The organism is Allobosea sp. 10N428 (assembly GCF_056394545.1).
In genome coordinates this window covers 55,581-110,360 of sequence record NZ_JBFTIC010000007.1, presented here as the reverse complement: position 1 = coordinate 110,360, position 54,780 = coordinate 55,581, and the positions used below count along the sequence as shown (strand labels likewise).

Annotated in this window: 56 protein-coding genes (2 of these 56 running past the window's edge); 37 read left to right on the top strand and 19 right to left on the bottom strand. The window is 66.2% G+C overall.

What is annotated here, in order from left to right; genetic code table 11:
- Positions 1–355, bottom strand: the 5' portion of a protein-coding gene (gene rdgB, locus AC1DDA_RS20655) for an RdgB/HAM1 family non-canonical purine NTP pyrophosphatase (RefSeq protein WP_476797262.1). It extends 293 nt beyond the left edge of the window; only the first 355 of its 648 coding nucleotides appear in the window; the start codon lies at positions 353–355; its stop codon lies off the left edge, out of view.
- Between the two features lie 184 nt (positions 356–539).
- A complete protein-coding gene (gene rph, locus AC1DDA_RS20650; RefSeq protein WP_476780119.1) occupies positions 540–1,256 on the bottom strand; it encodes a ribonuclease PH in 717 nt (238 codons plus the stop codon).
- 141 nt (positions 1,257–1,397) lie between these two features.
- Between rph and hrcA the strand changes: the two genes are divergently transcribed.
- The 5 genes from hrcA to AC1DDA_RS20625 all read left to right on the top strand — a co-directional run bounded on the left by hrcA (position 1,398) and on the right by AC1DDA_RS20625 (position 5,953).
- The gene (hrcA, locus tag AC1DDA_RS20645) at positions 1,398–2,483 is read left to right on the top strand and encodes a heat-inducible transcriptional repressor HrcA (RefSeq protein ID WP_441509971.1); all 1,086 of its coding nucleotides are present in this window, start codon (positions 1,398–1,400) and stop codon (positions 2,481–2,483) included.
- Positions 2,484–2,633: 150 nt separating this feature from the next.
- The gene (locus AC1DDA_RS20640) at positions 2,634–2,888 is read left to right on the top strand and encodes a DUF3297 family protein (protein ID WP_441509970.1); all 255 of its coding nucleotides are present in this window, start codon (positions 2,634–2,636) and stop codon (positions 2,886–2,888) included.
- A gap of 148 nt (positions 2,889–3,036) precedes the next feature.
- Positions 3,037–4,245: a C40 family peptidase gene (locus tag AC1DDA_RS20635; RefSeq protein WP_476797177.1), complete on the top strand. Its 1,209-nt coding sequence runs from the start codon at positions 3,037–3,039 to the stop codon at positions 4,243–4,245.
- 14 nt (positions 4,246–4,259) lie between these two features.
- Positions 4,260–5,525, top strand: a complete 1,266-nt coding sequence (locus AC1DDA_RS20630) for an N-acetylmuramidase domain-containing protein (protein ID WP_476797176.1) — start codon at positions 4,260–4,262, stop codon at positions 5,523–5,525.
- 62 nt (positions 5,526–5,587) lie between these two features.
- Positions 5,588–5,953, top strand: coding sequence for a hypothetical protein (locus AC1DDA_RS20625; protein WP_476797175.1), 366 nt, complete (start codon positions 5,588–5,590; stop codon positions 5,951–5,953).
- A 16-nt stretch (positions 5,954–5,969) separates the two neighbouring features.
- Here AC1DDA_RS20625 and AC1DDA_RS20620 read toward each other — a convergent pair whose 3' ends face one another.
- Both AC1DDA_RS20620 and AC1DDA_RS20615 read right to left on the bottom strand, forming a co-directional pair.
- A complete protein-coding gene (locus tag AC1DDA_RS20620; protein WP_476797174.1) occupies positions 5,970–6,506 on the bottom strand; it encodes an N-acetyltransferase family protein in 537 nt (178 codons plus the stop codon).
- Entirely contained in the window at positions 6,503–7,102 is a 600-nt protein-coding gene (locus AC1DDA_RS20615) for a helix-turn-helix domain-containing protein (protein WP_476797173.1), read from the bottom strand. The genes AC1DDA_RS20620 and AC1DDA_RS20615 overlap by 4 nt, the downstream gene beginning before the upstream one ends.
- A gap of 249 nt (positions 7,103–7,351) precedes the next feature.
- On the opposite strand from AC1DDA_RS20615, the gene lepA reads away from it, so the two are divergent.
- Positions 7,352–9,157, top strand: coding sequence for a translation elongation factor 4 (gene lepA / locus AC1DDA_RS20610; protein WP_476780112.1), 1,806 nt, complete (start codon positions 7,352–7,354; stop codon positions 9,155–9,157).
- A 198-nt stretch (positions 9,158–9,355) separates the two neighbouring features.
- Here the strand turns inward: lepA and AC1DDA_RS20605 are convergent, their stop codons facing one another.
- Complete coding sequence (locus AC1DDA_RS20605) at positions 9,356–9,691, bottom strand: GIY-YIG nuclease family protein (protein WP_441509962.1); 336 nt, start codon at positions 9,689–9,691, stop codon at positions 9,356–9,358.
- A gap of 158 nt (positions 9,692–9,849) precedes the next feature.
- Between AC1DDA_RS20605 and AC1DDA_RS20600 the strand changes: the two genes are divergently transcribed.
- The 4 genes from AC1DDA_RS20600 to AC1DDA_RS20585 all read left to right on the top strand — a co-directional run bounded on the left by AC1DDA_RS20600 (position 9,850) and on the right by AC1DDA_RS20585 (position 13,233).
- Positions 9,850–10,056 (top strand): CsbD family protein, encoded by a 207-nt coding sequence (locus AC1DDA_RS20600; RefSeq protein ID WP_441509961.1) that lies wholly within the window; start codon positions 9,850–9,852, stop codon positions 10,054–10,056.
- Positions 10,057–10,186: 130 nt separating this feature from the next.
- A complete protein-coding gene (locus AC1DDA_RS20595) occupies positions 10,187–10,933 on the top strand; it encodes an SDR family NAD(P)-dependent oxidoreductase (protein WP_476797172.1) in 747 nt (248 codons plus the stop codon).
- A gap of 8 nt (positions 10,934–10,941) precedes the next feature.
- Complete coding sequence (locus AC1DDA_RS20590; protein WP_476797171.1) at positions 10,942–12,159, top strand: acyl-CoA dehydrogenase family protein; 1,218 nt, start codon at positions 10,942–10,944, stop codon at positions 12,157–12,159.
- 9 nt (positions 12,160–12,168) lie between these two features.
- Complete coding sequence (locus AC1DDA_RS20585; protein WP_476797170.1) at positions 12,169–13,233, top strand: phosphotransferase family protein; 1,065 nt, start codon at positions 12,169–12,171, stop codon at positions 13,231–13,233.
- Between the two features lie 72 nt (positions 13,234–13,305).
- Here the strand turns inward: AC1DDA_RS20585 and eutC are convergent, their stop codons facing one another.
- Together eutC and AC1DDA_RS20575 are read right to left on the bottom strand one after the other, a co-directional pair.
- Positions 13,306–14,073 (bottom strand): ethanolamine ammonia-lyase subunit EutC, encoded by a 768-nt coding sequence (gene eutC / locus AC1DDA_RS20580; RefSeq protein ID WP_476797169.1) that lies wholly within the window; start codon positions 14,071–14,073, stop codon positions 13,306–13,308.
- Entirely contained in the window at positions 14,070–15,458 is a 1,389-nt protein-coding gene (locus AC1DDA_RS20575) for an ethanolamine ammonia-lyase subunit EutB (RefSeq protein ID WP_476797168.1), read from the bottom strand. Before AC1DDA_RS20575 ends, eutC begins: the two co-directional genes overlap by 4 nt.
- A gap of 300 nt (positions 15,459–15,758) precedes the next feature.
- On the opposite strand from AC1DDA_RS20575, the gene AC1DDA_RS20570 reads away from it, so the two are divergent.
- The 5 genes from AC1DDA_RS20570 to tam are packed head-to-tail and all read left to right on the top strand — an operon-like array spanning position 15,759 to position 20,324.
- On the top strand, positions 15,759–16,895 hold the full coding sequence (locus AC1DDA_RS20570) for an ABC transporter substrate-binding protein (RefSeq protein ID WP_476797167.1): 1,137 nt from the start codon (positions 15,759–15,761) through the stop codon (positions 16,893–16,895).
- A gap of 13 nt (positions 16,896–16,908) precedes the next feature.
- Complete coding sequence (locus tag AC1DDA_RS20565; RefSeq protein ID WP_476780105.1) at positions 16,909–17,970, top strand: FecCD family ABC transporter permease; 1,062 nt, start codon at positions 16,909–16,911, stop codon at positions 17,968–17,970.
- Between the two features lie 3 nt (positions 17,971–17,973).
- Positions 17,974–18,759 (top strand): ABC transporter ATP-binding protein, encoded by a 786-nt coding sequence (locus tag AC1DDA_RS20560; RefSeq protein WP_476797166.1) that lies wholly within the window; start codon positions 17,974–17,976, stop codon positions 18,757–18,759.
- Positions 18,760–18,762: 3 nt separating this feature from the next.
- On the top strand, positions 18,763–19,542 hold the full coding sequence (locus AC1DDA_RS20555; RefSeq protein ID WP_476797165.1) for a class I SAM-dependent methyltransferase: 780 nt from the start codon (positions 18,763–18,765) through the stop codon (positions 19,540–19,542).
- Positions 19,539–20,324 carry a trans-aconitate 2-methyltransferase gene (tam, locus tag AC1DDA_RS20550; protein ID WP_476797164.1) on the top strand — a complete coding sequence of 262 codons (786 nt, stop codon included), beginning with the start codon at positions 19,539–19,541 and terminating at the stop codon, positions 20,322–20,324. The genes AC1DDA_RS20555 and tam overlap by 4 nt, the downstream gene beginning before the upstream one ends.
- 24 nt (positions 20,325–20,348) lie before the next feature.
- Here tam and AC1DDA_RS20545 read toward each other — a convergent pair whose 3' ends face one another.
- A complete protein-coding gene (locus AC1DDA_RS20545; RefSeq protein ID WP_441509950.1) occupies positions 20,349–20,927 on the bottom strand; it encodes a cupin domain-containing protein in 579 nt (192 codons plus the stop codon).
- Between the two features lie 324 nt (positions 20,928–21,251).
- Here AC1DDA_RS20545 and AC1DDA_RS20540 point away from each other — a divergent pair, with 324 nt between their 5' ends.
- From AC1DDA_RS20540 to AC1DDA_RS20510, 7 genes are all read left to right on the top strand, one after another.
- Positions 21,252–22,898, top strand: a complete 1,647-nt coding sequence (locus AC1DDA_RS20540) for an amidohydrolase (RefSeq protein WP_476797163.1) — start codon at positions 21,252–21,254, stop codon at positions 22,896–22,898.
- A gap of 15 nt (positions 22,899–22,913) precedes the next feature.
- Positions 22,914–23,855: an ABC transporter permease gene (locus AC1DDA_RS20535; RefSeq protein WP_441509948.1), complete on the top strand. Its 942-nt coding sequence runs from the start codon at positions 22,914–22,916 to the stop codon at positions 23,853–23,855.
- Entirely contained in the window at positions 23,855–24,766 is a 912-nt protein-coding gene (locus AC1DDA_RS20530; protein WP_476797162.1) for an ABC transporter permease, read from the top strand. The genes AC1DDA_RS20535 and AC1DDA_RS20530 overlap by 1 nt, the downstream gene beginning before the upstream one ends.
- 43 nt (positions 24,767–24,809) lie before the next feature.
- Complete coding sequence (locus tag AC1DDA_RS20525; protein ID WP_476797161.1) at positions 24,810–26,399, top strand: ABC transporter substrate-binding protein; 1,590 nt, start codon at positions 24,810–24,812, stop codon at positions 26,397–26,399.
- 173 nt (positions 26,400–26,572) lie between these two features.
- Complete coding sequence (locus AC1DDA_RS20520) at positions 26,573–28,006, top strand: amidohydrolase family protein (RefSeq protein WP_476797160.1); 1,434 nt, start codon at positions 26,573–26,575, stop codon at positions 28,004–28,006.
- Positions 28,007–28,157: 151 nt separating this feature from the next.
- Complete coding sequence (locus tag AC1DDA_RS20515; protein WP_441509944.1) at positions 28,158–28,325, top strand: hypothetical protein; 168 nt, start codon at positions 28,158–28,160, stop codon at positions 28,323–28,325.
- Between the two features lie 33 nt (positions 28,326–28,358).
- Positions 28,359–28,955 (top strand): SCO family protein, encoded by a 597-nt coding sequence (locus tag AC1DDA_RS20510; protein WP_441509943.1) that lies wholly within the window; start codon positions 28,359–28,361, stop codon positions 28,953–28,955.
- Here the strand turns inward: AC1DDA_RS20510 and AC1DDA_RS20505 are convergent.
- The 3 genes from AC1DDA_RS20505 to AC1DDA_RS20495 all read right to left on the bottom strand — a co-directional run bounded on the left by AC1DDA_RS20505 (position 28,900) and on the right by AC1DDA_RS20495 (position 32,869).
- Positions 28,900–30,819 (bottom strand): glycosyltransferase family 2 protein, encoded by a 1,920-nt coding sequence (locus tag AC1DDA_RS20505; protein WP_476797159.1) that lies wholly within the window; start codon positions 30,817–30,819, stop codon positions 28,900–28,902. The genes AC1DDA_RS20510 and AC1DDA_RS20505 overlap by 56 nt on opposite strands.
- 122 nt (positions 30,820–30,941) lie before the next feature.
- Positions 30,942–32,189, bottom strand: coding sequence for a tryptophan synthase subunit beta (trpB, locus tag AC1DDA_RS20500; RefSeq protein WP_476797158.1), 1,248 nt, complete (start codon positions 32,187–32,189; stop codon positions 30,942–30,944).
- Complete coding sequence (locus AC1DDA_RS20495) at positions 32,186–32,869, bottom strand: phosphoribosylanthranilate isomerase (protein ID WP_441509940.1); 684 nt, start codon at positions 32,867–32,869, stop codon at positions 32,186–32,188. Before AC1DDA_RS20495 ends, trpB begins: the two co-directional genes overlap by 4 nt.
- A gap of 156 nt (positions 32,870–33,025) precedes the next feature.
- Here AC1DDA_RS20495 and AC1DDA_RS20490 point away from each other — a divergent pair, with 156 nt between their 5' ends.
- The gene (locus AC1DDA_RS20490; protein ID WP_476797157.1) at positions 33,026–34,270 is read left to right on the top strand and encodes a TAXI family TRAP transporter solute-binding subunit; all 1,245 of its coding nucleotides are present in this window, start codon (positions 33,026–33,028) and stop codon (positions 34,268–34,270) included.
- A gap of 153 nt (positions 34,271–34,423) precedes the next feature.
- Entirely contained in the window at positions 34,424–36,247 is a 1,824-nt protein-coding gene (gene typA, locus AC1DDA_RS20485; protein WP_441509938.1) for a translational GTPase TypA, read from the top strand.
- A gap of 45 nt (positions 36,248–36,292) precedes the next feature.
- On the opposite strand, the gene AC1DDA_RS20480 is transcribed toward typA, so the two are convergent.
- Positions 36,293–37,132, bottom strand: a complete 840-nt coding sequence (locus AC1DDA_RS20480) for a universal stress protein (RefSeq protein WP_476780094.1) — start codon at positions 37,130–37,132, stop codon at positions 36,293–36,295.
- Between the two features lie 216 nt (positions 37,133–37,348).
- Here AC1DDA_RS20480 and AC1DDA_RS20475 point away from each other — a divergent pair, with 216 nt between their 5' ends.
- The 6 genes from AC1DDA_RS20475 to AC1DDA_RS20450 all read left to right on the top strand — a co-directional run bounded on the left by AC1DDA_RS20475 (position 37,349) and on the right by AC1DDA_RS20450 (position 45,103).
- Complete coding sequence (locus AC1DDA_RS20475) at positions 37,349–38,287, top strand: aldo/keto reductase (protein WP_476797156.1); 939 nt, start codon at positions 37,349–37,351, stop codon at positions 38,285–38,287.
- A 188-nt stretch (positions 38,288–38,475) separates the two neighbouring features.
- Positions 38,476–41,517, top strand: coding sequence for a DNA polymerase I (polA, locus tag AC1DDA_RS20470; protein WP_476797155.1), 3,042 nt, complete (start codon positions 38,476–38,478; stop codon positions 41,515–41,517).
- A gap of 87 nt (positions 41,518–41,604) precedes the next feature.
- The gene (locus AC1DDA_RS20465; RefSeq protein ID WP_476797154.1) at positions 41,605–42,738 is read left to right on the top strand and encodes an AI-2E family transporter; all 1,134 of its coding nucleotides are present in this window, start codon (positions 41,605–41,607) and stop codon (positions 42,736–42,738) included.
- Between the two features lie 109 nt (positions 42,739–42,847).
- Positions 42,848–43,207 (top strand): glycine zipper domain-containing protein, encoded by a 360-nt coding sequence (locus AC1DDA_RS20460; protein WP_476797153.1) that lies wholly within the window; start codon positions 42,848–42,850, stop codon positions 43,205–43,207.
- Between the two features lie 2 nt (positions 43,208–43,209).
- Positions 43,210–43,635: a hypothetical protein gene (locus tag AC1DDA_RS20455; protein ID WP_441509932.1), complete on the top strand. Its 426-nt coding sequence runs from the start codon at positions 43,210–43,212 to the stop codon at positions 43,633–43,635.
- Between the two features lie 88 nt (positions 43,636–43,723).
- Positions 43,724–45,103 (top strand): sensor histidine kinase, encoded by a 1,380-nt coding sequence (locus tag AC1DDA_RS20450; RefSeq protein WP_476797152.1) that lies wholly within the window; start codon positions 43,724–43,726, stop codon positions 45,101–45,103.
- Positions 45,104–45,139: 36 nt separating this feature from the next.
- Here the strand turns inward: AC1DDA_RS20450 and AC1DDA_RS20445 are convergent, their stop codons facing one another.
- Positions 45,140–45,517, bottom strand: coding sequence for a response regulator (locus tag AC1DDA_RS20445; RefSeq protein WP_476797151.1), 378 nt, complete (start codon positions 45,515–45,517; stop codon positions 45,140–45,142).
- Between the two features lie 223 nt (positions 45,518–45,740).
- A complete protein-coding gene (locus tag AC1DDA_RS20440) occupies positions 45,741–46,235 on the bottom strand; it encodes a DUF992 domain-containing protein (RefSeq protein ID WP_476780087.1) in 495 nt (164 codons plus the stop codon).
- An 86-nt stretch (positions 46,236–46,321) separates the two neighbouring features.
- Between AC1DDA_RS20440 and AC1DDA_RS20435 the strand changes: the two genes are divergently transcribed.
- The gene (locus AC1DDA_RS20435) at positions 46,322–46,585 is read left to right on the top strand and encodes a hypothetical protein (RefSeq protein WP_476797150.1); all 264 of its coding nucleotides are present in this window, start codon (positions 46,322–46,324) and stop codon (positions 46,583–46,585) included.
- A 7-nt stretch (positions 46,586–46,592) separates the two neighbouring features.
- Here AC1DDA_RS20435 and AC1DDA_RS20430 read toward each other — a convergent pair whose 3' ends face one another.
- The 3 genes from AC1DDA_RS20430 to AC1DDA_RS20420 form a co-directional block, all read right to left on the bottom strand.
- Positions 46,593–47,150 carry an extensin-like domain-containing protein gene (locus AC1DDA_RS20430; RefSeq protein ID WP_441509927.1) on the bottom strand — a complete coding sequence of 186 codons (558 nt, stop codon included), beginning with the start codon at positions 47,148–47,150 and terminating at the stop codon, positions 46,593–46,595.
- Between the two features lie 275 nt (positions 47,151–47,425).
- Entirely contained in the window at positions 47,426–47,590 is a 165-nt protein-coding gene (locus AC1DDA_RS20425; protein WP_441509926.1) for a hypothetical protein, read from the bottom strand.
- Between the two features lie 131 nt (positions 47,591–47,721).
- Entirely contained in the window at positions 47,722–48,516 is a 795-nt protein-coding gene (locus AC1DDA_RS20420) for a response regulator (protein ID WP_476797149.1), read from the bottom strand.
- Between the two features lie 212 nt (positions 48,517–48,728).
- Here AC1DDA_RS20420 and AC1DDA_RS20415 point away from each other — a divergent pair, with 212 nt between their 5' ends.
- The 3 genes from AC1DDA_RS20415 to AC1DDA_RS20405 are packed head-to-tail and all read left to right on the top strand — an operon-like array spanning position 48,729 to position 51,182.
- A complete protein-coding gene (locus tag AC1DDA_RS20415) occupies positions 48,729–48,953 on the top strand; it encodes a NepR family anti-sigma factor (protein WP_476780083.1) in 225 nt (74 codons plus the stop codon).
- Positions 48,940–49,530, top strand: a complete 591-nt coding sequence (locus tag AC1DDA_RS20410; RefSeq protein ID WP_476797148.1) for a sigma-70 family RNA polymerase sigma factor — start codon at positions 48,940–48,942, stop codon at positions 49,528–49,530. The genes AC1DDA_RS20415 and AC1DDA_RS20410 overlap by 14 nt, the downstream gene beginning before the upstream one ends.
- A complete protein-coding gene (locus tag AC1DDA_RS20405; protein ID WP_476797147.1) occupies positions 49,530–51,182 on the top strand; it encodes a sensor histidine kinase in 1,653 nt (550 codons plus the stop codon). Before AC1DDA_RS20410 ends, AC1DDA_RS20405 begins: the two co-directional genes overlap by 1 nt.
- A gap of 35 nt (positions 51,183–51,217) precedes the next feature.
- On the opposite strand, the gene AC1DDA_RS20400 is transcribed toward AC1DDA_RS20405, so the two are convergent.
- Positions 51,218–52,120 (bottom strand): transglutaminase family protein, encoded by a 903-nt coding sequence (locus AC1DDA_RS20400; RefSeq protein ID WP_476797146.1) that lies wholly within the window; start codon positions 52,118–52,120, stop codon positions 51,218–51,220.
- A gap of 112 nt (positions 52,121–52,232) precedes the next feature.
- Positions 52,233–52,514 carry a hypothetical protein gene (locus tag AC1DDA_RS20395; protein ID WP_476797145.1) on the bottom strand — a complete coding sequence of 94 codons (282 nt, stop codon included), beginning with the start codon at positions 52,512–52,514 and terminating at the stop codon, positions 52,233–52,235.
- Between the two features lie 164 nt (positions 52,515–52,678).
- Between AC1DDA_RS20395 and AC1DDA_RS20390 the strand changes: the two genes are divergently transcribed.
- From AC1DDA_RS20390 to AC1DDA_RS20380, 3 genes are all read left to right on the top strand, one after another.
- Positions 52,679–53,434 (top strand): Crp/Fnr family transcriptional regulator, encoded by a 756-nt coding sequence (locus AC1DDA_RS20390; protein WP_476797144.1) that lies wholly within the window; start codon positions 52,679–52,681, stop codon positions 53,432–53,434.
- 120 nt (positions 53,435–53,554) lie between these two features.
- Entirely contained in the window at positions 53,555–54,346 is a 792-nt protein-coding gene (locus AC1DDA_RS20385; RefSeq protein ID WP_476797143.1) for a class I SAM-dependent methyltransferase, read from the top strand.
- A gap of 144 nt (positions 54,347–54,490) precedes the next feature.
- Positions 54,491–54,780, top strand: the beginning of a protein-coding gene (locus AC1DDA_RS20380; protein WP_476797142.1) for a diguanylate cyclase domain-containing protein. 901 nt of this gene lie beyond the right edge of the window; the window shows 290 of its 1,191 coding nt (coding positions 1–290); it begins with the start codon at positions 54,491–54,493; its stop codon lies beyond the right edge, outside the window.

Here is a 54,780-nt window from a genome sequence, read left to right as displayed (position 1 = left end):
GCGCGCCGCGCTTGGCCAATTCCACCTGCACGCGGGCGATCGCCGGGGCGAAATCCTTGCCCGGTCCGGCCCAGTTGGCCGAGAACAGGCCGGGCGCGCCGTCGAGCGCATCGATGCAGACGCCGGAATCGTCCGAGAGAGCGGGTAGGCCGCTCGCCTTCGTTGCCGCGACCGCCTTGATCGCCGCGTTCTCGGAAAACATCATGCCGTCCTCGACCGGCTCGGGCAGGTCGAGTTCGCCTGCCGAGACCAGTTCGATGCCGTAAGGCGCCAGCAACTGGCGCATCTCGCGCAGCTTGCCCTGGTTATGGGTCGCGATCACGACCTTGCCGGTGAGGAGGCGGTTTTGGCTGATGTTCATACTGCATGTCCTCCGTCATCATTCGGAGGCTGATAGCCTCGATCGGGGGCTTCGAAGGATTGTCTGCGTGCCTTGTGGCTGGAAGTTAGGCGAAGGCTGGTCACGATCACCGTGGCCACTACGATCACAGCAATCGTAGCTCCGACCGCAATTTCCAGTGCGGACATAGCGGACTACCTTAAGCCACCGCCGCCTTCTGCAGTGCGACGAGCTTGGAAACGCCGCCCTTGGCGAGCTTGAGCAGCGCGAGCAGCTCATCCTCCGAGAAGGGCGCGCCTTCTGCCGTGCCCTGCACCTCGACGAGGCCGCCTGCGCCGGTGATGACGAAATTCGCATCGGTCTGCGCGCCGGAATCCTCGACATAGTCGAGATCGATCACCGGGTTGCCGGCGACGATGCCGCAGGAGACGGCGGCGACATGGTCCTTCAGCGGGTGGGTGCCCTTGAGGAGCCCGCGGCCTTCCATCCACTTCAGCGCATCGTGCAGGGCGACCCAGGCGCCTGTGATCGAGGCAGTGCGTGTGCCGCCATCGGCCTGCAGCACGTCGCAGTCGACGACGATCTGGCGCTCGCCGATCGCAGTCAGGTCGACGACGGCGCGAAGCGAGCGCCCGACCAGTCGCTGGATCTCCTGCGTGCGGCCGGAGGGCTTGCCGGAGGTGACCTCGCGGCGCGTGCGCTCATGGGTGGCGCGCGGCAGCATCGAATATTCGGCGGTGACCCAGCCCTTGCCGGTCCCGCGCAGCCACGGCGGCCCCTTTTCCTCGACAGTCGCGGCGCACAGCACCTTGGTCTCGCCGAACGTCACCATGCAGGAGCCCTCGGCATAGCGCACCACGCCGCGTTCGAGCGTAACCTTGCGCATCTCGTCGGCGGCGCGTTTGGAGGGTCGCATGAAATGATCCTGTCTTGCGGAGAAGTGGCGGCTTTTAGGCTCTCCCGCCCGGTACGGCAAGGCAGGAGCCTTTCCGCCCCTTGATCCATGCGCATCGCATGACGACAATAGGATGGAGGAACGGTTCGCCCGTAAAGGTTCATGAGCGCCCATACGCCCCGCCCCGAGACGATCAGCAGCCTGGTCGAGACCGATCAGCGCTCGCGCGAGATCTTCCGCCAGATCGTCGACGGCTTCCTGGCGACCGGCGAGCCGGTCGGCTCGCGCAACATTGCCCGCCTGCTGCCGATGTCGCTCTCGCCCGCGACGGTGCGCAACGTCATGACCGATCTGGAGCTGGCCGGGCTGATCTACGCGCCGCATACCTCTGCGGGGCGACTTCCGACAGAAAGAGGCCTGCGCTTCTTCGTCGATGCGATGATGGAGGTCGGCAATCTCACCTCCGACGAGCGCAAGCGCATCGAGGCGCAGATCAGGGCTGCCGCAACGAACCGCAGCCTCGACCAGACGCTGACCGAAGCCTCGGCGCTCCTCTCCGGCCTGTCGCGCGGCGCCGGCGTCGTCGTCACCACCAAGGCCGATCCGAGGCTCAAGCACATCGAGTTCGTCCGGCTCGATCCCGCCCGTGCGTTGGTCGTTCTGGTCGCGGACGATGGCACGGTCGAGAACCGCCTGCTGGCGTTGCCGCCCGGCCTGCCGGCCTCGGCGCTGAGCGAGGCGGCGAACTTCCTCAACGCCCGCATCATCGGCAAGACGCTCGCCGAGCTGCGGGGCGAGATCGCGACCCAGCGCTCGCAGATGGAGCGCGAGCTCGATGCGCTGACTGCGCGCCTCGTCGAGAACGGCATCGCCACCTCGTCGGGCCCGAGCAGCGACCGCCATCTGATCGTCCGTGGCCAGGCCAACCTGCTCGAGGATCTGAAGGCGCAGGAGGACCTCGAGCGCATCCGCCTGCTCTTTGGCGATCTCGAGACCCAGACCGACATGATCGATCTTCTGTCGCGGGCGGAGGATGGCGATGGCGTGCGCATCTTCATCGGCTCGGAGAACAAGCTGTTCTCGATGTCGGGCTCCTCGATGGTGGCGGCGCCCTTCCGCGATGCCGAGCAGCGCATCGTCGGCGTCGTCGGCATCATCGGCCCGACGCGCTTGAACTATGCCCGCATCGTCCCGATGGTCGACTACACCGCCAAGGTGGTCGGCAGCCTGCTCGACGGCGAGCGTTGAGGCGAGAGCAGGGTGCAAAGAAGTGAGAACCGTTTTTTCGCAATGCTCCTGCTCTGGACTTTTGAAGACGGATTTGGCTTCCGGCGCGGATGAGGCTACCTCTGCGCGCGAAAGCGACCTGTTCGCGCCCGAACATCCAAGGCCAGAGCCATGTCAGACCAGCTTCCCGACCGCCTCTCCGTCAACCCGGACAGCCCGTTTTACGACGCCGAGGTGCTGGCGCGCGACATCGGCATCCGCTTCAAAGGCGTCGAGAAGACCAATGTCGAGGAATATTGCGTCTCCGAAGGCTGGGTGAAGGTCGCGGCCGGCGCCGCCAAGGACCGCTTCGGCCGCCCGATGACGATCACGCTCAAGGGGCCCGTCGAGCCCTATATCCGCGGCGCGGCTCAGGCCGAGGGCTGACGGAAGGTTCCCATACGGCTGAGGAGGCGAGGCGCCGGGCAGTGGCCGGCGCTCTCGTGAGCCGCTCGCATTAACGCAGTTGCCGCTACGGCATTGCGTTGAGGAGGCGCATATGCATTGATCATGCAACCAATGGTTGCGTGAGGCGATGATGCTGTCTCCTTGGTTGCTGATTGCGAACACCCTCCGAGGCATCTCCGAATACAAGGGCGCAGCCGCGGAACCGCGGATCTTGGAGATGTTCCGCCTGTCGGGGCACGGTCAGGTCCGCAGCGACGAACAGGCGTGGTGTGCGGCTTTCGTCGGTGCCTGCCTCGTGCTTTCCGGCTACGCGTCGAGCCGCTCGCTGATGGCCCGCAGCTATCTCAACCTCGGTGCGAAGCTCGAAGAGCCACGCGAAGGCTGCATCGTCGTCCTCTCTCGCAACGAGGCGAACAGCTCCTATGGTCATGTCGGCTTTTTCCTGCGCGAGGATGACGAGCACTTGTTCGTGCTTGGCGGCAATCAGAGGGATAGCGTCACGGTCTCCAGCTATTCGAAGTCCCGGCTGCTTGGTTTTCGGTGGCCAACCGAGCGGGTGCCGGTTGCGGCCAGCGGCCTCCTGCCGAACATTCTGCAGCTCGGCGTCCCCGGCGAGCAGATCACGACGGAGGCTTTGGAGAACGAGCAACGCGGGGTGCTCGGCGCGATCGATGGAGGGCAAGGCCTCCCCGAGTTTCTGCCCCTCGGTCCTGGCGTCAATCCAGATTTCATCGACAAGGTCGAGGCCGTCCAGAAGCTGCTGAACAAGCAAGGCTATCCGCCCGGGACCGAGGATGGCGATTACGGGCTGCGGACAATGACGGCCGTCTTCTCCTTCCAGCAGGCCAACGGCATCCCGCCGACGGGCATCGTCGATGCCTGGACCTGGTTCCAGCTCCAGAACGGGGAGCCGATGCCGCTCTGGCCGGAGCGGCGCAACGAGACGGCGCGGGAGCTGAAGCGGGAGGGCTCGCAGACGATCGCGCTGACCGACCGCGGGCGCTGGCTCGCGCTCGCGACCGCGCTGTTCGGCGTATTGGGGCTGACGGATGCGCGCACCGGTCTCTTCGAGAAGACCGGTCAGTTGGCCACCAAGGCCGAAGCAGCCGCAACGCAGGTCATGCAATCCTCCTCGGTGACGGACTGGGTCATGCCTGCGGCCCTTGCCGATGAGGCGGGGAGCTCCCTGCCCACGATCCTGCCGGTCCTTCTGGGCGCCAGGGGCGGAGTCTGGATCATATTGATCGCGCTTGCCGTCATGCTCTGGCGCAATGCTCAGGCGACCACCGCCCAGCGCGTCGACGAACACCGGACGGGCGCGAATCTGCGTTACTGATCGAGGGGGAGCCTATGGTCGATTTCACGCAGGACATCGTCAACGAGATCACGCGGCTGGCCCAGACACAGGGGCTGGAGCCGGCCGTAGCTCTCGCCGTCGTCGAGGTCGAGAGCAATGGTCGCGCCTTCGAGGCCGACGGCGCCACTCCCGTCTTCCTGTTCGAGAAGCATGTCTTCCATCGGCTGCTGCGCGAGGCTGCGCCATCGCTGCTGGCGCGGGCGGAAGCGGAGGGCCTCGCCATCCCGAGCTGGCAACGCTCCTCTCAATACGCCGATCAGGGGCGTGCGGGCCGTCTGAGTGTGCTGCAGCGAGCCCGGGCGATTCACGAGGAGCTCGCCAATCGCTCGGCGTCTTGGGGCCTCGGCCAGATCATGGGCTTCAACGCGGTCGCGCTGGGCTACGCCTCGGCCACCGATATGGTCGCGAGTATGGCAACGGGCGTGACCGCGCAGATCGAGGCGATGCTGCGCTTCATCGCGATGAATCCCGCGATGACGCGGGCCTTGCGGAGCCGCGACTGGGCCGGTTTCGCGTATCGCTATAATGGCAAGGGCTACGCCGCGAACCGCTACGACACGCGGCTGGAAACAGCCTACGGGGCCTGGGCGGCGCGGTTGCGCATGCCCGGTGCCGCCGCCACGGTCCTCTCCCCTTCGGTCACGCGCGGGCGGACCGAGATGGAACGCGTGCAGGAGCACCTTGCCCGTCTGGGCTATTCGGTGGGCAAGATCGACGGTCTCTTCGGTCCAATCACCTCCGGCGCCCTCTTCGCCTTCCAGATGCAGAATGGCCTGTCGGCGACGGGACAGCCCGACGATGCGACCTTGCTGGCTCTCGCGGGCGGGTTGCCGATGCCGATCGCGCGGGCGCGAGCGCAGGCGACGCCGGGAGATCTGTATGAGGATGGCGTGCCTGCCATCGTGGCCGCCGACAACAACCGCAAGGCCGCGATCGGTGTCGGCGCAGCCGGTGTCGTCGGCGGGCTGGGAACGATCCCCGGCATAGGTCAATCGGTCGAAGGCATTTTCAAAGCCATTTTCATGCCGGGGTCCGGAGCTGGCGATGTTGCGAAATCTCTCGGCGACTTCGCTGTCGGCGCCCTGCCATATCTCGGGTCCGCTGGCCTCGTTCCGGCGGCGGCCGTCGGGGCGGGATTGTTTCTGTTTCGCAGTATCGCGGGAATTGCGGAGGAGCGCGTCGCCGACCGCCGCAAGGGCTTCGAGAGGAACTCACCGTCCCGTGCGGTCTTCGCACCGGTCGAGCACTGGAGGGGATGATGCTAGGCAGATCGGTGCATGTGGCATGTCGCGGCATCGCCGTCTGCGGTGCCGTTTTCGCCGTGATCGGGCCCCTCGCCGCGGCGCCCGCCCTTTCCGATCTCAAAGGCGACTGGGTTCTCGTCGTTGAGCGCGAAGGTCATCTCGGCCTGGCGATCGATGTCGTCGGCCAAGAGGTGATGCTGCGGGAAACGATCCGCGTTGGTTATGCCGAATGCATGCTGACAGGCAGCGGCTCCCAGATAGGGGGCACCGCAAGCGCCAAGGTCAACGCCTTCGTCGTTCACTGCAGCGGCAGACGCATGTTCGGCCACCCGCGGGATTGCACGTTCAAAGCCGGCCAGTTCGCTGACATCGCCGAGGTTTCCTGCAGCACCGGCAAGCAGGCCGGCCCGACCGTGGTGCTGCGCAGGATCCGCAAGAGCTGACCTCGCAAGAGCCCCCTCAGCGCAGATCCTTGTAGAAGAAGGTCGATCCGCAATCGGCCCCGCCGGGCATCAGCGCAAAGCGCGGGATGGTGCCGACCTCCGTCCAGCCGAGGCGGTTGTAGAGCCGGCGCGCGGCACCATGTTCGTCGGTGTCGAGCACGAGCAGATTGCGACCCATGTCCCGCGCCGCCGCCTCGGCACGTCGCATCAGCGCTTCGCCGATGCCTTGTCGGCGCGCATGTGAATGCACCAGCACCTTGGCGATCTCCGCCCGGTGCGGCTGGTTCGGCTTGCCGATCAGATGCAGTTGCGCCGTGCCGACGAGGCCCCCGGCAGTTCGTGCAACGAACAGGATGACCTGCCGGCTTGCGACGCCGGCTGCGACATCGCGCCAGAAGCGCTCATAATCCGCCAGAGTGTTCCAATCCATGAAGCCGACGGAGGCGCCATTGGCGACGCAGTCGCGCAGGATTTCGGCAAGCGCGGGAATGGCTGCCTCGATAGCGCCGGCATCGAGCGTTTCGACGGCGACGGTGAGCGTGGTCGCGTTCATGCGGTATGTCCCGGAAAGGTGCCGCTTCTGGCGGCGAGGATGACGGTGTAACGAGCGGGCGCGATGCCCGGATTGCGGTAGATGATCGCGCCGCGCAGATGCATCTGCAGGCAGTCGCCCTCGGCGAGCTCGTGGCGGACGCCTTCGACCGTCAGGTCGAGCCGGCCCCGGAGCACCCAGACCTGCTGATCGAGCGCCGGAGCGCCGGTAGCGCTGTCGAGCCGCACTTCCGCGCCTGCGGGCAATTCGACCTCGACGATCTCGAAGCCCGAGCCCGTGCCGCGCGGCGAGACATTGCGGCGCAGATAGCCGCTCGCAGGATCGCGCCAGACCGGCTGGGCGTCGCGGCGCGCGAGCGGGCCGGTTCCTGTTTGCTCTTCCAGCAAGGCCGAAAGCGAGAGGCCGAGCCCGGAGCCGAGCCGGACAAGGAGCGCCGCCGTCGGACTCGATTCCCCGCGCTCGACGCGTGAGATCATGGCACGGCTGACGCCGCTACGCTCAGCGAGGGCGTCGAGCGTCAGGCCATGGCGCTGGCGTGCCGCTTTCAGCCGGAGCCCGAGCAGGCGGTCGATCTCTATGTCGTTTTCGAATTCCATAATTAGAGAATAATTCTGATATATTGGAATTGGCAAGGGGGTGCGTTCAGACGGGTCCGCGACGGAGCCTCCGCCATCCGGGGTTTGACCCGGGACCTGCCGGAGGCTTCTGTCGCGCTACGATGGATCCCGGATCTCCGCTTTCGCTTCGTGCGGGATGACGAGGCGGCTCGGGGAAAAGCGCCCCGGAGCGACCTTCGGACAGGTCAACCGCTTGGCGCCACCCCGCATCACTGCTATGGCGCGCGCATGAGCACCCGCACCATCGACAATATCCGCAACTTCTCGATCGTCGCGCATATCGACCACGGCAAGTCGACGCTGGCCGATCGTCTGATCCAGCAGACCGGCACCGTCGCCGCCCGCGACATGAGCGAGCAGATCCTCGACTCGATGGATATCGAGAAGGAGCGCGGCATCACCATCAAGGCCCAGACGGTGCGGCTCGACTACCGTGCGCAGGACGGCAAGGATTACGTCCTCAATCTGATGGACACCCCCGGCCACGTCGATTTCGCCTATGAGGTCTCGCGTTCGCTGGCGGCCTGCGAGGGTTCGCTGCTGGTCGTCGACGCCTCGCAGGGTGTCGAGGCGCAGACGCTCGCCAACGTCTATCAGGCGCTCGACGCCAACCACGAGATCGTCACCGTCCTCAACAAGATCGACCTGCCCGCCGCCGACCCCGAGCGGATCAAGCAGCAGATCGAGGATGTGATCGGGCTCGATGCCTCGGAGGCCGTGCCGATTTCGGCCAAGACCGGCCTCAATATCGAGGGCGTGCTCGAGGCCATCGTCCAGAAACTGCCGGCGCCCAAGGGCGATCCCGACGCGCCGCTGAAATGCCTGCTGGTCGATAGCTGGTACGACGCCTATCTCGGCGTCGTCGTTCTCGTGCGGGTCATCGACGGCGTGCTCAAGAAGAACATGACGATTCGGATGATGCGGGCGAAGGCGTCCTATGGCGTCGACCGCGTCGGCGTGTTCAAACCCAAGATGCAGGAGGTCAAGGAACTCGGCCCCGGCGAGGTCGGCTTCTTCACCGCCTCGATCAAGGAGGTCGCGGACACCGCCGTCGGCGACACCATTACCGACGACAGGAAGCCGATCGCCGAGCCGCTGCCGGGCTTCAAGCCGGTGCAGCCGGTGGTGTTCTGCGGCATCTTCCCGGTCGACGCCGCCGATTTCGAATTGCTGCGCGCCGCGATGAGCCGGCTGCGGCTGAACGATGCCTCGTTCTCCTACGAGATGGAGACTTCGGCCGCGCTCGGCTTCGGCTTCCGCTGCGGCTTCCTCGGCCTTTTGCATCTGGAGATCATCCAGGAGCGGCTGGAGCGCGAGTTCAACCTCAACCTGATCTCGACCGCGCCCTCGGTGGTCTATCATCTCAAGCTGCGCGACGGCACGACGCTGGAACTGCACAATCCGGCCGACATGCCGGATGTGATGAAGATCGAATTCATCGAGGAGCCCTGGATCAGGGCGACGATCTTCACGCCTGACGAGTATCTCGGCTCGGTGCTGAAGCTGTGCCAGGACCGGCGTGGCCTGCAGATCGACCTCAACTATGTCGGCTCGCGGGCCAAGGTCGTCTACGACCTGCCGCTGAACGAGGTGGTGTTCGACTTCTACGACCGGCTGAAGTCAATCTCGAAGGGCTATGCCTCCTTCGACTACCAGATCACCGACTATCGCGAGGGCGACCTCGTGCGCATGTCGATCCTGGTCAATGCCGAGCCGGTCGATGCGCTCTCGATGCTGGTCCACCGCTCGCGCGCCGATGCGCGCGGCCGCGCCATGTGCGAGAAGCTCAAGGAGCTGATCCCGCCGCACATGTTCCAGATTCCGGTGCAGGCTGCCATTGGGGGTAAGATCATCGCCCGCGAGACCATCCGCGCGCTGCGCAAGGACGTGACCGCCAAATGCTATGGCGGCGACGCCACCCGCAAGCGCAAGCTTCTGGAGAAGCAGAAGGAAGGCAAGAAGAAGATGCGGCAGTTCGGCAAGGTCGAAATCCCGCAGGAAGCCTTCATCGCCGCCCTCAAAATGGACGATTGAGCCGGCGCAGCCGCGCGGTTCCTCGTCACAACCACCACTGTCATTCCGGGGCTTCGCGAAGCGAAGAGCCCGGAAGCCATGACTGGGTCACGGTTTATGACGAGGTGCGGGATGGCTCGCCCGGTCGTGGGTTCCGGGTTCGCGCCATGGCGCGCCCCGGAATGACAAGGGTAGCGCTCAACGACCGCAATTGACCTGCTAGAGCGCTTCCGCGCCGAGCTTCGCCTGCCAATGGGCGAGACGCTCCTTCAGCACGCGATCCCGCACATAGGCGATATCCTCGTCCGCCAGCCTTTCCAGCGCCTCGAAGCGAAAGGCATCGGGGCCATGCGCGTTCCACGCCGCCTGTAAGGAGCGCTGGCGGTGGCTGCCATGGCGCAGCGTGAAGCGCAGGCGGTTCTCGATCGTCGTGAGATCGGGCGCCCGCCCGACCCATGTCAGCCCGGCCGCCTCACAGCGGAGGGCGAAGATGCCCGCCACCGTCTTCCGTTCCTTGTAGGCGGCCGTCGCCGCTTTCCTATCCGCCATCTGCATCGGTGCAGTCCGTCCTGTTTGATGGCACACAAATAATACCCGGATTTTAATAAGGCAATATTTTATCCGGGTATTTATACCGCCGTGGCATTCCAGGTGAACAATCGCGCCGTTGAGGCGTTCTTTCCGGGAATCCACACTCGCCTAAGGAGGTCCCGATGGACTGGAACCGCGTCGAAGGAAACTGGAAGCAGCTCAAGGGCAAGGTGAAGGAGCAGTGGGGACAGCTGACCGATGACGATCTCGACGTCATCGCCGGTAAGCGCGACCAGCTCGAGGGCAAGATCCAGGAGCGCTACGGGATCGCCAAGGATAAGGCCCGCAGCGATGTCGACGCCTGGTACGGCCGCCAGACCTGGCAGTGAGCGACGGCCGTCGGCCGGGCATGAATGGACCGAGGAAGCCCGGCGCATCGCGCCGGGCTTCGACGTTTGGGCGCCTTGATCGCAGCGCGCGGCCGGCCGAGACTGGGCCGCGTTCGAGATGGGATGCCGGATGTTCGAGGATCTCTCAGGAAAAAGCGCCCTGGTGACGGGGGCCTCCGGTGGGCTGGGGCTGCATTTCGCCAAGCTGCTCGCGCGCCACGGTGTCGAGGTCACGCTGGCCGCGCGTCGGCAATCGGCGCTGGATCAGGCGAGCGGGGAGATTGCCGAAGCAGGCGGTATCTCGAAAAGCATGGTGCTGGACGTGGCCAGTACCCCGTCGATCGTGGAAGCTCTCGCCGGTCGGCATTTCGACATCCTGATCAACAATGCCGGCGTGAGCGGGGTGGGCCTGGCGGCGGATCTCTCCGAAGGTGATTGGGATGCCGTGCTCGACACCAATCTGAAGGGCGTCTTCTTCGTTGCCCAAGCCGTCGCGCGCGGCATGCGCGAAAGCGGCCGGGGCGGCAGCATCGTCAATATTGCTTCGATCCTCGGTCATCGCGTTGCCGGCAACGTCAGCGCCTATTCCGCCTCGAAGGCGGGCGTGATCCAGTTGACCAAGGCGCTGGCGCTCGAATGGGCGCGTGACGGCATCCGCGTCAACGCGCTCTGCCCCGGCTATATCGAGACCGACATCAACCGGGATTTCTTCGCGACCGAACCCGGCATGCAACTGATCAAGCGCATCCCGCAGCGAAGGCTCGGCAGGCCGGAGGAGCTCGACGGAGCCTTGCTGCTGCTCGCCTCGGCAGCGGGCAGCTACATCACCGGCGCGACCATCGAGGTCGATGGCGGCCATCTCGTTTCGTCGCTGTGAGAACGACCATGGATTTCGAGATTTCCCCGCACATCGAAGATTACCGCGTCCGCATCGCCTCCTTCGTCGAGCGTGAGATCATGCCGCTGGAAGCGGACCGGGCCTCCTATGATGCTCATGGCAACATCGCGCTGCCCCTGCTGCAGACGCTCCGGGGGAAGGCACGCGCCGAGGGGCTCTGGTGCCTGCAGCTCAAGCCTGAGACCGGTGGAGCCGGGCTCGGCAAGATGGGCATGGCGGTCGCTTACGAGGAGATGAACCGCTCGATCTTCGGCCCCGTCGTGTTCAATTCGGCCGCCCCTGACGACGGCAACATGATGGTGCTGGAGGCGCTCGGCACGCCCGACCAGAAGGAGCGCTGGCTGAAGCCGATCGTCGAGGGCAGGGTCCGCTCGGCCTTCGCCATGACCGAGCCGCATCCGGGGGGCGGCTCGGACCCCTCGATGATCCTGACCAGGGCCGAGCGCCGCGGCGACCGTTACGTCGTCAGCGGCCGCAAATGGTTCATCACCGGCGCGGAGGAAGCAGAGCATTTCATCCTGGTCGCCCGGACCTCGGACGACCAGCGCAACGGCCTCACCGCCTTCCTCTTCCATGCCGATCAGCCGGGCTGGCGCATCCTGCGCCGCATCGAGATCATGGGGCCGGAGGAGCATGGCGGCCATTGCGAGATCGAATTCGACGGCTTGGAGATTCCCGTCGCAGACGTGCTCGGCGGCGAGGGTAGGGGCATGAAGGTGACGCAGGTTCGCCTCGGGCCGGCCCGCCTGACCCATTGCATGCGCTGGCTCGGCCTTTCCAAGCGCTGTATCGAGATCGCACAGGCCTATGCTGCCGAGCGCTACGGCTTCGGCCAGCGCCTCGCCGATCGCGAGAGCATCCAGCTCAAGCTCGGCGATCTCGCCATGCGCATCGAGATCGGCCGCATCCTGGTGATGAAGGCCGCCTGGGAGCTCGACCGCGGCGGCTTCGCCCGCAAGGAAGTCTCGATGGCGAAGGTTCAGGTCGCCAATGTCTTGCACGATGCCGCCGATGTCGCCATCCAGATCAATGGCGCGCGCGGCTATTCGAAGGACACCGTCTTGGAGTGGATCTACCGCTATGCCCGTCAGGCGCGGCTGGTCGATGGCGCCGACGAGGTCCACAAGATGGTGCTGAACCGCTTCCTCACCGAGGAAGGCCGGGATTTCTGGCGCTGGCCCGTCGCCGGGCAGGCACGAGGCTAGGGCATCGCCATGACCGGAGGGAGCGGCGAGGCTGCAGGCGGCAAAGCGGATTTCGACCCCGCCGCACTGGCAGGTTTCCTCGACGAGTGCTTTGGCCGCGCTCCGCTATCGCTTGAGCGGATTGGCGGAGGCCAGTCAAACCCGACCTATTTCGTTGATCACGGCAGGCGGCGGCTGGTGCTGCGCAAGCAGCCGACGGGGCCGATCCTGCGCGGCGCCCATGCGATCGACCGGGAATATCGCGTCCTCGAAGCCCTGGCATCGACCGAAGTGCCCGTGCCCCGCGCCGTGCTGTTCCACGCCGAACCTGAACCGCTCGGCACGCCCTTTTACCTGATGGAACGGCTGGACGGCCGCGTCTTCCACGATTGCGCCTTGCCCGGTATCGCACCGGCAGAACGGCGCGGCCTCTATCTCGGCATGGCCGAGGCCCTGGCGAAGCTCCATGCCGTCAGGCCCGATGATGTCGGTCTCGGTGATTTCGGCAGAACGGGAAACTATTTCGAGCGCCAGATCGCGCGCTGGACCAAGCAGCTGCGGGAGTCACGGGGCGAGGTTATCGCCGAGCTGGAAACGGTGGCCGGCTGGCTGCCCACGCATCTGCCTGATGACGACGGGCAGGTCGCGATCGCCCATGGCGATTTCAGGCTCGGCAATCTGCTCTTCCATCCGACGCAGCCCGAAGTGATCGGGATCCTCGACTGGGAGCTCTCGACGCTCGGCCATCCGCTCGCCGATCTCGGCTACTGCTCCATGCCCTGGCATACCGCGCCGGACGAGTATGGCGGCATCCTCGGGCTCGACCATGCGGCGCTCGGCATTCCCAGCGAGGCCGAGTTCCTCGCGCATTACTATGCGCATGCGGTTCCGACCGCTCCGCTCACGCGCTTCCATCTCGTTTTCGCGCTGTTCCGCTTCGCCGTGATCTTCGTCGGCATCGCCGACCGTGTCAGGAGCGGCACGGCGGCGGCTGCCAATGCCGCCGACTTCGCGCCGCTGGCACAGCGCTTCGCGCGGCGGGCGCTCGAAGCCATCGAAGGGGCAGGCGTCATTCTCGGGCGAAGCGAAGCGTAGACCCGAGAAACTCTGGACCAGAGCGCACTGGTCACGAGATGGCCGGTTCCAGCCCGGCCACGACGGCAGGGTTCAGGGCGCGTCGGTGCCGAGGCGAGAGCTCGTTCTGGCCGCGCTCTCGTCCTTGAGCGCGACGCCCGAGAGAGCCCGCGACAGCGAAGCCTCGATCAACCAGGCGGCCCGCCCGGCGGCTTCGATCGGCGACAGGCCGGCGCCGTGGATGTTCGAGACACAGTTGCGTTCGCCGTCGTTGCGGCCAGGATGCGGACCGTAGGTGACGTAGAGCCCCAGGCTGTCGGGGCAGGAGAGGCCCGGTCGCTCCCCGATCAGCAGCAGCGTCAGCCTGGCGCCAAGGAGCTCGCCGATCTCGTCGCCAACGGCCACCCGGCCCTGCGAGACCATGACGGCTGGTGATAGCGACCAGCTGCTGCGTTCCGCCAGCGGGAGGAAAGCCGCGATGAAGGGCGCAGCATGAGCCTGCACAGCCCGCGCCGAAAGGCCGTCGGCGATGACGAGCGCGATATCGCAGCCGGCAAGGCCGCTGGCCGCGACCGCCGCGCGGCTTTCCGGGGCGAGACTGCGGCCAAGATCGGGCCGCAGCAGATAGGAGGCGCGCCCGGCCGCCCGGCTGGCGACCTGCAGGGAGGCAAGCCCCAGAGATGCCAGCTCGGCGGCGACCACGGCCGCATCGAGCTCGGCATGGACGGCGTCGCGAGCCCGCGCATGGGCGAGGGCGAAGCGCAGGGTTTCGTGCGTGCCGAGGCCCGAACCAGCGCGGCCGATGCCGATGCGCGCCGGCGTCAGCGCGGAAAGCCGCCGCCAGGGATCGGGCGCGCTCACGCCACCATCTCCGCCAAAGACGTCACCAGGCGCGGTGCCCCAGCCTGGGCCAGCAGCCGGCCATCCGCCCCCGTAAGGCCCTGCTCCCGGAGCCAGCGCTCGAATTCGGGTGCGCGCTTCAATCCGAGGACGTCGCGGATGTAGAGCTGGTCGTGGAAGGAGGTCGACTGATAGTTCAGCATCACGTCGTCGGCGCCGGGCACGCCCATGACGTAGGTGACGCCGGCCGCACCGAGCAGCGTCAGCAGGGCGTCCATATCGTCCTGATCGGCCTCCGCATGGTTGGTGTAGCAGACGTCGCAGCCCAGCGGCAGGCCGAGCAGCTTGCCGCAGAAATGGTCCTCCAGTCCGGCGCGGGTGATCTGCTTGCCGTCATAGAGATATTCCGGGCCGATGAAGCCGACGACGGTGTTGACCAGCAGGGGATCGAAGGCACGGCAGACCGCATAGGCGCGCGCCTCCAGCGTCTGCTGATCGACGCCGTGATGAGCCTCCGCCGAAAGCGCCGAGCCCTGGCCGGTCTCGAAATACATGAGGTTCTGCCCGAGCGTGCCGCGCTTCAGCGAAAGCCCGGCCTCGTAGCCCTCGCGCAGCACGGAAAGATCGATGCCGAAGGAGCGATTGGCCGCTTCGGTGCCGGCGACGGACTGGAAGACGAGGTCAACCGGCGCGCCGCGCCCGATCAGTTCGATCGAGGATGTCACATGGGTCAGCACGCAGCCCTGCGTCGGGATGGCGTAGCGCTGGATGACCTCGTCGAGCAGCTTGAGCAGGTCCGAGAGCACGCCGAGATTGTCGGAAACCGGGTTGATGCCGATCACGGCATCTCCGCAGCCATAGGAGAGCCCGTCGATGATCGAGGCGGCGATGCCGCGCGGATCGTCGGTGGGGTGGTTCGGTTGCAACCGCACGGCCATGGTCCCGGGCAGGCCGATCGTGTTGCGGAAGCGGGTCACCACCCGGCATTTGCGCGCGACTGCGATCAGGTCCTGCAGCCGCATGATCTTCGAGGCTGCCGCTGCCATTTCAGGCGTGATGCCCCGGGCGAGCCGGGCCAATGCTTCGCTCGACGCCTCGTCCGAAAGCAGCCAGTCGCGGAAGTCGCCGACCGTCAGGCTTGCTACGGGCGCGAAGGCCGCCGCGTCATGCGTGTCGAGGATCAGGCGGGTGACCTCGTCGGTCTCGTAGGGGACCAGCACTTCACTGAGGAAGGTCTTGAGCGGCAACTCGGCCAGCGCCATGCGGGCAGCGACGGCCTCTTCTGCGGAGGCAGCTGCGAGGCCGGCGAGCTGATCGCCCGAACGCAGCGGCGTGGCCTTGGCCATGAGGTCGCGCAAATCCTCGAAGACATAGCTCTGCGAGCCGATGACATGGCGATAGGGCACGGATCCTATCCTTTCCGCTGCCGCCGGCCTGGGCGGGCCGATCATGAGCGATGCAATTTCCAGCACAAATCGTGCCGTCCGGCAAAAGCCTCGTCGGCCCCCTGCGCCTGGGTGGAAATCCGGGTCTCAGCGAGCGCGCGATGCTCTTGGGGGGCAATGTTCCGTGATCGAATGCTGTGCGTTCCCAAAGAAAATCACAGTATTCATTTCTTTAGAATAATTAAAATCTGAAGATTTGCTTTGTCTCCCGGCGAATGATTGTGTTAGCGCGGGGCGATTTTCTCGATATGGACGGCTATCATGTTCGCTCTGTCCCGCCTGACGCGCCTCCTGCCTGCGGCCGCATTGGCTCTGGCGGTCTTCTCCGCTCCCTCCGCCAGCGCCGAAACGATCGAGGTCACCGATCTCGCCGGCCGCGTCGTCAGCGTCACGCGCGATCCGTCGAAGATCGTGCTGAGCGAAGGCCGCCAGCTCTATACGCTGGCGATGCTCGATCGCGAGGACCCGTTCAAGCGCGTCGTCGGCTGGGGCAACGATCTGATCGAGAATGATCCCGGCGCCTGGGCGAAATATCTCGCCAAGTTCCCGAAGGCCAAGGATGTCGCGAACATGGGCAACCCCTATGCCGCCGATGTCAGCATGGAGAAGATCGCCGCGCTCGGCGCCGAGGTTTACGTCCTCGATCTCTCCAATTACTTCAAGGCGCAGGAGACCGGCCTGCTCGGGAAGCTGGAGAAGGCCGGCATCGCTACGATCTTCGTCGATTTCCGCCAGGATCCGACCCAGAACGCACTGCCGAGCGTACAGCTCCTCGGCCGTGTCCTCGGCCGCGAGAAGGAGGCGAACGCCTTCGCCGATTACTATCTGCGCCAGACCCGGAGCATCTACGCCCGAATCGGCGCGATCCCCGACAAGCAGAAGCCCATGGTCTTCGTCGAGCGGGCTGCCGGCCTCCTGCCCTGCTGCGCCACTTTCGGCCCCTTCAATTTCGGCCGCTATATTGAGGAGGCCGGCGGCCGCAACTGGGGCAGCCAGTTCTTCTCCGCCTTCCAGGCGCAGGCCGCGCAGGAAAAGGTGCTCTCCGACAACCCCGACATCTACTTCCTGACCGGCGCCAACTGGTATGGCAGCAATCCCGGCAGCAATGCCGTCAGCCTCGGTTATGACGCGACGCCCGAGAAGGTTCAGAAGGAGATGGCGGCGCTGATGAACCGGCCCGGCTTCCAGCAGCTCAAGGCCGTGCAAGGCAAGAAAGTAATGGCCTTCTACCATCAGTTCTACGACATGCCCTATTATTTCATCGCCGAACTCGCCATGGCGAAGGAGTTCTATCCGGATCGCTTCAAGGACGTCGATCCGGAGGCCGTGTTCAAGGAATTCCACGAGAAGTTCCTGCCGATCTCCTATTCCGGCGTGTTCTGGGCCAAACTCCAGTGAGCGCGGCCAAGCGATGACGGCAGTCCTGCCCGTGACGCCGGCTGCGACCGCAGATTACCGCAAGCGCAGCACGAAGCGCCTGAAGCTCGTTCTGCTCGGTGTGCTGGCCTTGCTGCTTGCGGTGGCGCTCGATGTCTCGATCGGGCCCGGCAATCTGCCGCTTGGCGACGTCCTGCGCACGCTCGCCGACCCGCAATCGGCCTCGCCGCGATTGTCCGTCATCGTCTGGGACCTGCGCCTGCCGATCGCGCTGATGGCGCTCACCGTCGGCGCCATGCTGGGCCTGAGCGGGGCCGGCATGCAGACCATCCTCGCCAATCCGCTGGCCGATCCCTTCACGCTCGGGGTCTCCGCCGCAGCGACGGTCGGCGCCTCCGTGGCCATCGTCTTCGGCTGGAGCGTCCTGCCCGGCGCCGGCCCCTTCATCGTCACGGCCAACGCCTTTGTCTTCGCTCTCTCCGCCTCGCTCGTGCTGTTCTTCATGACGAAGCTGCGCGGCGTCAGCGCCGAGACGATGATCCTGGTCGGCATCGCCCTCCTCTTCACCTGCAACGCCATCACCGCGCTGCTGCAGTATCGTTCCAACGAAGTTCAACTCACCCAGATCGTGTTCTGGACCCTGGGCAGCCTCGCCCGCGCGAGCTGGGGCAAGGTCGGCGTGGCCGCAGTGCTGATTGCGCTGGCCCTGCCCTTCTTCCTGATGCGCGGCTGGGCACTGACTGCGCTCCGGCTCGGCGACGAGCGGGCGGAAAGCCTCGGCGTCCGCGTCGACCGGCTGCGGCTGGAGATCCTGATCGCGACCTCGCTGCTGGCGGCGGTCTCGGTGTCCTTCGTCGGTGGCATCGGCTTCATCGGCCTCGTCGGCCCGCATATCGCGCGGCTTCTGGTTGGCGAGGACCAGCGCTTCTTCCTGCCGGTCGCGACGATCGCGAGCGCGGTGCTGCTCTCGCTCGCCTCCACCGTCTCGAAGGTGATCACGCCGGGCGTGATCTATCCGATCGGCATCATCACCGCGCTGATCGGCGTGCCCTTCTTCGTCAGCCTGGTCATGTCGATCCGCAACAGGGGGGCCTGAGCCGTGGCGCTGCTCATCCGCGATCTCGATTTCCGCTATGGCGCCACGCCTGTCCTGCAAGGGCTGGGCACCGGCGAGTTGCCGCGCGGCGAACTGACCGCCTTGGTCGGTCCGAACGGCTCGGGCAAGTCTACCCTGTTCCGCTGCGCGGCTGGCCTGCTTGCCCCGCAGGCAGGCATGGTGAAGCTCGACGATCGCGACCTTGCGATGCTTCCGGCGCGGGAACGCGCGCGCAAGGTCTTCTATCTCGCCCAGGACACCGATGCGCGTGTCGCGCTCTCGGTCTTCGATATCATCCTGCTCGCCCGCAAGAGCCTGCATCGCGGTTTCGCGCTCGCGGCCTCTTCCGAGGATATGCGCGCCGTCGAGGCGGTGATCGCGGAGCTGGGCCTCGCTCCCTTCGCCTCGCGTGACATCGCCACGCTCTCGGGCGGTCAGCGCCAGCTCGCCGCCATCGGCCAGGCGCTGGTGCGCGAGCCCGACGTGCTCCTGCTCGACGAGCCGACGAGCGCGCTCGACGTGCGCCGCCAGCTCGACGTCATGGCGACGATCCGCGAGGCTACGCGCCGGCGCGGCATCGTTACCGTCGTGGCGATCCACGATCTTTCGCTCGCGGCGCGCTTCGCCGATCGTGTCCTCGTGATGAACGGCGGACGCATCGCCCAGGCGGGCGCACCGGCCGAAGTGCTTGCGCATCCGGCCGTCTCCGAGACATATGCGGTCGGCGTGCATCTGGAGCATTCCAGCCGGGGCACGCTTCTGGTCGAGCCCTATATCCAGGTTCATTGAGCCATGTCCGCTTCCGCTCCCCACGACAATTTCACGCTGAAGGAAGAGATCCGGGCCTATTGGTCGGCGCGGGCCGAGAGCTTCGATCTTTCCTTCGGCCATGCGATAAAATCCGACCGGGAGTTGCAGGCCTTCCAGCGCCTGATCCGCGATTCCTTCGGCCCCGCACCGCTCGACGTGCTGGATCTCGCCTGCGGCACCGGCGAGATCACCCGTGCGCTGCTTTCGCTGAACCACCGTGTCACCGCGCTCGACTTCTCCGAGGCCATGCTGGCGCGCGCCCGCGCCAAGCATGGCAAGGCGGCGCGTTTCCGGCTCGGCGATGCCGAGCACTTGCTCGACGACGACGCCAGCTATGATGCGGCGATCACCCGCCATCTCGTCTGGACGCTGACCGATCCGGAGGCGGCTCTCGGAGAATGGTTCCGGGTTTTGCGCCCCGGCGGGCGGCTGCTCGTCATCGACGGCGACTGGGTCAATCGCACGCGCTGGCAGGCTCTGGTCAACCGTTTCGGCAATTGGTTGCGCGACAGGCGCGGAGCGCCCGTCCACCAGATCGACGCGGACACCCATGCCTCGATCACCAAGCGCTTCTACTTCAAGGACGGCCTCAGCCGGCAGCGTCTCGAGGAGATGCTGAAGGCCGCGGGCTTCGTCGATATCGTCCCGGCCGACTATATCCAGGTCGTTCGCGAGCAGCAGCGAGCTGCTCCGCTGCACGACGCGATCCGGCTGGCATCCTCGACCCGCTTCGCCCTGCTCGCACGGAAGCCTTCGGCATGACCGCAAAGCCCGACTGGGACGCCGCACAATATCTGCGCTTCGAGGATGAGCGTACGCGCCCGTCGATCGATCTTCTCGCCCGGGTCCCGCTCGGCGATCCCAAACGCTGCATCGATCTCGGCTGCGGCCCCGGCAACAGCACCGAACTGGTCGCGCAGCGGTTTGCGGGTGCCGCGACCGAGGGGCTCGATTCCTCGCCGGACATGCTGGAGAAGGCACGCAAGCGCCTGCCGAACCTGTCCTTCGTGCTGGGCGATGTGAACTCATGGTCGGATGCGGCGGGCTACGATTTGATCTTCGCCAATGCCGTGCTGCAATGGTTGCCCGACCATGAAGGCCTGTTTCCGCGGCTGGCAGGTTCGCTCAAGCCGGGCGGCTGCCTCGCCGTGCAGATGCCGAACAATCTCGCGGAGCCCTCGCATGTCGCGATGCGCGAGGTCGCGGCGCAAGGGCCTTGGGCAGAGCGGCTGGCCACCGCCAAGGCGGAGCGCTCGGCGATCGGTTCCTTCGGCGATTACCGCCGCTGGTTGATGGCCGCAGGCTGCCGGGTCGACATCTGGCAGACGACCTATGTGCATGCGCTCGCCGGCGTCGAAGCCATCGCCGAATGGTTCAAGAGCACGGGGCTCAAGCCCTATCTCGACCGTTTGACGGCTGAGGAGCGGGAGGTCTTCCTCACGCGCTATCTCGCGCGCATTGCGCCGGCCTATCCGCCCGAACAGGACGGCAAGGTGCTGCTGCGCTTCCCGCGCCTGTTCATCGTCGCGGTTCGCGAGGGCTGACGCTACCGGCGCCGGGCACGCGGCCTAGAGATAGGGCGGCGTGCAGGCGCTGACGACGATGCAGCGCTCCGTGCCGATATTGCGGTAGCGATGCGGGATGCGGCTGTCGAAGAGATAGGCGTCTCCCGGCTTGAGCACCTTGACCTGGTCGCCGACGGTGATCTCGAGCTCTCCGGCGAGCACGACGCCGCCTTCATGCGAATCGTGCTTGAGCATCGCGATGCCGGTATCGGCTCCGGGCTCGTAGGATTCGTGCAGGATCTGCAGGTTGTGCGCCTGCGCATCGCCGACCTGGCGGAAGGACATCTGCCCCCGGCTTTCGCCGCCATTGACCTGATGCAGCCGCGAGGTGAGGTCGAGCAGGTCCGGCGCCTCGAAGAAGACCTTGTCCTTCGGCGCCCGGGCTTCGTCAAAAAAATTCACCATGCTCATCGGGATGCCGTCGAGAATCTTGCGCAGCGACGCCACTGACGGGCTGTTCCGATTCTGCTCGATCAGCGAGATCAGGCTGTGCGTCACGCCCGAGCGCGCCGCAAGTTCGCGCTGGGAAAGCCCGGCCGCGAGCCTTATTTCCTTCAGCCTTCCGCCGACATCAAAGCTCATCGCTGTTCAGCCTCCCCGTTTTGCGCGCCTTGTCGTTTCTGCGCGTCATGCAGGGCGCGCCCGCTCGACGGCCCTTGCCATGCTCAATATTCTGAGCAATGCTGACGGAAAGCCAATAAGAAAATAGTGTCATGGGGAACCGGCGGAGTGGAATAGTTTTCGCGTTTAGAGCAGGCCGTCCAGACTAAATTTCCGATCCTGTCCGGTAGGACCGCGTGGAAGCGATGTTTCGTTCCCATGTGACGGTAGCTGCTTGCCGAATACTAGTCGCATGCCAAGACCCCGGGCGAGAATTCAACAGGGAAAACAGGGTAAACAGGGTCGATGACGCAGGCCGAGACCGTTTTGTTGAATGGCCGCATCTTCTGCGGCTTGGCGGAAGGCTTCGTGGAAGCGCTGGCCATCGCGGGCGACAAGGTGCTCGCAGCCGGATCGGCTGCTGAGATTGCCGCTCTGCAGGGCGCGGGAACGAAGGTCGTCGATCTCGCCGGTCGCGTCGCCATTCCCGGCCTCAACGACGCGCATATGCATCTGCTGCCGCTCGGCCTCGCCATGGGCGAGGTCAATCTGCGCCCCGAGGAAGGCGTCAACAGCATCGACGAGATCCTGCGTCGCATCGCTGCCGCGGTGAAGGGCAAGAAGCCCGGCGAATGGGTCACCGGCCGCGGCTACGACCATAACGAGCTCGCCGAGGGGCGCCATCCCACGGCCGAGGAGCTGGATCGCATAGCGCCGGACAATCCCGTCTACATCAAGCGCACCTGCGGCCATGTCGGCGTCGTCAACAGCCGGGCCATGGCGGCCGCGGGCATCGGCCACAATACTCCCAGCCCGGCTGGCGGCCTGATCGAGCGGCGCGACAACAAGCTGACCGGCCTGCTGGCCGAGAGCGCCATGCGGCTGATCGTCGAGGCCATGCCGCAGCCGAGCATTGCCGAACTGAAGGCGGCGATCGAGAAGGCCGGCCACTACATGCTCGCGCAGGGCTTCACCAGCGTGATGGATGCTGGTGTCGGCATGGGCGCGGGCATGGCCGAGATCGAGGCCTATGAGGAGGTTGCACGCGCCGGCACGCTGCCGGTTCGGACCTGGGTCTGCATCTACGGCAATGCCGATGGCATCGGCGACGAGGCGCATGCGGCCGGCTATCGCTTCGGCCGCGAGACGGGCCTGCTGCGCTACGGCGCGATGAAGGTCTTCGGCGACGGTAGTGCCGGCGGTCTGACCGCCGCGATGAGCGAGCCCTACTTGGTCGGCGACCCCGACAATCGCGGCATCTTCATCTATTCCGACGCCGATATGCACGGCTACCTCGCGCATTATCACAAGCTCGGCTACCAGCTCGCCATCCACGCCATCGGCGACGCCGCGATCGAGCAGGTGCTCTCCGGCATCGAGAAGGCCGACAGCCCCGAGCATCCGATCCGCGGGCGCCGCCACCGCATCGAGCATTGCGGCTTCCTGACCGACGGCCAGCTCGCCCGCATGGCGGCGGCCGGCATTGACCCCGTGCCGCAGCCGGCCTTCATCTACGAGTTCGGCGATCTCTACGTGATCAATCTCGGCGAGCAGCGCGCCGGCGCCTCCTATCCGATGCGCAAATGGCTGGATGCCGGGCTTCACGCCGCGGCGAGCTCGGATGCGCCGGTCTGCGCCACCGATCCGTTCAAGAACCTCTTCACCATGGTCACCCGCCAGACCAAGCGCCACACGGTGATAGGCGGCGCCGAGCGGCTGAGCATGGAAGAGGCGGTCCATGCCTATACGCTTCTCGGCGCCTACACCCAGTTCGCCGAGGACAAGCTCGGCCGGCTCGCTCCCGGCCAGTTCGCCGATATCGCCGTGCTCTCGCACGACATCTTCTCGGTTCCGGTCGAAGCGGTCGAGAACGAGGTGCGTTGCGACCTGACGCTGCTCGGCGGCGAGGTCGTCTTCGACCGTCACGGTCAGCTCGCCGCTGCCGCGCAATAGGCCGGGGACCACTTCATGCTCCGACATACGCTGCAAAGGCTGCTGCTGGTCCTCCCGGTCCTGCTCGGCGTGCTGCTGATCGGCTTCCTGCTGATGCAGGTGGTGCCGACCGACCCGGCGCAGGTCCGCGCCGGCCCGACCGCGACGCAGGACGTCGTCGAGGCCATCCGTCAGGAGCTGGGGCTCAATCAGCCCCTCTGGAAGCAGTTCCTGATCTATATTGGGCGCCTTGCGCAGGGCGATCTCGGCGTCTCCATCATCAACAACGTCCCGGTCGTGCAGGAGCTTGGCAATACCATTGGCCCGACGCTCGAGCTGATGTTCGCATCGCTGGTCTGGGCTATCCCGCTCGGCATGCTGCTGGGCACGCTCGGCGCCTATTTCCGCGGCTCGCTGCTCGATCGCGCGATCATGGCGGTCTCGGTCGCGGGCGTCTCGCTGCCGGTCTTCTTTCTGGGGCTCGGCCTGATCTGGCTCTTCGGCTTCAAATACCCGATCCTGCCTTTCACCGGCCGCGTCGGCCCGCTCTGGACCTGGGAAGGGTTGCAGGGCGTGATCCTGCCGGCGCTGACTTTGGGCGGCGTCTTCGTCGGCCCCGTCGCCCGCATGACCCGCACTTCGGTTCTCGACGAACTTGGCGCCGACCATGTCCGCACCGCCCGCGCCAAGGGGCTGGCTGAGTGGGTTGTGCTGATCAGGCACACGCTGCGCAACGCGCTGGTCCCGGTCGTCACGCTGATCGGCCTGCAGATCGGCTTCCTGCTTGGCGGCGCCGTCGTCACGGAAACCGTGTTCTCATGGCCCGGCATCGGCCGGCTCGCGGTCGGCGCCATCCTGTCGAGCGACCTGCCGATGGCGCAGGGCACGATCATCGTGTTGTCGCTGGGCTTCATCCTGGTCAATCTCGCGGTGGACGTCCTCTACGCCGTGCTCGACCCGCGTGTGAGGGGCGCCTGATGAGTTCCGCCACCAGCCCGTTCCAGCCGGGCGCCAAAACCGTGGAGGCCGCCATCAGCGTGGCCGCCGCCACGCCTGTCCGCCGGAAGACGGTGCTCAGGATGCTGCTCTCCGATGTCGGCGCCTGCATCGCGCTCGCCCTCGTCGTGCTCGCGATCCTCGGCGCGGTGTTCGCGCCCTGGCTCGCCCCGACCGATCCTTACGGCAACGACCTCGCCAACACGCTGAAGCCGCCGGGCGAGGCCGGGCTGCTCGGAACAGACGGCCAGGGGCGCGACATGATTACTCGCCTGCTCTTCGGCCTCAGGACGACGCTGCTCATGGGCAGCGCCTCGGTGATCTTCGGCTGCCTGATCGGTGGCGTCATCGGCTTCGCCGCGGCCTATTATCCCAAGCTCTCGGGCGTCCTGATGCGCCTGATGGATGTGCTGCTCTCCTTCCCGGCCATCCTGTTCGGCCTCGCCATCGCCGCTATCTTCGGGCCCGGGCTGACGGCGGTCATCATCGCGCTCTCGATCGCGACCGTGCCGCTGATGGCGCGCGTCGTGCGCGGCTCGGCGCTGGTGGTGCTGCAGCAGGGCTATATCGAGGCGGCCCGCTCGCTCGGCCTCAGCGATCTCCGCATCATCCTGCGCTACGTCCTGCCGAACTGCCTCTCGGCGATGTTCGTCTTCGTCACCTTGCGCTTCGGCCAGGTCATCCTGCTCGGCGCGGCGCTCTCCTTCCTTGGACTGGGCGCCCAGCCTCCGACCGCCGAGCTTGGCGCGATGGCCGCCGACGGCCGCAACTTCCTGTTCTTCGCGCCGCATGTCTCGGTCCTGCCGAGTCTCGCGATCTTCGCGGTCGTCCTCGCCTTCAACGTGCTCGGCGATGCGTTGCGGGACGCGCTCGATCCGAAGCTGCGCAAGTAAGCCGCTCATTCCAGTCAAGAAACGTCAAAAGGGGACCAGACCGATGATGAAACGATCCACCCTGCTTCTGGCCGGCGCCGCTGCCGCGACCTTGGCCGCCATGCCGGCCCTGGCGCAGCAGAAGGCGCCGCTCTCGATCCTGCGCGTGATCGACGCCGACAACTACGATCCGATCCGCACCACCGCCACGGCCGCCGCCGAGGTGCTCTACATGATGGCGGATACGCTCGTGACGGTCGACTTCGACATGAAGACGATCAAGCCCGGCCTCGCCAACAGCTGGACGGTTTCGCCGGACGGCATGACCTACACCTTCAAGCTGCGCAACGACGTCAAATTCTGCGACGGCCGGCCGATGACGATCGACGATGTCGTCTATTCGCTGAAGCGCTGGACCGACCCGGCCAACAAGTCGCCCGTCTCCTTCCGTGGCGGTCCGGTCAAGGATATCCGCGCCGAGGGCGATTCCACGCTGATCTACGAGCTGAAGGAGCCCTATAGCGACCTGCTGTTCCAGATGGCGCTGTCCTTCGCCTCGGTCGTCGACAAGAACACGGTCGAGAAGCTCGGCCCGAACTTCGGCGTGCAGGGCTTCAATGGCACCGGCCCCTATTGCTGGTCGAAATGGACCCCGCGCCAGGAGCTCGTCCTCAAGAAGAACCCGCACTACAGCTGGGGCCCGCCGATCTACAAGGACCCGAAGCCGCAGATCGACGAAATCGTCTGGAAGGTCATCCCCGAGTCGAACACGCTGATGGCCGCGATCCAGGCCAAGCAGGCCGACGTGACCTATTACATGCCCTATATCGCGCTCGACACGATGCAGCGCATCCCCGGCATGACGGTGCAACGGCAGGAAAACTACATCTACGACATCTTCATGGGCTTCAAGGTCGACAAGCCCGTCTCGAAGGACGCCGCTATCCGCGAGGCCGTCAACATGGCCACCGACAAGCAGGCTATCGCCAAGGCGATCTTCTTCGGCAAGGGCACGGCGCTGCCCTCGCTGCTCAACCCGGCCGTGCTCGACTACGACAAGGACTCGGCCGGCAAGATGCCGAAGCATGATACGGCCGGCGCCATCAAGGTGCTGGAAGCGGCTGGCTGGAAGCCGGGCGCCGACGGCATCCGCGAGAAGGACGGCCAGAAGGCAACCTTCATCGTCTACGGCATCCGCAACGACGTGAATCCGCGCATCTCCGAGGCGATGCAGGCCGATCTGCGCAAGGTCGGCATCGACCTGAAGATCCAGCTTTGGGACGCCACCGTCGCCTGGGGCAAGCTCGCGACGCAGGAGTTCGATGCCTTCTACATGTCCTACCCCTATGTGACGGCCACCGAGGCGCTGAACCTCTACTTCGCCAGCCGGCAGGCGCCGACGCCGAACCGGATGAACTGGAAGGATCCGAAGACGGACGAGCTGCTCAAGGCCGCGGCGACCGCCGTCGATGCGGACAAGCGCAAGCAGGCGATCGGCGCCGTGCAGAACCAGCTCACCGAGGCGAATGTCTGGGTGCCGCTGGCGTCGCAGCCGCTCTGGGTGGTCGCGGGTGACCGGGTTGAGGGCGTGCGCGCCCACGGCATCTACGGCGCCGGCCTCTACAAGGGCCTCGACATCAAGCTGAAGCGCTAAGCTTCCTCACCGCCGCGTGGCCCCGGCCGCGCGGCGCTTTTTCGACGTCTGGCTGGAGAAGCATTTTCGAGCGAAGTGGCTACCGGTTCGCGTGAAGAAAATGCGTCAAAACAAAGGGATAGAGAATTTCAACGCTTCGAAGCAGCGCGGGAATGCTCTGAGGAGGGAACATCATGACGATCACGGTCATCAAGAACGCCGACGTCGTTGTCGCCTGGGATGCGGAAGCCTCCCGGCATGTCTATCTGCGCGGAGCCGATGTTGCCTTCGAGGATGGCACGCTGCGCTATGTCGGTGCCCGCTATGAGGGGCAGGCCGACGAGACCGTCGACGGCCACGGGCGCATGGTCATGCCCGGCCTCGTCAACATTCATTCGCACCCCTCGAGCGAGGCGCTCAACAAGGGCTTCCTCGACGAGCTCGGCTCGCCCGCGCTCTACAATTCCTCGCTCTACGAGTTCATGCCGATCCTGCGGCCCGATGCCGAAGCGGTGCCGGACTGCGTGCAGGTCGCCTATTCCGAACTGTTGCTCTCCGGCGTTACCACGCTCGCCGATCTCTCGGTCGCCCATCCCGGCTGGCTCGATCTGGCCGCCGATAGCGGCCTGCGCGTCTGCGTCTCGCCGATGTTCCGCTCGGCACGCTGGTACACCAAGAACGGCCATGTCGTGGAATACGAATGGGACGAGAAGGCCGGTGCCGCTGCCATGGCGACCGCCTTCGAGGTCATCGAGCAGGCCCAGAAGCACCCGTCCGGCCGGCTCTTCGGCATGGTCTGCCCCGCCCAGATCGACACCTGCAGCGAGGGCCTGATCAAGGACAGCTACGCCGAAGCCAGGCGTCGCGGCCTGCCCTGGCAGATCCACGCCGCCCAGTCGACGGTCGAGTTCCACGAGATCACCCGCCGCCATGGCGTGACGCCGATCCAGTGGTTGGAGAAGCTCGGCGTCCTCGGCGCGACCAGCATCGTCGGCCACGGCATCTTCCTCGACGATTATCCGCGCCTCGGCTGGCACAGCCGCCGCGACCTCGCGCTGCTCGCCGAGACCGACACCATGGTCGCCCATTGCCCGACGGTCTTCATGCGTCGCGGCATCGCGCTCGATGATTTCGGGCGTTATCGCCGCGCCGGCGTCCGGATCGGCCTGGGCACCGACACCTATCCGCATAACATGCTCGAGGAGATGCGCCATGTCGGCTATGTCGCCCGGCTGATGGCGGAGAACCCGCGCACGCTCACCACCACCGACATCTTCGAGGCCGCGACCACGGCCGGCGCCGCCGCGCTCGGCCGCAACGACATCGGGCGGCTTGAAGCCGGGTGCAAGGCCGACCTCGTCATGGTCGATCTCAGGCACCCGATGATGCAGCCGCACCGCGACCCCGTTCGCAGCATGGTCTATGCCGCTGCCGAGCGCGCGGTCGACCGCGTCTATGTCGACGGGAAGCTCGTCGTGCGCGACGGCACCGTCCTGACCATGGACTATCCCGCGGCGGCTTTGCGCCTCCACGAAGCCCAGAAGCGGACGGAAGCTGCGGCACCGGGCAATGACTGGATCAAGCGTCCGGTCACCGACTATTCGCCGTTGACCTTCCCCGTGAAGTAAGCCGGGGGGCAGAGCCCTGGCCGCGTCGTCGTGCGGCGGCCAGCCCGGGCTGTGCCTTGCGCATGGCCGCATCGCCGCATTGTGAGCCCCTGCGTCACGCCGCCCGCTTTCGGGCGGCGCCGGCTGGCGATAGGGTGGCGGAATGGTGCAGGTGGATCCGACAGCGCAAGCCGGGGCGGGCTCTTCGAGCCGCAACGGGCTTCTGTTGCTCGGCGGCGGCTTCTTCGGGCTGTTGCTGGCGGGCCTGCTGCTATGGTGGCGCGAGGGGGACCGGCTCTTCACCGACGGGCTCATCGCCGCCATCGTCGCGTGTTTCTAGCGGCTTGTTGTCCGCTCTTCCGGGAAGCTCTTCGTGAACCGCCGTATCGTCCTGCCTCTCGTCGTGTTCCTTGCCGGCGCGCTCGCGCTGGCCGCGGCTGCGATCCTGACCTTCGCGCCTGGCCGCCAGGGCGGGGGGAGCGGCACCGCGAGCGTCGGCGGCCCCTTCACGCTGACGACGCAGGACGGCACGCCGCTTTCGGACACGGATCTGAAGGGTTCGCCGTTCCTGGTCTTCTTCGGCTTCACCCATTGCCCGGATGTCTGCCCGACCAAGCTCTTCGAGATCTCGGAGGCGCTGCGGGCCGCTGGCGAGAGCGACAAGGCCAAGAGGCTCAAGGCGCTGTTCATCACCGTCGACCCGGAGCGCGACACGCCGGAAACCATGAAAAGCTATCTCGGCTCCTTCGATTCCCGCATCATTGGCCTGAGTGGCGACCGGCCGGCGATCGACGCCGTGGTCAAGGCCTACCGCGCCTACGCCAAGAAGGTGCCGCTGAAGGATGGCGACTACACGATGGACCACACCGCACTGGTCTATCTGATGGGCAAGGACGGCAGCTTCATCGGCGCGTTCAATATCGAGCAGACTCCGGCACAGGCTGCAGCGGAATGGCTGCGTCACTCGTAGCCGGCGCCTCGACGGGTGCGCGCCGGCGCGCCAGCCCGTGCTCGGTCTTGTTCCAGACGAAGCGGCGATTGAAGTACTCGTAGAGCGCCATCCAGGCGGCGACCGAGACCAACGCGTAATAGAGCGGCAGCAGCGGCAGCAGCAGGAGCAGGCCGGGCGAGCCCCTGCGCAGCGCGCCGACCGCCGGGGGCGCGAAAAGTGCGACGCTTCCGAGAAGCCAGACGCAGAGAGCGATCGTCGAGGTGACGGTCGCGAACGTGCCCACCGGCGCGAACAGCGAGCCGTCCCAGTAGGCGAGCAGCGCGGCGAGGGTGAAGACCGGATAGCCCAGCGCTGTCGCGATCGTGCCGAAAGTCAGCGACAGGAAGGCAAAGCTGGCGCTCAAACCGGCCTCTCGCAGCAGCGCGAGCGGGTTCCGCGAATGTGTCACCAGGGTCTGCATGTAACCTTTGATCCAGCGCGAGCGCTGCTTGAGCCAGGCCAGGATCGTCAGGGGCGCCTCCTCACGCGTCGTCGAGGGCAGATCGCAGATGCGATAGCCCGCACGCACCAGCCGCAGGCCGAGATCGGCATCTTCCGTGACGTTCCAGGCGTCCCAGCCGCCGACTTTGCGCAACACCTCGGTCCGGAAATGGTTCGAGGTGCCGCCCAGCATGATCGGCAGCTGGAACAGAAGCAGGCCGGGGTTGAGCACCTCGAAGAGCCCGGCATATTCGAGGGCGAAAAGGCCAGGGAGAGTGCCTTCCTCGGCGTGGTCGATCACGAGCCTCGCTTGCAGACAGGCAAGTTCAGGCGGGGCGCCAAGGAAGCGTGCTGCCGCCATGCGCAACTGCTGCCGGTCCGGGATGTCCTCGGCGTCGAAGATGGTAAACAGCGAACCGCGGGCTTCGAGCAGCGCGAGATTGAGCGCCCGCGGCTTCGTGCGCGGCACGCCCGGCGGCACGACCATCACGGTGAAGTGCGGCGGCAGCGCCAACTTTGCCAGCGCCGTGCGCATGCCCGCATCGTCGGCCTCGATCAGCAGGCGGATATCGAGCTTGGCTGGCGGATAGTCGAGGGCGCAGAGCGCATCGGTCAATTGCCGCAGAACCGCCTCCTCGCGGTACATCGGCACGGCGACCGTGTAGACTGGCAGGCGCGCATCGTCGACGCGCCACCGATGGCTTTGCCAGAGATCGGGCGTGGTGCGTTCGATCGTAGTCGCGAGGCGCAGCATGATGAGGCCGAGAAAGAGCGGGCCGAGCAGCAGGGCGAGCGCAAAGAACGTTTCGAGCGGCGCGAAGATGCCGCCGATCGCCGCCGCAGTGAGACTGATGCCCGTGGCGATCACCTGGCCGCGGCCGGCGCCGGTGCGGGCGCTGTCGCGGAGGAGCCCGGTCTCGTCGAGGCCGGCGGCATGGCGCGCCAGTTCGGCGGCGTTGGAACGGCGCAAGGCCTCGGCGAAGCGGCGCGGCGTCGTCACAGCGATATCCGCGCGCCGTCGCGGGCCGCCTTCGAGCATTCGACGCAGCGCCGGCCCTTCCGGCGCGAGTACGAAGCGGAGCGCGGCCCCTTCCCCCGTGGGCGCGATGCCCTGGCGCAGGATCGCGCCATATCGGCCACCCGGCAGCAGCGGCGGGGGAGTGGATCGGAATGGTAGGCCCATCTCGGCCGCCAACGCCCGGTAGAAACCGACTTCGTCGACCAGGCCGAGCGCCATGGCCTCGCGCGCGGGATCGGTGCGGTTGCGCATGGCGCGCTCGGCCGCCCGCGTCAGCGCGGCAGGGGCTACGCCGTGCCGCGCGAGAAAAGCGATTTCGACCGGAAAACCCGCAGTCGCGAGTCCGGGATCGATCGAACAGCTGTCGCTACCGCTGTCCCCCACCGGCCCGGTCCCGCCTCATGCAGCAGTTCCGGTGCGAACGCATCGGAACAACTCATGGTTGCCGATTATATACCGGGAGTCGAGAGCCTCGAGGCAAGAACTTTGGGCGTGCGAGGCGACGATCAGCGTCCCGCGAGGATCTCCGCGACCTGCGGGATATCCTTGTCGCCGCGGCCAGAGAGATTGACCACCATCAGATAGTCCTTCGGCTTCTGCGGGGCAAGCTCGGCGACGCGGGCGAGGGCATGCGCCGACTCCAACGCTGGAATAATACCCTCCAACCTGGAGATTAGCTGGAACGCCTCCAGCGCCTCCTCGTCGGTGGCCGAGAGGTATTTCACCCGGCCGACATCGTGCAGCCAGGAATGCTCGGGGCCGATGCCGGGATAGTCGAGCCCGGCCGAGATCGAGTGAGCGTCCTTGATCTGCCCGTCCTCATCCATCAGCAGGAAGGTGCGGTTGCCGTGCAGCACGCCGGGGCGCCCGCCGGTGAGCGAGGCCGCATGCAGGCCGCTCGGGATGCCGTGGCCGGCGGCCTCGACGCCGTAGATCTCGACGGAGGCGTCGTCGAGGAAGGGGTGGAACAGCCCCATCGCATTGGAGCCGCCGCCGATGCAGGCGATCAGCGAATCCGGCAGGCGGCCTTCGGCCTCCTGCATCTGCTCGCGGGTCTCCTTGCCGATGATCGACTGGAAGTCGCGCACCATCGCCGGATAGGGATGAGGGCCCGCGACCGTGCCGATGCAGTAGAACGTCGTCGCGACATTGGTCACCCAGTCGCGCAGCGCCTCGTTCATCGCGTCCTTCAGCGTCTTGGTGCCGGATTCGACCGGAACGACGGTGGCGCCGAGCATTTGCATGCGGAAGACGTTGGGAGCCTGCCGGGCGACATCGACCGCGCCCATATAGACGATGCATTCGAGGCCGTAGCGGGCGCAGAGCGTCGCGGTCGCGACGCCATGCTGGCCGGCGCCGGTCTCGGCGATGATGCGCTTCTTGCCCATGCGCCGCGCCAGCAGGATTTGGCCGAGCACGTTGTTCACTTTGTGGGAGCCGGTGTGGTTCAGCTCCTCGCGCTTCAGGTAGATCTTGGCGCCGCCCGATAGGCCGGAGGCCGTCGACTGACTACGAAAATGCTCGGTCAGTCGTTCGGCGAAATAGAGTGGCGAGGGCCGGCCGACATAATGCTTCAGCCCATCCGTCATCTCGGCGTGATAGGCCGGATCGGCCTTGGCTGCGCTGTAGGCCTGCTCCAGCTCGAGGATGAGCGGCATCAGCGTCTCCGCGACGAAGCGGCCGCCGAATAGGCCGAAGCGGCCGTTCTCGTCGGGGCCGTTGCGGTAGCTGTTGGGGTTGGAGGGGGCGTTCATGCGCTCGAGCCTTCCTGTACTGCCGCGGCGGCCTTGCGGGCCGCCGCGATAAATTCCGCGATCCGTTGCGGGTCCTTGACCCCCGGCGCGCTTTCCACACCCGAGGAGACGTCGACAGCCGCCGGCCGGGCGATACGAATAGCGTCCGCGACATTCGCCGGATCGAGCCCGCCCGATAGCATGAAGGGAAAGCCGGGGTCGAGATCGGCGAGCAGCGTCCAGTCGAAGGGCCGGCCGTGGCCGCCGGGATAGGCCGCGTCCTTCGGCGGCTTGGCGTCCAGCAGGATGCGGCCGGCCACGTCGCGATAGGCCGCGATGGCTGCGAGATCGCCGATTTCGGCGATGCCGAGCGCCTTCATCACGGGCCTGCCGCTCGTTGCAGCGATGGCTGAGACCAGTTCCGGCGGCTCGGAGCCATGAAGCTGCAGCCAGTCGGGCTTCAGGAACCGGGCCAGTTCGGCGGCGCGCTGCAAGTCCCAGTCCACGACCAGCGCGACGATCTCGGCCTTGCCGCGTGCCATGTCGGCCAACTCGGCGGCGCGCTCGGGCGTGACGAAGCGCGGGCTCTTCGGGTGAAAGTTGAGCCCGATCATGTCCGCGCCGGCATCGAGCGCGGCACGCATGGTCTCGGGGGTCGAGAGACCGCAGATCTTGACCAGGAACGGGGAGCCAATCGACATGGCCGAGCCTTTAGCATGGTCCGTTCGCCGGTGCATGCCGTACTTGCGACATGATGGCGAAGGAAGTCATGCTGAACGGGGCGACGAAGGGGGCACGGATTGGTCCGGCTGGGCATGGGCAGGCGCGGTTTGGCGGTTTTGGCGGCATTGCTCGCCATGTCCGGCCTCGCTGCCGCGGGGTTTTACTATGTCAGCCAGCCGCACACGCTGCGTCTGGCTGTCGGCCCCCTCGGCTCCGAGGATGCGCGCATGGCGGCGGCCTTCGTCCAGGGCCTCAACCGCGACAAGGCCGCCATCCGCCTGCGCCTCATCCTGACGGAAGGCTCCGAGGACAGTGCGAAGAAAATCGATGCCGGACAGGCCGATCTTGCCATGCTGCGGGCCGACATCGCCATGCCCTCCACCGCAGACACGGTTCTGATCACCCGGCGGACCTTTCCCTTCTTCATCACGACCAAAGAGAGCGCCATCGCCCGCATTGCCGATCTGCGCGGCCGCAAGGTCGGCGTGATCCGCAACCCGCCGGGAAATCTCACCCTGCTCAAGCGCGTCCTGACGCAGTACGAGGTGCGGCCCGAGGATGTCGAGATCGTCGCCCTGGCGCCCGACGAGGTGATCCCGGCGGCGAAGGAGGGGCGCATCGAGGTGTTTTTCTCGATCAATGCCGTCGGCTCGCACACCAACAATGAAGGCCTGCGCCGCCTGCGGGCCGCCTGGGGCGAGGACCCGGTCCTGATCCCAATCCGCGAGGCCGACGCGCTGGCGGCTCACTATCGCGCGATCGAATCCGGTGAGATCGTCCGCGGCGCGCTGGGCGGCGACCCGCCCCGGCCGGCCGAGGGCCTGCAGACGATCTCGATCACCTCGCGCCTCGTCGCTGCGCAAAGCCTCGACGACAATCTGGTCGGCGACCTGACCAAGGACGTCCTCGGTCTGAGACTGACGCTTGCGGGGGAGGTGCCGGCAGTGCAGGCGCTGGAAACTCCCTCGACCGACAAGGACGCGCCGCTGCCGGTCCATTCGGGCGCCGCAGCTTATATCGACGGCGAGCAGGAGACCTTTTTCGATCGTTACGGCGATTGGTTCTATATCGGTGCGATGGCCCTGTCGGCGGTTGGCACCGGCGGCGCCGCGCTGCTCAGCCGCGACAGCGCCAACCGGCGCCGCCGCGCCATGTCCGGCCTCGACGAGCTATTGGAGTTGCTTACCGTGATCCGCTCCTGCGAGGACGAGGCGGAACTCGCCCGGCTCGGGCGCGAGGCGGACCAGATTCTGACCCGCGTTCTCGCCGACTATGCCAAGGGCGACCTCGATACCGCCGCTCTGGCCGCTTACCGGCTTGCCATCGATCAGGTCGGTCGGGCCGTTGCCGAGCGGCAGCGGGCACTGGCCGAAGTCTGAGCATGCTCACCTTTCGGCAGCCTCAACGGTTGCCGAAACGCCTTCCAGCGTTTATGTGCAGCGCAACGAATTCCGGATTCACGTGAAACTGGCTGCGCCGGCAGGGCTTCGAACCTGACCGGCTCGTGGCCTTGAAAGCAAGGCCCTATCCGCATGTCCATGCGCAACATCGCCATCATCGCGCACGTCGACCACGGCAAAACCACGCTCGTCGACAAGCTGCTGCAGCAGTCCGGCACCTACCGCGACAATCAGCGCGTCATCGAGCGCGTGATGGATTCGAACGACCTGGAGAAGGAGCGCGGCATCACCATCCTGGCCAAGGCGACCTCGGTCGTCTGGAAGGATACGCGCATCAACATCGTCGACACGCCCGGCCACGCCGATTTCGGCGGCGAGGTCGAGCGCATCCTGAACATGGTCGACTCCGCCATCGTGCTGGTCGACGCGGCCGAAGGCCCGATGCCGCAGACCAAGTTCGTGGTCTCGAAGGCGCTGAAGCTCGGCCTTCGCCCGATCGTGGCGATCAACAAGGTCGACAAGCCCGACGCACGCGTCACCGAAGTCATCAACGAGGTCTTCGATCTCTTCGCCGCGCTCGACGCCACCGACGAGCAGCTCGACTTCCCGATCCTCTACGGTTCGGGCAAGCAGGGCTGGATGGCCCATTCGCCGGAGGGTCCGCAGGACAACGGCCTCGCGCCGATGTACGACCTCATCCTCTCCCATGTGCCGGAGCCGACCGTCGAGGAAGGCCCGTTCCGCATGATCGGCACGTTGCTGGAGGCCAACCCCTATCTCGGCCGCATCATCACCGGCCGCGTGACCTCGGGCACGGCGAAGCCGAACCAGACCGTCAAGGTGCTCTCCGGCGACGGCTCGGTCGTCGAGACCGGCCGCATCTCCAAGATCCTCGCCTTCCGCGGGCTGGAGCGCCAGCCGATCGAGGAGGCCGTCGCCGGCGACATCGTCTCGATCGCGGGCCTAGTGAAGGGTTCCGTCGCCGACACCTTCTGCGACCCCTCGGTCGAGACCCCGATCAAGGCGCAGCCGATCGATCCGCCGACGGTGTCGATGACCTTCATGGTCAACGATTCCCCGCTGGCCGGCACCGAGGGCGACAAGGTCACGACCCGCGTCATCCGCGACCGCCTGTTCAAGGAGGCCGAGGGCAATGTCGCGCTGAAGATCGAGGAAGCCTCCGACAAGGACAGCTACATCGTCTCCGGCCGCGGCGAATTGCAGCTCGCGATCCTGATCGAGACGATGCGCCGCGAGGGCTTTGAGCTCGGCGTCTCGCGTCCCCGCGTCGTGCTGAAGCGTGGCGAGGACGGCCAGCTGCTCGAGCCGATCGAAGAGGTCGTGATCGACGTCGACGAGGAGCATTCCGGCGTCGTCGTGCAGAAGATGTCGGAGCGCAAGGCCGACATGCTGGAGATGCGCCCGTCGGGCGGCAATCGCCTGCGTCTCGTGTTCCACGCCCCGACCCGTGGCCTGATCGGCTACCAGGGCGAACTGCTGACCGACACGCGCGGCACCGCGATCATGAACCGGCTGTTCCACGACTACCTGCCCTACAAGGGCGAGATCGGCGGGCGCCGCAACGGCGTGCTGATCGCGATGGAGACCGGCGAGGCCGTCGCCTACGCGCTGTGGAACCTCGAGGATCGCGGCCCGATGATGATCGAGCCCGGCTGGAAGGTCTATCAGGGCATGATCGTCGGCGAGCACACCCGCGAGAACGATCTCGAGGTGAACGTGCTCAAGGGCAAGAAGCTCACCAACATCCGCACCACCTCCAAGGACGAGGCCGTTCGTCTGACGCCGCCGATCCGCATGACGCTGGAGCGTTCGCTGGCCTGGATCGACGACGACGAGCTCGTCGAGGTCACGCCGAAGTCGATCCGCCTCCGCAAGGCGATCCTCGACCCGAACGAGCGCAAGCGCTCGCAGAAGCAGAAGGCCGAAGTGGCCTGAGGAATTGGGCCGCCATATTGGCGGCCCTTTTCATTTCGGCCCGGTTCAGCGGCTCATCAAGAGCGGCAGCGGCGTGGACTTCAGCAGCGACTGCGTGACACCGCCGAGCAGCCATTCGCGCAGTCGCGAATGCTTGTAGGCGCCGCAGACGATCAGATCGGCGCGGAAATCCGCTGCCGCCTGCCGGATCGTCTCGGCCACATCGTTCTTTCCGCTCACCGCGACGTTTCGAACGGTCACGGACGCGCCGTGGCGCGCCAGATGCGGCGCCAGCTCCGTTCCCGCGACGAAGCGCGACAGATCCTTCTCGCCTGTGACGGAGAGAATCTCGACCTCGGCACCTTTCAGGAACGGCCGGACTTCTGCGACCGCGCGCGCGGCGCCCGCACTGCCGTCCCAGGCGATCAGGATGCGCTTGGCGGCAAAGGCTTCGGCACCTGGCGGCACGATGATCACTGGCCGGCCGCTGTCGAACAGGGCGGCTTCGATCAGGCCCCGGTCGCGCTCGGCCGCGTCCTTCTCGACATCGAGCACGGTAAGGTCGTGGACGCGGGCTTCGCTGACGAGCCGGTCGGCGAGCTCGGCATAGACCAGTTGTGGCGTCTCGATGGTGCTGGTTACGCCCGCGAGGCCAGCGCTGGTCTTGGCGTGCTCGGCGAAGCGCTCGGCGAGCGCGCTGATGCGGCGGTTCTCGACGTTGACGAAGCTGGCGCCAAAGTCTCCGACGAACGAGGCCGGAACGGCGTAGCGCATCGCCGCCGCCTGGATCGTCAGATGCGCGCCGGCCTGCTCGGCGAGCGACAGGGCATAGCCCAGCGCGGTGTCATGCTCGCCCAGACCTTCCTCGGTATAGGCGGTGAAGACGCTCTTGATCGACGGGGCCATCGAAATCTCCGGTTGTTGGGCAATGTCCGGCACACGTTTGCCGGATCATTCTGCCTGCGCCTTGCGCTGGGTCAAATGCCCCAAGGGAAACCGGAGGCGCGTCGGCATCGAAGTCTCCGTTCTGCGCGGGGCGCAGTGCCTGGGTGACGGCGGCTGCGCTTGTCGGCCTGTCCCGGCTCTGATCCTGTGTGCGCCTTCCGGAGGAGGATCACTGCCATGCAATTCCGCAATCTCGGCCGTTCGGGCCTGCGCGTCTCGCTCGTCGGGCTCGGCTGCAACAATTTCGGCGGGCGCATCGATCTCGACGCGACCCGCAAGGTGGTCGATGCTGCGATCGAGCACGGCATCACCCTGTTCGACACCGCCGATGTCTATGGCGAGCGCGGCGGCTCGGAGACGGCGCTGGGCGAGGTGCTTGGCGCAAGGCGCAAGCAGATTGTGCTGGCGACCAAGTTCGGCATGGAGATGGATGCCGAGGGCGTGAAGAAGGGCGGTTCGCGCCGCTACATCATGAGTGCGGTCGAGGATTCGCTGCGCCGCCTCAAGACCGACTGGATCGATCTCTACCAGCTCCACCGGCCCGATCCGCTGACCCCGATCGAGGAGACGCTGCGCGCGCTCGACGACCTCGTCCGCCAGGGCAAGGTCCGCTATGTCGGCTGCTCGAACGTCGTCGCCTGGCAGGTTGCCGATGCGCAATGGACGGCGCGCGATCTCGGCATTCCCGGCTTCGCCTCGGCGCAGGATGAGTACAGCCTGCTGAAGCGTGGCGCCGAAAAGGACCTGATCCCGGCCATCGCCCATTACGGCATGGGGCTCCTGCCCTATTTTCCGCTCGCCAATGGCGCACTGACCGGCAAGTACAAGCGCGGCGCGGCGATGCCGGAAGGCGCACGCCTGACGAAGCTGCCGCAACGTGCCGGCGAGATCTTCAGCGAGGATAACTGGCGCAGGATCGAGGGTTTGACTGCCTTCGCCGAGGCGCGCGGCCACAGCCTCGTCGAGCTCGCCTTCTCCTGGCTCGCCGCGCAGCCGGTCGTCTCCAGCGTCATCGCCGGCGCGACCAAGCCCGAGCAGGTCGCGGCCAACGTCAGGGCGGCCGACTGGGCGCTGAGCGCCGAGGAATTGGCGGAGATCGATGCGATCGTGAAGTAACTTGCCGTCATTCTCGGGCCGCGCATCGCGCGGACCCGAGAATCTCAGGACAAGGGTGCACTGGCTAAAAAGATGCTCGGGTCATGCCCGAGCATGACGGCTTGGGCGCCGCCATTCCTGACAGCTTCTTGCACGTCGCGCCGCCATCGCAATGGACCCGCTGCCTGCGCCCGCTTATGGTCCGCGCCATGAGCGATGCAGCCACGAACGCCCCCGCCCTGAAGCCCGGCGACCACCTCTTTCTGGTCGACGGCTCGAACTTCATCTTCCGGGCCTATTTCCAGTCGATCAACCAGGACCGGAAATACAACGCCCGCTCGGACGGCTTGCCCTCCGGCGCGGTCCGGCTCTTTGCCACCAAGCTCTTCCAGTTCGTGCGCGAGGGCGTGCTCGGCGTGAGGCCGACCCATCTCGCCATCGTCTTCGACAAGTCGGAGAACTCGTTCCGCAAGGCGATCTATCCCGCCTATAAGGGCAACCGCTCGGAGCCGCCGGCCGATCTCATCCCGCAATTCCCGTTGATGCGCGAGGCGGTCCGCGCCTTCGGTCTCATCCCGGTCGAGCAGGATGTCTACGAGGCAGACGACCTGATCGCGACCTATGCCCGTCAGGCCCGCGAGGCCGGTGCCGAAGTGCTGATCGTTTCCGCCGACAAGGACCTGATGCAGCTCGTTGGGCCGGGCGTCGCGATGTACGATCCCGCCTCCGGCGACCAGAAGAAGGGTGCCGGCTTCCGGGCCGAGCGCCGCATCGGCGAGCCGGAGGTGGTCGAGTATTTCGGCGTCACGCCGGATAAGGTCACGCATGTGCAGGCGCTCGCGGGCGATGCCACCGACAATGTGCCGGGCGCGCCGGGCATCGGCATCAAGACGGCCGCGCAGCTCATCGGGGAATATGGCGATCTCGAAACCCTGCTGGCGCGGGCCGGCGAGATCAAGCAGCCCAAGCGCCGGGAGACGCTGACCAATCCGGAAGTGATCGAGAAGGTCCGCATCTCGCACAAGCTCGTCACGCTGGTCGACGATGTGAAGGTCGAGACGCCGCTGGAACACCTGACGCTCGAACAGCCGGACCCGGCGAAGCTCGTCGCCTTCCTCAAGGCGATGGAATTCACCACCATCACCAAGCGCGTCGCCGAGGCCTATGAGGCCGATGTCGGCGCGATCGACCCCGATCCCGCGCTGGCGCCGGGCGGCTCGCGCGCGGCCGAGCTCAAGGCGCTCTATGCCGGCGCCGATGCCATAGAGGACGCCGTCTCTGCCACCGGCCCCGCTGCGCCGTCGCCGGCCGCGACTGCGCCGGAGGCCGGCGGTGGCGAGGCCGGCTGGATGAAGCCGGCCGATCTGGCCGCGTCCCGCAAGAACGAGGCGATCGCGGCCAAGATCGACCGCTCCAAATACGAATGCCTGCGCACGCTCGCCGATCTCGAACGCTGGATCGGCTGGGCCTATGAGGCCGGCCATGTCGCTCTCGATACCGAGACGAATTCGCTCGACGCGATGCAGGCCGATCTCGTCGGCATCTCGCTGGCGGTTGCGCCCGGCCACGCCTGCTACATCCCGCTTCAGCATCGTGCCGGGGATGGCGGCCTCTTCGACGAGGGCTTGCTGCCGGAGCAGATCCCGCTGGCGCAGGCCGTCGCGGCGCTGAAGCCCCTGCTTGCCGACAAGGGCGTGCTCAAGATCGGCCAGAATCTGAAATACGATCTGCTGGTGCTGGAGCGCCACGGGCTCTCCGTGTCCCCGATCGAGGACACGATGCTGATTTCCTATGCGCTCGATGCCGGCACCAACAGCCACGGCATGGACAAGCTCTCGGAGCTGCATCTCGGCCACGAGACGATCCCTTATGCGCAGGTCGCCGGCAGCGGCAAATCGCAGGTGACCTTCGACAAGGTGCCGCTCGACAAGGCGACCGACTATGCAGCCGAGGATGCCGATGTCACGCTGCGCCTCTGGCTCGCGCTGAAGCCGCGGCTGGCCGCCGAGAAGAAGACGGCGGTCTACGAGGTGCTGGAGCGGCCGATGGTCGCCGTGCTCGCCGCGATGGAGACGCGCGGCATCGCCATCGACCGGCAGATCCTGTCGCGGCTCTCCGGCGATTTCGCGCAGGGGCTGGCGCGGCTCGAGGACGAGATCTACGAGCTTGCCGGCGAGAAGTTCACCATCGGCAGTCCCAAGCAGCTTGGTGACATCCTGTTCGGCAAGATGGGGCTGGCGGGCGCCAAGAAGACCGCGACCGGCCAATGGGCGACCGGCGCCGGCGTGCTGGAGGATCTCGCCGAGCAGGGCCACGCCTTGCCTTCGAAAATTCTCGAATGGCGCCAGCTCGCCAAGCTGAAATCGACCTATACGGATTCGCTGCCGGGCTATGTGAACCCGCAGACCAGCCGGGTCCACACCTCCTATGCGCTGGCGGCGACGACGACGGGCCGGCTCTCCTCCTCCGAGCCCAATCTGCAGAACATCCCGATCCGCACGGAAGCGGGCCGCAAGATCAGAACGGCCTTCGTGCCCGAGAAGGGCTACAAGCTGGTCTCGGCCGACTACAGCCAGATCGAATTGCGGCTACTCGCCCATATCGCCGAAATCCCGCAGCTCCGGCAGGCCTTCGCGGATGGCATCGACATCCACGCGATGACGGCCTCCGAAATGTTCGGCGTGCCCGTGCAGGGCATGCCGAGCGAGGTGCGCCGCCGCGCCAAGGCGATCAATTTCGGCATCATCTACGGCATCTCGGCCTTCGGCCTCGCCAACCAGCTCGGCATCGGCCGCGAGGAGGCGAGCGCCTATATCCGCAAATATTTCGAGCGATTCCCCGGCATCCGCGACTACATGGACCAGACCAAGACCCATGTGCGCGCCCATGGCCAGGTCACGACGATCTTTGGCCGGGTCTGCCATTTCCCGGCGGTTTCCTCGAAGAACCCGTCGGAGCGCGCCTTCGTCGAGCGCCAGGCGATCAATGCCCCGATCCAGGGCTCGGCCGCCGACATCATCCGCCGGGCGATGACCCGCATGGACAACGCACTGGCCGCCAGCCGGCTCAACGCCCGGATGCTTCTGCAGGTCCATGACGAGCTCGTCTTCGAGGTGCCGGAGGAGGAGGTCTCAAAGACCTTGCCGATCATCGAGAAGGTCATGGTGGAGGCTCCGCATCCGGCCGTGCAGCTCAGGGTGCCCCTCGCCGTCGAGGCCCGCGCCGCCGACAACTGGGACGAGGCGCACTGAGCCGCCGGGAACCGGGCCGATCCATCCCGCGTTGACGCTACCGACGCGCCAGGGGGGCGCGTGCTCTAACGCGTTGGAAGCAGGAAAATGCTCAGCTCATCGGCCTGGCGGCCGTTTCCGCGTTATATGGCGGAACCGGATCCGGTGGAGGAAAGCGCGGAGGTCACGGCTTACGAGCATGATCTCATCGTCCGCTACGCCATTGTCGGCATCTTCGTCATCCTGGCGACGGCCTCGCTCGCGCTGACCAAGGTCATCGCCATGCCGGTCATGGCAGGCGTCATCTTCGGGCTGGTGCTCGGCCCGCTGGTCGACGGGCTCGTTCGCTATGGCGTGCCGCAGCAGGCGGCATCGGCGCTCGTGGTTCTGTTCTTCATTGGCCTGCTGCTCGGAGCGGTCGCGATCCTTGCCGTGCCGGTCGCAGGCTGGAGCGATCAGGCCCCCGCGATGATGGCGGCCCTCCAGACCAAGCTCGCCGGCGTCTTCGCCTTCATGGACGAGTTCAAGCGCGGCATCGCCGCGATGACGGGCAAGGGCGCCGAGCTCAGCGTTTCCCAGGGCAACCCGCTCTTCGATATCGCCCTGACGTCCTCGGCGGCGGCGGGCGGCATGCTGATCTTTGTCGCCACCGTCTATTTCTGGCTGGCGACACGGCGTCACCTCAAGGCCCGGATCCTCAGGCTCTGCCTCGGCCGCGGTGCGCGCCGATCCGCCGGCTCCTTCTTCGAGGAGATCGAGACCCGGGTGGCGCGCTACTTCGCTTTGGTGACGGTGATCAATCTCGGGATGGGCGTGCTGACCATGGCCATTGCCTGGCTGGCAGGGTTGCCTTTCCCGGTTTTCTGGGGAGCGCTCGCCTTCCTGCTCAACTATCTCGCCTTCATCGGTCCGGCGATCGTCGCTGTTCTGCTTCTGGCGGGCGCGCTCCTGGATGCGCCGTCACTTCTCTCCGCGCTCTGGCCGGCCGCGGCCTACTACGCCCTCCATCTCGTCGAAGGGAATGCCGTGACGCCGGTCTTCGTCGGCAATCGGCTGACGATCTCCCCCTTCCTCGTCTTCATCGCCTTCATCTTCTGGCTCTGGCTTTGGGGGCCGATCGGAGCGGTGCTCTCGACGCCGATCGTGATCGTCGCCATGGTGGCGCAGGAGGAATTCGCCCGTTATCGCCGCGAGAAAGCCAAGGCTGACGGCGAGGAGGCGCAGGAAGCCCAGGCGGCCTAGCCGGAACAGAACCGCAGCCGGGCGCGTTGCGACAGCGGCGGTGCCTCTTGCGGCGGCGCAGCCGCCCCGGCACCATCCCCTTTCAGGAAAGCGACAGGAACCGATCGCCATGGCAACAACGACATCCGCGAAACGTCAGGCGGCCGCGGCCGCCAAGCGCGCCAAGGCCGAAGTCGAGGCGGGCGCCGAGGATGTTGCGGCCGAGATGCGCCAGTCCGGCGCCCGTGCCAAGCGGCAGGCGAGCGCGCTCGAGGACACCTTGACCCGCAGCGCCGAAGAAATCGCGGCGACGGTGACGGATCGGCTGCGCGCCGTCGGCGTCGACACCGACAAGATGGTCGATGTCGCCAAGGAGCAGGCCACCGAGTTGCAGAGGTTGATCGAGGACGAGATCCGCGAGCGCCCGCTGCGCGCCCTCGGCCTGGCGGCTGCGGTCGGACTGTTCGTCGGCTATCTGTCGGCGCGCTGACCATGCTGGGGGGGCTCGGATCTTTCATCGCTTCGGAGGTTTCCGGGGCGGTGAAGCGCAACGTCACCGTTTACGGCCTGTTCGGTGTTGCCGCCTTGCTGCTGCTCTGCGCGGCCGGCTACGCGCTGAACGCCCTGCACACGCTGCTTGCGCTTCGCTACGGCGCGATCGCTGCGAGCCTGTGGATCGCGGGAGGGCTGTTTGCAGCGGCTCTGCTGGCCTTCGGCATCGGGCTTTTTGTCAAGAACCGGCGCCGACCGCCGCGCCCGACCGCCGCGGCGGCGCTCGCTGCAGCGCCATTGGCCGCAAAGCTGATCGGTCCGCGGCTGAGCTGGCGCATGGCTGTCGCCGGTGGCGTAGTCGTGCTCGGCGCCATTCTCGGCCGACAGATCGTTGCCGGCGGCGACAAGGACAAGGACGAGGCGTGACCTCCCAGACCTGTTCGGCGCCGCCGCGGTGGACGGCCTGTGTCATTTTACATAGGGATATCGGCATGCGTCCTTTAACAAGGCTGGCATGCCTGCCCAAGTGAGCACACGCAGTCGATTTTCGCTTCCGGCCCTCCCGGCCTTCGGCACGCGGCTTCGCTCGGCGACGACCACGATCATTGCGATCGGCGTGGTTGCCGTGGCGATCGTCGTGGCTGCGTGGATCAACCAGCAGGCGCGCGAGGCCGCCGACTCGGCCGCGCATGCCGTTGAGATCCGCGAGCGGGCCGAGCGCTTCCTCGGCCGGCTCCGCGATGCCGAGACCGGCCAGCGCGGCTATCTCCTCACGGGCCAGGCGAGCTATCTCGAACCCTTCACGGAAGGGCGGGCGGCAGCCGGGCCGGAGCTCGATATCCTCGCCGCCCTCGTCGATGCCGATCCGCTCCAGACGGCGCAGGTGGCCAAGCTGCGCGTCGACATGCGCCTTAAATTCGAGGAGCTCGACCGCACGATCGTGCTCGAGCGGGCAGGGCGCCGCGATGAGGCGCTGGCCCTCGTGCGCGATGCCACCGGCAACGACGCGATGGATCGGCTGCGCGACACGGTGCGGGAGATCCAGCAGACGGAGAACGTCCGCCTCCTGTCTCTCTATCGCCGGGAGGAGCGCCGCCGGCTCTGGGGCAGCACGGGTATCGTCATCGCGCTGGCGGGATTGGCGTTCGCCGCCTGGCAGCAGCTGCGCCGGCGTCAGCGCCGCAGCCTGGCGCTGGCGTTCAGCAATGCCGAGCTCGAAAAGATCGTCAGCGAACGGACCAGGCAGCTCGAGAACGAACATCTGCGGATCGAGGCGCTGCTGCGCGACGTCAATCACCGTGTCGGCAACAACCTGGCTATGGTCTCGGCGTTGCTCAACGTTCAGAGCCGGCAGACGCGGGAGCCGGCGGTGAAGGCAGCGCTGGCTCAGGCGCAGTCGCGCATCCAGGCGATTGCGGCCGGCCAGAGGCGGCTGCGCCTCGATATCGAAACGGACGAGATCGACGCGCGCCCTTATATGGAGGACCTGCTCGCCGAGATCGGCAAGGCGGCGGAAGGTCGCCCGATCACCATCGATCTCGATATGGATTCGATCCGGCTGCCGGGGCGCGATGCCGTCTCCTTCGTCGTCATCGTCAACGAGCTCGTCACCAACGCGATCAAGCATGCTTTTCCGGACGGCATGCCCGGGAGAGTCATGATCCGCTTCGCACGCGAGGACGCGCCGGCCCTCACCATGTCGATCGAGGACGATGGCGTCGGTCTGCCCGCCGCAGCCGAGAACAAGGGCCTGGGACAGACGGTGATCGCGAGCCTGCTGCGCAGCATGCGGGCCACAATGACGACCGAGCCGCTGCGCCCGGGAAACGAACGGCCCGGGACGCGTGTGACGTTGACGTTTCCGAAGCGGGAGAACTCGCAGCCTTCGCCTTGATGCATTGAGTTTGTGCGGTGATCGAGCGCTTGGCCGCTAGCCTTGGGTGGCCTCGTCGGGGACCCCGATCGCATTCACGACGAAACGGGCCACTTCGCCAATCGAGAACGGCTTGCGCAGGAAGCGTTCGCTGCGCAGAGGGGCGGGAACATCGCTCGGAGCCGATCCCGAGACGAAAGCGAAGGGTGTTCCGGCTTTCTGAAGAGCACGCGCGACGTCGAAGGTCTTGCCGTCGACGACGTCGATGTCGAGCAGCGCGCAGGACAATTTTCTAGCCGCGGCGCGGTGTGCTTCGGCGACGGATTCGACCACGATCAGCTCGGCCTCGGCGCCGAGCTGCTCCGCCACGGCACTTTCGATGTCCATGGCGATGAACGGGTCATCTTCGACGATCAGAACGCGGATATCAGCCATCGACCGGCGACTTCTCACTCTGCAACCCCATGATGTCTCGATAACGTCAGGGAATTGGCGATGTTCCTGCTTCCATCTCGATCGTGGGGTAGAAGCGTTGACTTTGAGTCAATTTTGCCAGGTCAAGGTTAGCGAAAAGTAATTCTTCGGGGAGGATCACGCTGGCCCAGAGGTTTTGATCAGGTCGTGGGAACGCGTTCCCGCCCTATCGAATGTCGGTCTTTCAGCGCCGCTTGCCGGGAGGCACGAGCGTCAGTTCCAGGGCGGTCACGCCCGTCGCGACATTGATGCCGCGATGGCCCTGGAACGGCAGCGGCTGCAGCGTCACTTGGTTTTTCTCTCCCCCGTTCAGGACATGTCCGCTTGTTCCGGCGCCCGTCCCCGACGCGCTGTACTGACCCGTCAGCGCGCCGAGCGGCGCGCGTGCATACGGACCGAAGACGCGCCAGGCCATTGCCGCGCTGCGAATCGACGCGAGATCCATGCTGAAGCCGCGGACGACGCCGGTATATTGCTGGAGCGGCCCGCGCCTGGGGCGGAAGCGGCACTCCATCGGCTTCTGCGTCGTCACCGTTGCGGCAGGGGGGCTGCTGAGCGTGCAGGATAGCCGCCCGGTGGACGGCCCGGTCGGCTGCTGGGCCGATACCGGGCTGGTCAGGCATGCCAGGCCTGCGAAGGCGGCGAGGGCAAGGCTGGATCGGGAATGCCCAGTAATCATCGCATATGCTCCTGGCGGTGGACCGATCGAAACGCCCCAAGAAACCCACAGTTCCGCCGTAAGGGAACCAAAGCTAGCCTGTTGCGTTGACTCGTTATCTTGGCATGGGAATGTCGATGTCCGTGAGTCGTCTGCGGGGAGAAATCCCAACAATCCACGACCAGGCCTCCGAGGCGGTTCTTCCGCCATTTTGGGAGCTTGAGGATCTGCTGGCGACCGGACTTGATTGCGACGCGGCGCTGGCTGTGATGGCGGCGCGGCGCGCCGCTCCGCGGCTTGTCGATGGCGACGGGGTTGATGATACGCCGGAATCCCGGTCCTTCCTGCTGCGCTTCGACACTGGCGCCTAGATCTCCCCTACTGGCAAAAACGTGATGTGCGCGAACGTCGCGTCTGGATGTCGACGTGCAGGTGGTTGGCATGGGCGGCGTCGGAGCCCGGCCCCAGCGCCGTCATGAACGCCCCGCACGCCGACTGACGGACTGCGTCGAGGAAGCGGTTCTGGACAAGGCCGGAGGGCTTCTCGACCAGGACTGTTTCCGACGTGCCGCCTTCCGCGAGTTTGAAGGCGAAGATGTCCAAGGCCTGACCGCTCGCATGCTCGCTGATCGGTCCGGTGGAGGCTCCATTACGTCGCCGGCATTCCTGCCCGCCGCCGACACGCATCGCGGCGAGGCTGAGGTTGAAATATCCGCGCGCCAAGGGCTGAATGCTGGTGTCGAGCCAGTCTGCGACGGCCGATGCCATCGCGCAGCTGATCAGCGGCGCCGGCTCGAAGGTCACCGTCTGTCCCGATGCGCTGCCCCGGATTGCGAGGGCGTGGAGGCGGACCGGCTCGTCCACGCGGCAGGCGGGGTCGGCCTTCGAGACATTCGAAACGGCAGACTCCAACCTGTTTCCGGGAATGGAGGCCATCCTGACGAGGCAAGCCTGGGCCTCTACGCTTGTCGTCTGGGGTAAGGGTTGGGAAGGCGGGGAGGTCGAGGGTTTGGCTCCCTCCCGGGGAGGAGCGGGCGTGCGCGCCGGAAGCTCTGCGGGCCGCGGCGGCGGCAATCTTTGCTGGGACCATCGTTGCACGGACCCCTGCAACCGCGGCGCCGTGACCTCCGCGCGGACTGGCGTGGAGACGAGGCCGACGGCGATCAGCAGAAGAATTCGTGCGGCTGAACAGCCGAGGCGGCTTGCCAAGTTCAGCTGTCGAGAGCGGCTGCTCCAGCCACGGCCAGGCTGGTCAATGCGGCCAGTACCAGTGACAGAATTTCGCCGCTCATGGCGCCCGGTGCCACGGCTCCTGAAAACAGTGTTGCCGCGACCGAAATCGCTGCGATCGCTGCCGACAAGCAGGTCATCGCCATGGTCCATGCCCTCCCGCACCGAAAACCAAACCGACATCGTGTTGCGGAACGTGCGGCGGCGGTGCTGGTTCCGGGCGCGACAAAAAAAGCCCGCGGCGCGCCGCGGGCTTCTGATCGGCAAGGAAAGGGGCTCAGGCGGCCTTGCGGCCGGCCCGCCGATCGAAGAACAGCGCCTGGCTGATCGCGGCCTTCACCGCTTCCGGCTGGAACGGCTTGGTAATCAGGAAGGCGGGCTCCGGCCGGTCGCCCGTGAGCAGCCGCTCAGGGTAGGCTGTGATGAAGATCACGGGCACGTCGATCGAGGTCAGGATCTCGTTGACCGCATCGAGCCCGGAGCTGCCATCGGCCAGCTGGATATCGGCCAGCACAAGGCCGGGGCGCTTCTTGGCGACCAGCGCGATCGCCTCGCGCTGCGTGCGGGCCACACCGGTGACGCTGTGGCCGAGTTCCTCGACCATCGTCTCGATGTCGAGCGCGATGATCGGCTCGTCTTCGATGATCAGCACGTCGGTCGCGACCTGCTCGGCAATCTCCTGGCCGGCGGTCTGGACGAGCGCGGCCGCCTCGGCCGTGCCGACGCCCATGATCGTCGCGACCTCTTCGATCGAGAAGCCCTCGACGGTTCGCAGCAGGAAGGCTTGCCGTGGCCTTGGCGTCAGCGCCTCGAGATTGCGCTCGGCCGGAGCCCGCGTGAGCTCGACAATCGGCTCGCTGGTATCGACGCCGGCCGAAGACCACAGCTTCAGGAAGGACTGATAGAGACCGACGCGCGGATCGATGCCACGAGGAAAGCCGGATGGATCGGCGACGAGCGCTTCCAGCATTGCGACGACATAGGCGTCACCGCTGGCCTGAGTGCCGCTGAGGGCGCGCGCGAACCGGCGCAGGTAAGGAAGATGAGGCGCAATTTCTTTTGCGATAGACATGAACGCGTCCCTTTTATCGTGCCTGGATAATGGCTTAGGATGAGCCGCTGACAAGGAATTTATTTTTTGCCGGATGCGGAACCTTTTGAAATCGCGGCTGTTATTAGGGCGCATTGGTGTCGCCACCGCCATCTGGCTCTGGTTTCGCCGACAGAGAGATGAAGTGCGGGACTTGCTGGAAAAGCAGGCCCGGTTGCGGCGCGAGGGCTGAGATGAGCAACGTGGATACAGCGATGTCCGAGCCGGACGGAGGCGACAATGACGACTTCGAACTGGTTCTGGATGCGAAGGTGCAGGAATCCATAGGTCGCTCGCTCAAGGCGCACTACGACGACATTGTGAACGCACCTGTCCCGGACAAATTCCTTGTGCTGCTGGCGCAGCTCGAAGCGACGGAACTGCGCGCAGCCGGAGCGTCGTCCGATGAGTGCAAATGATCTCCCTAAGGCTTCCCGCGCTGCCAACGAGTTCAAGGACGGCCTGATTCGCGAAATCCCGAACTTGCGCGCCTTCGCGGCTTCGTTGTCGGGGTCGATGCAGCTCGCTGACGATCTCGTCCAGGATACGCTTCTCAAGGCGTGGGGCAACTCCGACAAGTTCGAACCGGGCACCAGCCTGCGCGCCTGGCTTTTCACCATCCTGCGGAACACCTATTACTCGCTCTATCGCAAGCGCGGGCGCGAGGTGCAGGACAGCGAAGGCACCTATGCCGAGAGGATGGCGACGCATGGCAATCAGGAAAGCCATCTCGACCTCGCCGATTTCCGCAAGGCGCTGGCGAAGCTTCCCGAGGAGCAGCGTGAAGTCCTGATCATGGTGGGCGCGACCGGCTTGTCCTACGAGGAGGCGGCGGACATCTGCGGCGTCGCGATCGGCACGATCAAGAGCCGGGTGAACCGCGCTCGGACGAAGCTCGCCGAGCTGCTTTCCATCGGTGGCGTCGACGATCTTGGGCCGGACCGCACCAGCGCGGCCGCGATGCAAAGGGTCGGTTCCGAACCAGTCGGCTCCTGATGCGTCTGGCGCGGTTCAGCACCGTTCGAGGGCGCCTTCTGGCCCTTCTGATCGCTATTGCGGTCCCGGTTGCTTGCGCCACGGCTTTCGCTGCCTATGCCACTTATCGCGCCGCCGTCGCGACGATCGAGGCAGCCCAGCTGCGCGCGGTCGATGATTTTGCGGTGCGCACGCGCGTCTGGTATCGGGGGGCTTCGCGCGCATTGCTCGCCTTTGGAACGATGGCGAGCGATCCGCGCGTCGATCCTGCTGTCTGCGAGGAAGCGGGGCTGGAAGCGATGCAGCGGGCGAGCGGCTTCCACGCCTTCTTCCTGCGCAGCGCCGATGGTCGCATCTGCGCGGCTTCTCTCAATGCCGATCTCTCGAAGGAGACGCTGGGCGATGTCGCCAGACAGCTGGCAAAGCTTCCCTCCGTCGCGAACTGGAACGGCGCCGATCTCGGCAGAATCCGTTATGATCAGGTCACGCTCGCCGGCCGGCGTTATCTCGCCATCCTGATGGCCGACCCGGAGACGGCCGGCAGGGGTCTGCAAGAGGCACTTCTCCTGACCGCGCCGGAGCTGCTGGAGAACGTCTTCGATCTTGGCGATGGGCGGCGGGACATGAATGTCGCGTTGATCGGCCGGGGCAGTGACATCGTGGCCAACCGCGGCGACGATGCGGATATGAATTGGCTGCCGCAACAGAATCGGGTTCCGAACGGCCGCGAACGTTGGACGGCGCCCAGCCGCGCCGGTCCCGATCGCGTCTATTCGGCCCGGATGGTCGCCGATCCCGACTTCTACGTCATCGCCAGCTTCGACGACGGGCCGGCCCAGGCCGCACGCCTGCAGTTCTTCGTGCTCCTGCTCGCGCCGCTGACCACTCTTGCTCTGCTTTGCGTCGTCTACCTGCGCGCGATCGACAAGCATTGCGCCCGCTGGCTGCGCGGCATCGAAGCGGCGGCCCGTGCGCGGGCTTCGTCCGGGCGGGCCAGAGTGGCGCTCGCCGAGGACATGCCGAGCGATATCCGCAGCGTGGCGGAAGCTTTCAACGCCATGGTCGACGAGCAGGAGGTGCGTCAGCGCCGCCTGCAAACCGCCCTGGACGACAACCGTTTCCTCGTGCGTGAGCTGCATCACCGGGTGAAGAACAGCCTGCAGGTCGTCCAGAGTTATATCGGCCTGAGTAAGCGCGATTACCGCGACGAGGCCCGGCTGGCGCTCGCCGATGCCGAATGTCGCGTCCATGTCCTTTCGGCAGCCTATCGCTTCACGCTGGCGGACGGAGAGATGCAGCCGGTCCGCGTCGATCTCTTCCTCGACGACGTCGTCACGATGATCTCGAATCTGATCCGCAGCCGCGATCAGTGGGTGACGAGCCGGATCGATACGGCGGCGACGCTTTCGGTGGATCGCATCATCCCGCTCGGATTTCTTGTGGCTGATGTCGCTTCGCGCGCGCTGCGCAGCACGCCGGGCGTGCGCGTCACGGTCAACGTCGTCGATATCGACGACGACACGATCGAGGTCTGGCTCGACGCCGATCGCGAGATCAGCCACGGCGCGCCGCCGCGTATTTTTGCCGGCCTCCTCGCCCAGATCGAGGCGGTGCAGACAGCCGAGCCTCAAGGCGGTTCGCTTGGCCGCTGGCGTGTCAGGCATGCGTCCTGACCGAACTCTTTCGAAGTCAGAGCGGGACTGGCCGATCACATTGATTCAGCCAGATCCGATCCGGCTTGGGGCGCGTCGACCGGTTCGATCGATACGCCGACGCTCAGCCCCAGGAAGGACCCTGCCGGCCCGGTGAAGCTGCCGGCGATGGGTGAGGCATCCTCCGGCACGCGGGCGACCGCGACGCGCAGGAGTTGGCGATCGGCAACGAGATCATTGGTCGGATCGAACTCGACCCAGCCATCGCCGGGGATGAAGACGTCCGCCCAGGCATGGGTCAATCCCACCGCGCTGGTCAGCAGGGCGTCGTCCGGGCTCCTGTCATGGATGTAGCCGGTGACGAAGCGTGCGGCGAAACCCATGCGCCGTGCGAGTTCGATGAACAGCCAGGCGTAGTCGCGGCAGGAGCCAAAACCGCTCTCCAGGGTGTCGACGGGGTGCTGCGTGCCTTCGTCGAAACGGGTGGTGTAGCTGAGTGCGCCATGGAGCGCGTGAGCGAGATCGCGCAGGAGATGGCCCGAGCCCTGGCCGGTTCTCGCCCTGAAATCGGCGAGCCAGCGGTCGAGCATCTTGTCGGGGTCGGCGCTGGCGAGAGCGAGGAACGGCTGCAGCACCGACCGCTCGTTTTCGCCGTAGACGACCCCGGTCAGCGCTGTGCCGGGCTTGATCTCGGAGCGCGGAATGGCGGGGCCGAAGCGCTGGAGTATCAGGGTGCTGACGATGTCGAGCGTATCGGCCTCGGCCTCGAAATTCGCGATGGCGACGGGATTGCCGTAGGCGTCGTGCATCCAGCTCAGGCTGGCGGAAGGCGAGATCGAGAGGGCGGTATCGACGACGCGCAGGTCGAAGCTGTCGCGTGGCCGCAGCATCAGCCGATGTGGGCCGAAGGCGACGGGCTGCGCATAGCGATAGGTCGTCGCGTGTCGGATACGCAGCATGGGGGCTCTGCCTGCACTCAAAAAATAAGCCGCCAGAGGCGGCCTTGAAGTGCGACGCGAGGATGCGCCGCGCATGTAACGCGGGAATCCGCGTCAGGTTCCGCTGGCAGGCTCAGCGTACGACATGCGTTATAGGCCCGCTTGCAAGCGCCTGCTGAGACGGCGAGGCGATCGCCCTCTTCGCCGTGCTGCGCGTCCGGTCAGCGGAATCGACCGCGGCGAAGCGGAGATCCGCGGCCTTGTCGCGTTCGCCCTTGGCCATGGCGACGCTCGTCGAACTCTGGTCGGAGGGGATCTGCAGTTGCGCTCCGATGGTCAGACCCGTGACGGCCGCACCCATGAAGCCGAAGAAAAGCAGGGCTCGTGCAGCGGGGGCAAGGCTGGCTTTCGGCATGTCCATCTCCCAACGCTTCCGGCCCGGATGGGCCGGATTTCGACAGGAAAACGCAGCGCAAGCCGAGATGGTTCCTTTGGAGCCGATTCGGAACGCGCCGCCGTCTTGCGCGTTGGACGCTTGCCGATGCGTTCCGCGGCGGAGTCGGGGGGACCGATAGGTTCATGAACATCGTCAGTAAGCAGGGCCGCTTGGGAACGCCTTGCCTTGCCTGCCCGCTGCGGCTCAAGCCCGCCTTCAAGGACAAGGCAGACGACGAGATCCGCTTCATTCAGGCCATGAAGATCGACCATCGCAGCCTTCCGGCCGGTGCCGACATCATTCACCCCGGCCAGGAGGATGCCGAGCTCTACACGCTCTATTCGGGCTGGGCCTTCCGCTACCAATCCTTGCCTGACGGACGTCGCCAGATCCTCAATTTTCTCCTTCCGGGAGATCTCGTCGGCCTGCAGGCTTCCCTGCTCAGCGCGGCCGAGCACGGCATCGAAGCGCTCACCGATGTCGAGCTATGCGTCTTCCCGCGCAGGCGGATCTGGGACCTCTTCGTCAGAATGCCGACGCTGGCCTATGAGTTGGCCTGGCTGGGCTCACGCGAGGAGAGCCTGATCGACGACAACCTGACCACGGTCGGCCAGCGCAACGCGGGCGAGCGCATCGCCACTCTGGTGATCTCGCTCTACCATCGCGCCGAGACGCTTGGCCTCGTCAGCAACCACAGCTTCGCCTTTCCGCTCTCGCAGCAGCAGCTCGCCGATGCGCTGGGCTTGTCTCTGGTCCACACCAGCAAGACCTGGTCGCGTCTGCGCAAGGCCGGGCTGTTCTCGCTCTCGGGCGGGCGGCTGACGCTGCTCAACCCGCGCCTGACCGCACATATGGCTGCGGTCTACGAGCAGGCTTCGCCGCCGAGGCCGTTGATCTGACAGCTTTTTGCCGGAACTGCGGAAAAGAACTTGGCGGGCGGCCGCTCTTGACCCCATATGCCGCGCAGGTAACGTTCGGCTGCGTCAGACGCGTCGTCTCTGCGGCGATCAAGGGGTGCCATGTCTTCGACGATCCGTCATCGTCCGCGCGCAACGTCGCTCGCCGCTCGCCTCGGGCAATCCCGCGTGGCGTCGCGGATCGAGGGCGAGGTGCGGGTGACGGCGGCTGACCTTGTCGACAGCGTCGCGGAAGCCAAGCTCAAGGTGGCGGCCGTCCGCTACAAGGTCGAGAGCGAAGTTCGCAGCACCGCCGAGAAGTTCAAGAGTCGAGTCAGCGAAGCCAGGGCGAAGCTCGGCGACGAGGCCCGCTTCATCAAGTCCTGGATCGACGACCCGCTGCGCACCGGCTCGGTGACGCCGTCGAGCCCGGCACTCGCGCGGCGGATGGCCTCCTTCGTCGATCCCGAACAGCCTGGCCCGGTCATCGAGATCGGCCCCGGCACCGGCCCGGTCACCGAAGCGCTGATCGAGCGTGGCATCGACGAGAGCCGCCTCATCCTTGTCGAGTACAGCCCGGAGTTCTGTGAGCTCCTGCGTCAGCGCTTCCCGCGTGCGACGGTGGTGCAGGGCGATGCGTATGCCCTGTCCAAGACTCTCACCGGCCATCTGCACGAGAAGGCGATCGCGCTCGTCTCGAGCCTGCCGCTGTTCAACCGGCCGCCGGCCACCCGCACGGCCTTGGCGCGCGAGGCCTTTCCGCTGCTTGTCGAGGGTGCGCCGTTCATCCAGTTTACCTATTCGGTGATCTCGCCGATCTCGCGCAAGGGATCCGGCCTCAAGGCCTTCGTCTCCGATTGGGTGCTGCGCAACATTCCGCCTGCGCGGGTCTGGGTCTACCGCCAGATCCGGTGACGATCCGAGTTTTCAGCAGCCCTGCATTGCATACAACGCTTGATTCGCGCGGCGTTCCTCACTGAATCGTAACCCCTGATTGCTAGGCACCCTTCGCGACCGGGTGCTCCGCTGGCCTGCTCGCCAGAGGAGCCGGATCAGCCGATGAGTGCCCCAGTCCTCCGTTTCAGCCTGCCGCGTTGGCGTGTGACGCGCTGGCTTGCGGATGCCGGCCCGGATGTCCCCCCCGATATCCGGGGCGCGCTGGTTGCAAGCCTCTACGGCACGCTGCCGATCTTCGCCGGCGGCGTCATCAACTCGCTGGCGGTGTCCTTCCTGATCGCCTGGCGCATCCCGACCCTGCCATTCACGCTCTGGTGCGCTTTCGAGATCGTTTGCTGCATCGTGCGCCTGTGCGTCCTGCTTGCGGCGCGCAAGCGTGCCGCGCGCGGCCA

Bases quoted from the DNA above. Each gene is read 5' to 3' on its own strand.
- rph (WP_476780119.1), bottom strand. From the start codon at position 1,256: ATGCGACCCTCCAAACGCGCCGCCGACGAGATGCGCAAGGTTACGCTC.
- hrcA (WP_441509971.1), top strand. From the start codon at position 1,398: ATGAGCGCCCATACGCCCCGCCCCGAGACGATCAGCAGCCTGGTCGAG.
- AC1DDA_RS20640 (WP_441509970.1), top strand. From the start codon at position 2,634: ATGTCAGACCAGCTTCCCGACCGCCTCTCCGTCAACCCGGACAGCCCG.
- AC1DDA_RS20635 (WP_476797177.1), top strand. From the start codon at position 3,037: ATGATGCTGTCTCCTTGGTTGCTGATTGCGAACACCCTCCGAGGCATC.
- AC1DDA_RS20630 (WP_476797176.1), top strand. From the start codon at position 4,260: ATGGTCGATTTCACGCAGGACATCGTCAACGAGATCACGCGGCTGGCC.
- AC1DDA_RS20620 (WP_476797174.1), bottom strand. From the start codon at position 6,506: ATGAACGCGACCACGCTCACCGTCGCCGTCGAAACGCTCGATGCCGGC.
- AC1DDA_RS20615 (WP_476797173.1), bottom strand. From the start codon at position 7,102: ATGGAATTCGAAAACGACATAGAGATCGACCGCCTGCTCGGGCTCCGG.
- lepA (WP_476780112.1), top strand. From the start codon at position 7,352: ATGAGCACCCGCACCATCGACAATATCCGCAACTTCTCGATCGTCGCG.
- AC1DDA_RS20605 (WP_441509962.1), bottom strand. From the start codon at position 9,691: ATGCAGATGGCGGATAGGAAAGCGGCGACGGCCGCCTACAAGGAACGG.
- AC1DDA_RS20600 (WP_441509961.1), top strand. From the start codon at position 9,850: ATGGACTGGAACCGCGTCGAAGGAAACTGGAAGCAGCTCAAGGGCAAG.
- AC1DDA_RS20595 (WP_476797172.1), top strand. From the start codon at position 10,187: ATGTTCGAGGATCTCTCAGGAAAAAGCGCCCTGGTGACGGGGGCCTCC.
- AC1DDA_RS20590 (WP_476797171.1), top strand. From the start codon at position 10,942: ATGGATTTCGAGATTTCCCCGCACATCGAAGATTACCGCGTCCGCATC.
- AC1DDA_RS20585 (WP_476797170.1), top strand. From the start codon at position 12,169: ATGACCGGAGGGAGCGGCGAGGCTGCAGGCGGCAAAGCGGATTTCGAC.
- AC1DDA_RS20570 (WP_476797167.1), top strand. From the start codon at position 15,759: ATGTTCGCTCTGTCCCGCCTGACGCGCCTCCTGCCTGCGGCCGCATTG.
- AC1DDA_RS20565 (WP_476780105.1), top strand. From the start codon at position 16,909: ATGACGGCAGTCCTGCCCGTGACGCCGGCTGCGACCGCAGATTACCGC.
- AC1DDA_RS20555 (WP_476797165.1), top strand. From the start codon at position 18,763: ATGTCCGCTTCCGCTCCCCACGACAATTTCACGCTGAAGGAAGAGATC.
- tam (WP_476797164.1), top strand. From the start codon at position 19,539: ATGACCGCAAAGCCCGACTGGGACGCCGCACAATATCTGCGCTTCGAG.
- AC1DDA_RS20545 (WP_441509950.1), bottom strand. From the start codon at position 20,927: ATGAGCTTTGATGTCGGCGGAAGGCTGAAGGAAATAAGGCTCGCGGCC.
- AC1DDA_RS20540 (WP_476797163.1), top strand. From the start codon at position 21,252: ATGACGCAGGCCGAGACCGTTTTGTTGAATGGCCGCATCTTCTGCGGC.
- AC1DDA_RS20535 (WP_441509948.1), top strand. From the start codon at position 22,914: ATGCTCCGACATACGCTGCAAAGGCTGCTGCTGGTCCTCCCGGTCCTG.
- AC1DDA_RS20530 (WP_476797162.1), top strand. From the start codon at position 23,855: ATGAGTTCCGCCACCAGCCCGTTCCAGCCGGGCGCCAAAACCGTGGAG.
- AC1DDA_RS20525 (WP_476797161.1), top strand. From the start codon at position 24,810: ATGATGAAACGATCCACCCTGCTTCTGGCCGGCGCCGCTGCCGCGACC.
- AC1DDA_RS20520 (WP_476797160.1), top strand. From the start codon at position 26,573: ATGACGATCACGGTCATCAAGAACGCCGACGTCGTTGTCGCCTGGGAT.
- trpB (WP_476797158.1), bottom strand. From the start codon at position 32,189: ATGAACGCCCCCTCCAACCCCAACAGCTACCGCAACGGCCCCGACGAG.
- AC1DDA_RS20495 (WP_441509940.1), bottom strand. From the start codon at position 32,869: ATGTCGATTGGCTCCCCGTTCCTGGTCAAGATCTGCGGTCTCTCGACC.
- AC1DDA_RS20490 (WP_476797157.1), top strand. From the start codon at position 33,026: ATGTCCGGCCTCGCTGCCGCGGGGTTTTACTATGTCAGCCAGCCGCAC.
- typA (WP_441509938.1), top strand. From the start codon at position 34,424: ATGTCCATGCGCAACATCGCCATCATCGCGCACGTCGACCACGGCAAA.
- AC1DDA_RS20480 (WP_476780094.1), bottom strand. From the start codon at position 37,132: ATGGCCCCGTCGATCAAGAGCGTCTTCACCGCCTATACCGAGGAAGGT.
- AC1DDA_RS20475 (WP_476797156.1), top strand. From the start codon at position 37,349: ATGCAATTCCGCAATCTCGGCCGTTCGGGCCTGCGCGTCTCGCTCGTC.
- polA (WP_476797155.1), top strand. From the start codon at position 38,476: ATGAGCGATGCAGCCACGAACGCCCCCGCCCTGAAGCCCGGCGACCAC.
- AC1DDA_RS20465 (WP_476797154.1), top strand. From the start codon at position 41,605: ATGCTCAGCTCATCGGCCTGGCGGCCGTTTCCGCGTTATATGGCGGAA.
- AC1DDA_RS20460 (WP_476797153.1), top strand. From the start codon at position 42,848: ATGGCAACAACGACATCCGCGAAACGTCAGGCGGCCGCGGCCGCCAAG.
- AC1DDA_RS20455 (WP_441509932.1), top strand. From the start codon at position 43,210: ATGCTGGGGGGGCTCGGATCTTTCATCGCTTCGGAGGTTTCCGGGGCG.
- AC1DDA_RS20450 (WP_476797152.1), top strand. From the start codon at position 43,724: ATGCCTGCCCAAGTGAGCACACGCAGTCGATTTTCGCTTCCGGCCCTC.
- AC1DDA_RS20445 (WP_476797151.1), bottom strand. From the start codon at position 45,517: ATGGCTGATATCCGCGTTCTGATCGTCGAAGATGACCCGTTCATCGCC.
- AC1DDA_RS20440 (WP_476780087.1), bottom strand. From the start codon at position 46,235: ATGATTACTGGGCATTCCCGATCCAGCCTTGCCCTCGCCGCCTTCGCA.
- AC1DDA_RS20430 (WP_441509927.1), bottom strand. From the start codon at position 47,150: ATGGCCTCCATTCCCGGAAACAGGTTGGAGTCTGCCGTTTCGAATGTC.
- AC1DDA_RS20425 (WP_441509926.1), bottom strand. From the start codon at position 47,590: ATGGCGATGACCTGCTTGTCGGCAGCGATCGCAGCGATTTCGGTCGCG.
- AC1DDA_RS20420 (WP_476797149.1), bottom strand. From the start codon at position 48,516: ATGTCTATCGCAAAAGAAATTGCGCCTCATCTTCCTTACCTGCGCCGG.
- AC1DDA_RS20415 (WP_476780083.1), top strand. From the start codon at position 48,729: ATGAGCAACGTGGATACAGCGATGTCCGAGCCGGACGGAGGCGACAAT.
- AC1DDA_RS20410 (WP_476797148.1), top strand. From the start codon at position 48,940: ATGAGTGCAAATGATCTCCCTAAGGCTTCCCGCGCTGCCAACGAGTTC.
- AC1DDA_RS20405 (WP_476797147.1), top strand. From the start codon at position 49,530: ATGCGTCTGGCGCGGTTCAGCACCGTTCGAGGGCGCCTTCTGGCCCTT.
- AC1DDA_RS20400 (WP_476797146.1), bottom strand. From the start codon at position 52,120: ATGCTGCGTATCCGACACGCGACGACCTATCGCTATGCGCAGCCCGTC.
- AC1DDA_RS20395 (WP_476797145.1), bottom strand. From the start codon at position 52,514: ATGCCGAAAGCCAGCCTTGCCCCCGCTGCACGAGCCCTGCTTTTCTTC.
- AC1DDA_RS20390 (WP_476797144.1), top strand. From the start codon at position 52,679: ATGAACATCGTCAGTAAGCAGGGCCGCTTGGGAACGCCTTGCCTTGCC.
- AC1DDA_RS20385 (WP_476797143.1), top strand. From the start codon at position 53,555: ATGTCTTCGACGATCCGTCATCGTCCGCGCGCAACGTCGCTCGCCGCT.